Annotated in this window: 52 protein-coding genes (2 of these 52 only partly in view); 37 read left to right on the top strand and 15 right to left on the bottom strand. The window is 73.1% G+C overall.

Annotated features, from left to right (window positions below; all coding sequences use genetic code 11):
- Both IEV86_RS02605 and IEV86_RS02600 read left to right on the top strand, forming a co-directional pair.
- On the top strand, positions 1-569 hold the 3' portion of the coding sequence (locus tag IEV86_RS02605; RefSeq protein WP_229734487.1) for an ANTAR domain-containing response regulator. The gene continues 49 nt to the left of window position 1, outside the view; 569 of the gene's 618 nt are visible here — the last part of the coding sequence; its start codon lies beyond the left edge, outside the window; it ends in the stop codon at positions 567-569.
- Between the two features lie 258 nt (positions 570-827).
- A complete protein-coding gene (locus IEV86_RS02600) occupies positions 828-2,111 on the top strand; it encodes an ABC transporter substrate-binding protein (RefSeq protein WP_043603609.1) in 1,284 nt (427 codons plus the stop codon).
- A gap of 174 nt (positions 2,112-2,285) precedes the next feature.
- Here IEV86_RS02600 and IEV86_RS02595 read toward each other — a convergent pair whose 3' ends face one another.
- From IEV86_RS02595 to IEV86_RS02580, 4 genes are read right to left on the bottom strand one after another with little or no spacing between them, the layout of a single operon-like run.
- Positions 2,286-3,083, bottom strand: coding sequence for an ABC transporter ATP-binding protein (locus tag IEV86_RS02595; RefSeq protein WP_043603607.1), 798 nt, complete (start codon positions 3,081-3,083; stop codon positions 2,286-2,288).
- On the bottom strand, positions 3,080-4,015 hold the full coding sequence (locus IEV86_RS02590) for an ABC transporter ATP-binding protein (protein WP_043603604.1): 936 nt from the start codon (positions 4,013-4,015) through the stop codon (positions 3,080-3,082). Before IEV86_RS02590 ends, IEV86_RS02595 begins: the two co-directional genes overlap by 4 nt.
- The gene (locus tag IEV86_RS02585; RefSeq protein ID WP_043603601.1) at positions 4,005-4,991 is read right to left on the bottom strand and encodes a branched-chain amino acid ABC transporter permease; all 987 of its coding nucleotides are present in this window, start codon (positions 4,989-4,991) and stop codon (positions 4,005-4,007) included. The genes IEV86_RS02590 and IEV86_RS02585 overlap by 11 nt, the downstream gene beginning before the upstream one ends.
- A 9-nt stretch (positions 4,992-5,000) precedes the next feature.
- Positions 5,001-6,368, bottom strand: a complete 1,368-nt coding sequence (locus tag IEV86_RS02580; RefSeq protein ID WP_052425930.1) for a branched-chain amino acid ABC transporter permease — start codon at positions 6,366-6,368, stop codon at positions 5,001-5,003.
- A 381-nt stretch (positions 6,369-6,749) separates the two neighbouring features.
- Between IEV86_RS02580 and IEV86_RS02575 the strand changes: the two genes are divergently transcribed.
- Positions 6,750-7,454, top strand: coding sequence for a GNAT family N-acetyltransferase (locus IEV86_RS02575; RefSeq protein ID WP_043603596.1), 705 nt, complete (start codon positions 6,750-6,752; stop codon positions 7,452-7,454).
- On the opposite strand, the gene IEV86_RS02570 is transcribed toward IEV86_RS02575, so the two are convergent.
- Positions 7,370-7,864, bottom strand: a complete 495-nt coding sequence (locus IEV86_RS02570) for a hotdog fold thioesterase (RefSeq protein ID WP_081978523.1) — start codon at positions 7,862-7,864, stop codon at positions 7,370-7,372. The genes IEV86_RS02575 and IEV86_RS02570 overlap by 85 nt on opposite strands.
- Here IEV86_RS02570 and polA point away from each other — a divergent pair.
- The gene (polA, locus tag IEV86_RS02565) at positions 7,863-10,568 is read left to right on the top strand and encodes a DNA polymerase I (protein ID WP_043603664.1); all 2,706 of its coding nucleotides are present in this window, start codon (positions 7,863-7,865) and stop codon (positions 10,566-10,568) included. The two genes, IEV86_RS02570 and polA, sit on opposite strands and share 2 nt — an antisense overlap.
- 102 nt (positions 10,569-10,670) lie before the next feature.
- Here polA and IEV86_RS02560 read toward each other — a convergent pair whose 3' ends face one another.
- Positions 10,671-11,471, bottom strand: a complete 801-nt coding sequence (locus tag IEV86_RS02560; RefSeq protein ID WP_043603593.1) for a class I SAM-dependent methyltransferase — start codon at positions 11,469-11,471, stop codon at positions 10,671-10,673.
- A gap of 128 nt (positions 11,472-11,599) precedes the next feature.
- On the opposite strand from IEV86_RS02560, the gene IEV86_RS02555 reads away from it, so the two are divergent.
- The 10 genes from IEV86_RS02555 (at position 11,600) to IEV86_RS02510 (ending at position 23,927) form a co-directional block, all read left to right on the top strand.
- Positions 11,600-13,276, top strand: coding sequence for an ABC transporter substrate-binding protein (locus IEV86_RS02555; RefSeq protein ID WP_043603591.1), 1,677 nt, complete (start codon positions 11,600-11,602; stop codon positions 13,274-13,276).
- Between the two features lie 16 nt (positions 13,277-13,292).
- Positions 13,293-14,297, top strand: a complete 1,005-nt coding sequence (locus IEV86_RS02550) for an ABC transporter permease (RefSeq protein WP_043603588.1) — start codon at positions 13,293-13,295, stop codon at positions 14,295-14,297.
- Positions 14,294-15,235: an ABC transporter permease gene (locus IEV86_RS02545; RefSeq protein WP_043603585.1), complete on the top strand. Its 942-nt coding sequence runs from the start codon at positions 14,294-14,296 to the stop codon at positions 15,233-15,235. Before IEV86_RS02550 ends, IEV86_RS02545 begins: the two co-directional genes overlap by 4 nt.
- Positions 15,236-15,243: 8 nt before the next feature.
- Positions 15,244-16,995: a dipeptide ABC transporter ATP-binding protein gene (locus IEV86_RS02540; protein ID WP_052425928.1), complete on the top strand. Its 1,752-nt coding sequence runs from the start codon at positions 15,244-15,246 to the stop codon at positions 16,993-16,995.
- A 118-nt stretch (positions 16,996-17,113) separates the two neighbouring features.
- Positions 17,114-18,139 carry a 6-phosphofructokinase gene (locus tag IEV86_RS02535; protein WP_043603660.1) on the top strand — a complete coding sequence of 342 codons (1,026 nt, stop codon included), beginning with the start codon at positions 17,114-17,116 and terminating at the stop codon, positions 18,137-18,139.
- A gap of 207 nt (positions 18,140-18,346) precedes the next feature.
- A complete protein-coding gene (gene rpsA / locus IEV86_RS02530; protein WP_043603583.1) occupies positions 18,347-19,819 on the top strand; it encodes a 30S ribosomal protein S1 in 1,473 nt (490 codons plus the stop codon).
- Between the two features lie 119 nt (positions 19,820-19,938).
- Positions 19,939-20,562, top strand: a complete 624-nt coding sequence (gene coaE, locus IEV86_RS02525; protein WP_043603658.1) for a dephospho-CoA kinase — start codon at positions 19,939-19,941, stop codon at positions 20,560-20,562.
- Positions 20,559-21,194 carry a pyroglutamyl-peptidase I gene (locus tag IEV86_RS02520; protein WP_043603657.1) on the top strand — a complete coding sequence of 212 codons (636 nt, stop codon included), beginning with the start codon at positions 20,559-20,561 and terminating at the stop codon, positions 21,192-21,194. The genes coaE and IEV86_RS02520 overlap by 4 nt, the downstream gene beginning before the upstream one ends.
- 125 nt (positions 21,195-21,319) lie before the next feature.
- Entirely contained in the window at positions 21,320-23,434 is a 2,115-nt protein-coding gene (gene uvrB, locus IEV86_RS02515) for an excinuclease ABC subunit UvrB (RefSeq protein WP_043603581.1), read from the top strand.
- A 52-nt stretch (positions 23,435-23,486) separates the two neighbouring features.
- A complete protein-coding gene (locus IEV86_RS02510) occupies positions 23,487-23,927 on the top strand; it encodes a VOC family protein (RefSeq protein ID WP_043603579.1) in 441 nt (146 codons plus the stop codon).
- Positions 23,928-23,949: 22 nt separating this feature from the next.
- Here the strand turns inward: IEV86_RS02510 and IEV86_RS02505 are convergent, their stop codons facing one another.
- Positions 23,950-24,279 carry a YciI family protein gene (locus tag IEV86_RS02505; RefSeq protein WP_043603655.1) on the bottom strand — a complete coding sequence of 110 codons (330 nt, stop codon included), beginning with the start codon at positions 24,277-24,279 and terminating at the stop codon, positions 23,950-23,952.
- Positions 24,280-24,537: 258 nt separating this feature from the next.
- Between IEV86_RS02505 and IEV86_RS02500 the strand changes: the two genes are divergently transcribed.
- Positions 24,538-25,797, top strand: a complete 1,260-nt coding sequence (locus IEV86_RS02500; protein WP_161784017.1) for a serine/threonine-protein kinase — start codon at positions 24,538-24,540, stop codon at positions 25,795-25,797.
- On the top strand, positions 25,794-26,342 hold the full coding sequence (locus IEV86_RS02495; RefSeq protein WP_052425924.1) for a hypothetical protein: 549 nt from the start codon (positions 25,794-25,796) through the stop codon (positions 26,340-26,342). The genes IEV86_RS02500 and IEV86_RS02495 overlap by 4 nt, the downstream gene beginning before the upstream one ends.
- Before the next feature lie 47 nt (positions 26,343-26,389).
- On the opposite strand, the gene IEV86_RS02490 is transcribed toward IEV86_RS02495, so the two are convergent.
- Entirely contained in the window at positions 26,390-27,082 is a 693-nt protein-coding gene (locus IEV86_RS02490) for an MBL fold metallo-hydrolase (RefSeq protein ID WP_043603575.1), read from the bottom strand.
- Positions 27,083-27,252: 170 nt separating this feature from the next.
- Here IEV86_RS02490 and uvrA point away from each other — a divergent pair, with 170 nt between their 5' ends.
- On the top strand, positions 27,253-30,117 hold the full coding sequence (gene uvrA / locus IEV86_RS02485; RefSeq protein ID WP_043603572.1) for an excinuclease ABC subunit UvrA: 2,865 nt from the start codon (positions 27,253-27,255) through the stop codon (positions 30,115-30,117).
- Positions 30,118-30,153: 36 nt separating this feature from the next.
- On the opposite strand, the gene IEV86_RS02480 is transcribed toward uvrA, so the two are convergent.
- A complete protein-coding gene (locus tag IEV86_RS02480) occupies positions 30,154-30,660 on the bottom strand; it encodes an OsmC family protein (protein WP_043603569.1) in 507 nt (168 codons plus the stop codon).
- A gap of 53 nt (positions 30,661-30,713) precedes the next feature.
- Between IEV86_RS02480 and uvrC the strand changes: the two genes are divergently transcribed.
- From uvrC to IEV86_RS02435, 9 genes are all read left to right on the top strand, one after another.
- Positions 30,714-32,906 (top strand): excinuclease ABC subunit UvrC, encoded by a 2,193-nt coding sequence (gene uvrC, locus IEV86_RS02475; RefSeq protein ID WP_081978521.1) that lies wholly within the window; start codon positions 30,714-30,716, stop codon positions 32,904-32,906.
- Positions 32,903-33,841, top strand: coding sequence for an RNase adapter RapZ (gene rapZ, locus IEV86_RS02470; RefSeq protein ID WP_188484533.1), 939 nt, complete (start codon positions 32,903-32,905; stop codon positions 33,839-33,841). Before uvrC ends, rapZ begins: the two co-directional genes overlap by 4 nt.
- Positions 33,838-34,848 carry a gluconeogenesis factor YvcK family protein gene (locus IEV86_RS02465; RefSeq protein ID WP_043603566.1) on the top strand — a complete coding sequence of 337 codons (1,011 nt, stop codon included), beginning with the start codon at positions 33,838-33,840 and terminating at the stop codon, positions 34,846-34,848. Before rapZ ends, IEV86_RS02465 begins: the two co-directional genes overlap by 4 nt.
- 5 nt (positions 34,849-34,853) lie before the next feature.
- On the top strand, positions 34,854-35,834 hold the full coding sequence (gene whiA, locus IEV86_RS02460; RefSeq protein ID WP_043603563.1) for a DNA-binding protein WhiA: 981 nt from the start codon (positions 34,854-34,856) through the stop codon (positions 35,832-35,834).
- 237 nt (positions 35,835-36,071) lie between these two features.
- Entirely contained in the window at positions 36,072-37,079 is a 1,008-nt protein-coding gene (gene gap / locus IEV86_RS02455) for a type I glyceraldehyde-3-phosphate dehydrogenase (protein WP_043603561.1), read from the top strand.
- A gap of 108 nt (positions 37,080-37,187) precedes the next feature.
- Positions 37,188-38,402 (top strand): phosphoglycerate kinase, encoded by a 1,215-nt coding sequence (locus tag IEV86_RS02450; protein WP_043603558.1) that lies wholly within the window; start codon positions 37,188-37,190, stop codon positions 38,400-38,402.
- Between the two features lies 1 nt (position 38,403).
- Entirely contained in the window at positions 38,404-39,198 is a 795-nt protein-coding gene (gene tpiA, locus IEV86_RS02445; RefSeq protein WP_043603555.1) for a triose-phosphate isomerase, read from the top strand.
- Between the two features lie 155 nt (positions 39,199-39,353).
- Positions 39,354-39,596 carry a preprotein translocase subunit SecG gene (gene secG, locus IEV86_RS02440; RefSeq protein WP_043603552.1) on the top strand — a complete coding sequence of 81 codons (243 nt, stop codon included), beginning with the start codon at positions 39,354-39,356 and terminating at the stop codon, positions 39,594-39,596.
- A gap of 12 nt (positions 39,597-39,608) precedes the next feature.
- Positions 39,609-39,956: an RNA polymerase-binding protein RbpA gene (locus tag IEV86_RS02435; protein ID WP_043603549.1), complete on the top strand. Its 348-nt coding sequence runs from the start codon at positions 39,609-39,611 to the stop codon at positions 39,954-39,956.
- A gap of 82 nt (positions 39,957-40,038) precedes the next feature.
- Here the strand turns inward: IEV86_RS02435 and IEV86_RS02430 are convergent, their stop codons facing one another.
- From IEV86_RS02430 to tkt, 6 genes are all read right to left on the bottom strand, one after another.
- On the bottom strand, positions 40,039-40,707 hold the full coding sequence (locus IEV86_RS02430; protein ID WP_043603646.1) for an O-methyltransferase: 669 nt from the start codon (positions 40,705-40,707) through the stop codon (positions 40,039-40,041).
- Between the two features lie 4 nt (positions 40,708-40,711).
- On the bottom strand, positions 40,712-41,488 hold the full coding sequence (gene pgl / locus IEV86_RS02425; RefSeq protein ID WP_043603546.1) for a 6-phosphogluconolactonase: 777 nt from the start codon (positions 41,486-41,488) through the stop codon (positions 40,712-40,714).
- Complete coding sequence (locus IEV86_RS02420) at positions 41,485-42,405, bottom strand: glucose-6-phosphate dehydrogenase assembly protein OpcA (protein WP_043603543.1); 921 nt, start codon at positions 42,403-42,405, stop codon at positions 41,485-41,487. The genes pgl and IEV86_RS02420 overlap by 4 nt, the downstream gene beginning before the upstream one ends.
- A 55-nt stretch (positions 42,406-42,460) precedes the next feature.
- The gene (gene zwf / locus IEV86_RS02415) at positions 42,461-44,002 is read right to left on the bottom strand and encodes a glucose-6-phosphate dehydrogenase (protein WP_043603541.1); all 1,542 of its coding nucleotides are present in this window, start codon (positions 44,000-44,002) and stop codon (positions 42,461-42,463) included.
- On the bottom strand, positions 43,999-45,180 hold the full coding sequence (gene tal / locus IEV86_RS02410; protein WP_081978519.1) for a transaldolase: 1,182 nt from the start codon (positions 45,178-45,180) through the stop codon (positions 43,999-44,001). The genes zwf and tal overlap by 4 nt, the downstream gene beginning before the upstream one ends.
- A gap of 67 nt (positions 45,181-45,247) precedes the next feature.
- Positions 45,248-47,416, bottom strand: a complete 2,169-nt coding sequence (tkt, locus tag IEV86_RS02405) for a transketolase (RefSeq protein ID WP_043603539.1) — start codon at positions 47,414-47,416, stop codon at positions 45,248-45,250.
- 266 nt (positions 47,417-47,682) lie between these two features.
- Here tkt and IEV86_RS02400 point away from each other — a divergent pair, with 266 nt between their 5' ends.
- The 11 genes from IEV86_RS02400 to der all read left to right on the top strand — a co-directional run.
- Positions 47,683-48,744, top strand: coding sequence for a heme o synthase (locus IEV86_RS02400; protein WP_268235171.1), 1,062 nt, complete (start codon positions 47,683-47,685; stop codon positions 48,742-48,744).
- Positions 48,745-48,847: 103 nt separating this feature from the next.
- Positions 48,848-49,771 (top strand): site-specific tyrosine recombinase XerD, encoded by a 924-nt coding sequence (gene xerD, locus IEV86_RS02395; RefSeq protein WP_043603637.1) that lies wholly within the window; start codon positions 48,848-48,850, stop codon positions 49,769-49,771.
- Between the two features lie 49 nt (positions 49,772-49,820).
- Positions 49,821-50,696 carry a ParA family protein gene (locus tag IEV86_RS02390; RefSeq protein ID WP_043603537.1) on the top strand — a complete coding sequence of 292 codons (876 nt, stop codon included), beginning with the start codon at positions 49,821-49,823 and terminating at the stop codon, positions 50,694-50,696.
- Positions 50,686-51,549 (top strand): segregation and condensation protein A, encoded by an 864-nt coding sequence (locus IEV86_RS02385; RefSeq protein WP_052425926.1) that lies wholly within the window; start codon positions 50,686-50,688, stop codon positions 51,547-51,549. Before IEV86_RS02390 ends, IEV86_RS02385 begins: the two co-directional genes overlap by 11 nt.
- Entirely contained in the window at positions 51,546-52,316 is a 771-nt protein-coding gene (gene scpB, locus IEV86_RS02380; protein WP_081978517.1) for an SMC-Scp complex subunit ScpB, read from the top strand. Before IEV86_RS02385 ends, scpB begins: the two co-directional genes overlap by 4 nt.
- Positions 52,316-53,074: a pseudouridine synthase gene (locus tag IEV86_RS02375; protein WP_043603534.1), complete on the top strand. Its 759-nt coding sequence runs from the start codon at positions 52,316-52,318 to the stop codon at positions 53,072-53,074. Before scpB ends, IEV86_RS02375 begins: the two co-directional genes overlap by 1 nt.
- 97 nt (positions 53,075-53,171) lie before the next feature.
- Positions 53,172-53,534: a chorismate mutase gene (aroH, locus tag IEV86_RS02370; RefSeq protein WP_043603532.1), complete on the top strand. Its 363-nt coding sequence runs from the start codon at positions 53,172-53,174 to the stop codon at positions 53,532-53,534.
- Positions 53,535-53,541: 7 nt separating this feature from the next.
- On the top strand, positions 53,542-54,699 hold the full coding sequence (locus IEV86_RS02365; protein ID WP_229734439.1) for a prephenate dehydrogenase: 1,158 nt from the start codon (positions 53,542-53,544) through the stop codon (positions 54,697-54,699).
- The gene (gene cmk, locus IEV86_RS02360; protein WP_043610021.1) at positions 54,696-55,421 is read left to right on the top strand and encodes a (d)CMP kinase; all 726 of its coding nucleotides are present in this window, start codon (positions 54,696-54,698) and stop codon (positions 55,419-55,421) included. Before IEV86_RS02365 ends, cmk begins: the two co-directional genes overlap by 4 nt.
- Complete coding sequence (locus tag IEV86_RS02355) at positions 55,418-56,122, top strand: lysophospholipid acyltransferase family protein (RefSeq protein WP_043610024.1); 705 nt, start codon at positions 55,418-55,420, stop codon at positions 56,120-56,122. Before cmk ends, IEV86_RS02355 begins: the two co-directional genes overlap by 4 nt.
- Before the next feature lie 107 nt (positions 56,123-56,229).
- A protein-coding gene (gene der / locus IEV86_RS02350) for a ribosome biogenesis GTPase Der (RefSeq protein ID WP_043610026.1) crosses the window boundary here: on the top strand, positions 56,230-57,127 show its 5' portion. The gene runs 620 nt beyond the window's last position; 898 of the gene's 1,518 nt are visible here — the first part of the coding sequence; its start codon is at positions 56,230-56,232; the stop codon falls past the right edge of the window.

The raw sequence follows: 57,127 nt of genomic DNA, 5'->3' as shown, positions 1-57,127 counted from the left end.
GCGCGGTCGTCGTCGAGGACGAGGCACTCATCCGCATGGACGTCGTCGAGTCGCTCCGCGAGGCCGGCTTCGACATCGTCGGTGAGGCCGGGGACGGCGAGTCCGCCGTCCGGCTGGCGGTCGAGCTGCGGCCCGACGTCGTCGTGATGGACGTGAAGATGCCCGTGATGGACGGCATCACGGCGGCCGAGAAGATCGGCAAGGAGCACGCGGCGCCGGTCGTGCTGCTGACCGCGTTCTCGCAGACCGAGCTCGTCGAGCGCGCGCGCGACGCGGGAGCGATGGCCTACGTCGTCAAGCCGTTCACGCCCGCCGACCTGCTGCCCGCGGTCGAGATCGCGATCTCCCGCTACAAGCAGATCACCGCGCTCGAGTCGGAGGTCGCGGACCTCGCCGAGCGCTTCGAGACCCGCAAGCGCGTGGACCGCGCCAAGGGCCTGCTCATGACGAAGATGGGCCTCACCGAGCCCGACGCCTTCCGCTGGATCCAGAAGACGTCGATGGACCGCCGGCTGACGATGCGCGAGGTCGCCGACGCCGTGATCGAGCAGGTCGGCTCCGCCGACTGACGACGCTCGGCCGGACGCCCCCGACGGTTCTCGTCGGGGGCGTCGTCGTCCCGCGACGGGAACCGTCGTCCCGGGGCGCTCCGAGCGCGCGAATCGTTGCCCAGCATGTGGGACCTACGTCACAACTCGGCAACGACGGGCCCTGCTACGGCGGATTTCACCAACCGGATACACATCGGGGGTACCTTTCCGGCACACAGTCCGAGGACGGGCCACACCCCGTCGTCGGAGACCGCGTGCACACGAGGGGTGTCACACATGAAGAGATCCACCCACACGGCCCGGGCAGCAGCGCTCGCCGGTGCCGTCGCCCTGGTCCTGGCCGCCTGCGGCGGCGGCGGCGAGGAGGGCGGCGACGACGACGAGGCCGACGGCGGCTCGTCCTCCGGCGGCGGCGAGGCCACCCCGCTCGTCGTCGGCTCGCTCCTGCCCCAGACCGGCTCCCTCGCCTTCCTCGGCCCGCCCGAGATCGCGGGCGTCGACCTGGCGATCGAGGAGATCAACGCTGCGGGCGGCGTGCTCGGCTCCGAGGTCGAGATCGTCCACACGGACTCCTCGGACGCGGACAACGCCGAGGTCGCGACCCAGTCGGTGACGGACCTCATCAGCCGCAACGCGCAGGTGATCGTCGGTGCCGCGTCGTCCTCGGTGACGCTCAACGTCGTCGACGACATCACCAACGCCGAGATCGTGCAGATCTCGCCGGCCAACACCGCGACCAAGCTCAGCGGCTACTCGCCGTTCTACTTCCGCACGGCCCCGTCCGACGTCGTGCAGGGCTCGGCCCTGGGCAACCTCGTCGTCAACGACGGGCACGCCAACGTCGCGTTCATCGTCTTCAACGACGACTACGGCATCACGCTGCGCGACGTCGCCAAGGAGACCATCGAGGCGGCAGGCGGGACGGTCGTCTACGGGAACCCGGGTGAGGAGTTCGACCCCGCGTCCGACGACGTCATCCCGTCCGTCGTGACGGAGGCGCTCGCGACCAGCCCGGACGCCATCGTCGTCATCGCGTTCGACCAGTCGAAGCTCATCGTCCCGGCGCTCGCGTCGGCCGGCTTCGACACGTCCAAGCTGTACTTCACGGACGGCAACCTGTCCGACTACAGCGAGGTCTTCGAGCCGGGCACGCTCGAGGGCGCGCAGGGCACCCTCCCTGGTGCGTTCCCCGACGAGGACTTCCAGGCGCGGCTGCTCGAGGTCGACGGGTCGCTCAAGGACTTCTCCTACGCGGCCGAGTCGTACGACGCCGTGATGCTCGCGGCCCTCGCGGCCGTGCGCGGCGGTGCCACGGACGGCCCCACCATCCAGGAGAACATGGCGGCCGTCTCGGGCGCCGAGGGCGGGACCGAGTGCACGGGCTTCGAGGAGTGCGCGGCGCTGCTCGAGGACGGCGAGGACATCGCGTACCAGGCCGTCTCGGGTGCCGGGCCGTTCAACGAGCAGAACGACCCGTCGTCGGCGTTCGTCGGGATCTACCGCTACGACGCCGAGAACAAGTACACCTGGGTCAAGGCGGAGTTCGGCGAGGTCGAGTGACCTCGACGGCTCGCGGCTGATCGATCGGGCGAGGGCCCGGCCGGGGACGACCCGGCCGGGCCCTCGTCCGTGATTCGCCCACGACGGTGGGCGCCCGGGACGGGACGGCTGCCGACCGACGGGCGCCCATGACGAGGGGCCCGGACCGTGCGGTCCGGGCCCCTCGTCGCGTGCTCAGGCGGGCTTGCCGCTCCGCTCGGCGTCCTCGACGTCGGTCGCGAGCGTCCCGAGGTAGAGCTCGATGACCTTCGGGTCGTTCATCAGCTCCCGGCCCGTGGCCGTGTACGCGTTGCGGCCCTGGTCCAGGACGTAGCCGCGGTCGCAGATCTGGAGGCAGCGACGGGCGTTCTGCTCGACCATGATGATCGACACGCCCGTCTTGTTGATCCGTCGCGTACGCAGGAACGTCTCGTCCTGACGCACGGGGGACAGGCCCGCGGACGGCTCGTCGAGCAGCAGCACCGACGGTTCCATCATGAGCGCGCGCGCCATGGCGACCATCTGCCGCTCGCCGCCCGACAACGACCCGGCGCGCTGCTTGCGCCGGTCCCCGAGGGTCGGGAACAGGTCGACGATCGCGTCGAACCGCTGCGCGAACGCGCGCGGGCGCTGGAACGCGCCCATCTGGAGGTTCTCCTCGATCGTCAGCGACGGGAAGACGTTGTTGTTCTGGGGGACGAAGCCCACCCCGCGGTGGACCAGGGCGTCCGCCCGCAGGTTCGTGATCGTCTCGCCGCCCAGGGTCACCGAGCCGCTGCGGATCGTGACGAGCCCGAACAGCGCCTTGAGCAGCGTCGACTTGCCCGCACCGTTGGGTCCGATGATCCCGATGAGCTCGCCCGGGTACAGGTCGAGGTCGCAGCCGTTGAGGATGTTGACGCCAGGCAGGTACCCGGCGACGAGGTCGGCGGCGCGCAGCAGCGGCTCACCGCGGTCGGGGGCGCCGTCCGGGACGCCGGCGGGGGCGGTCATGGCTGCTCCTTCTCGTGGGCGCGCTCGGTGTCCTCGGCCTGGGCCTCGGCCTCGAGCTGTCGGGTGACGGCCTCGTCCTCGAGGAGGCTGTCGTCACCGAGGTCCGTGTCGTGGTGCGCTCCCAGGTAGGCGTCGACGACGGCCTGGTCGGCCATGACGGTCGACGGCGGGCCCTCGGCGACGAGGCGCCCCTCGGCCATCACGGCGACCCAGTCGGAGATGTGCCGGACCATGTGCATGTCGTGCTCGACGAAGAGCACCGTCGTGCCGTCGTCGCGCAGCGACTGGATGTGACCGAGGAGGGACTGCGTGAGCGCGGGGTTCACGCCGGCCATGGGCTCGTCGAGCATGACCATGGTGGGGTCGCTCATGAGCGCCCGGGCCATCTCGAGGAGCTTGCGCTGACCGCCCGACAGGCTCCCCGCGAAGTCGCCCTTCTTCTCGAGGAGCTTGAAGCGCTCGAGGAGGTGCTCGGCCTTCTCGGTGATCTCGCGCTCGCGCGACCGCCACAGCGGCGGCAGCAGGGCGCGCCCGAGGTTCTCGCCGGGCTGCCGCGCGCCGCCCAGGCGCATGTTCTCCATGACCGTCATCCGGTTGAGGGCCTTGGTCAGCTGGAACGTCCGCACCATCCCGGAGCGGGCGACCCTGGCCGCCGGGACCCCCGCGAGCGACCGGCCCTCGAACGTCCACGTGCCCGTGTTGGGCTGGTCGAAGCCGGTCAGCAGGTTGAACAGGGTCGTCTTGCCGGCCCCGTTCGGCCCGATCAGCGCGGTGATCGCACCCCGCTGGATCTCGATGTGCTCGACGTCCACGGCGGTCATCCCGCCGAACCGTCGGGTCACGGAGTCCGCCACGAGGATCGGGTCCGGCTTGGGCGCCCCGGGGCTCCGGGGGACGTCCGCCAGCGCGGCGCTCAGGGTCTCAGCGGACATCGATCGCCAGCTCCTTCTTGTCGCCGAGGATGCCTTGCGGTCGGAAGATCACCAGGAGCATCAGCGTCACGCCCACCACGATCCAGCCGAACTGCTCGATCTGGGCGTTGGTCATGATGGTGTTCGGGATGACCTCGCGGCCGACCGTCTTGATCAGCATGAGGACGGTCCAGAAGAGCATCGAACCCAGCACGGGTCCGAACACCGTCGCGGCGCCGCCGAGGAGCAGGATCGTCCAGATCCAGAACGTCATCGGGCGACCCATCGAGTCCGGTTGGACCGCGCGTGGCAGCACGTAGAAGACACCCGCGACCGAGCCGATCACGCCACCGAGCACGAGTGCCTGCATCTTGTACGCGTAGACGTTCTTGCCGAGCGAGCGGACGGCGTCCTCGTCCTCGCGGATCCCCTTGAGCACGCGGCCCCACGGGCTGCGCATGAGGCGCCAGACGAGCAGGCACGCGAGCACGACGACCACCCACGCGGCGATCCGGATCCACCAGCTGTTGGACGCGTTGTTCGAGTACGTGAACGGTCCGAGCGTCGTCGTGCCGTCGTCGAACGGCGACAGCGCCTGGAACGTCTCCTTGTAGCTGTCGCCGCGCAGGCCCGACGAGGCGCCCGTGAGGTCCGTGAGCGCGGTCGACCGGCCGACGATGCGCACGATCTCGGCGGCGGCGATCGTCACGATCGCGAGGTAGTCCCCGCGCAGCTTGAGCGTCGGGATGCCGAGGACCAGCGCGAAGACGGTCGAGCAGGCGACCGCGACGAGCAGCGCCGCCCAGATCGGGAACCCGGCGATGGTCGAGATCGCGAACCCGTACGCACCGAGCAGCATGAAGCCCGCCTGGCCGAAGTTGAGCAGGCCGGTCAGGCCGAAGTGGACGTTGAGGCCGATCGCGGCGAGCGCGTAGGCGGCGGTGGTGGGGGCGAAGAGCTCTCCCGCGACGACGGTGAGGATGCGTGGCCAGTCCATGGCTTCCACCTATCCGATCCGCTCGGCGCGGCCGAGGATGCCCTGGGGCCTCAGCAGCAGCACGAGGATGAGGATGACGAGGGCTCCCGCGTAACGCATGTCCGACGGGATGACGAGGTTCGAGAGCTCGACGACGAGCCCGATGACGAGCGAGCCGACCAGGGCCCCGAACGCGGTGCCGAGCCCGCCGAGCGTCACGGCGGCGAACATCAGCAGCAGGATGGTCGCGCCCATGTTCCAGGCCGTGGCGTTCAGGTACAGGCCCATGAGCACGCCGCCGAGCGCGGCGAGCGCGCCGCCGACCGTCCACACGAGGCGGATGATCCGGTCGACGCCGATGCCGGACGCCGCGGCGAGCGCTGGGTTGTCGGAGACAGCGCGTGTCGCGCGACCCACGCGCGTCCCGAGCAGGAAGTACGAGACCGCGCCGAGCACCACGAGCGCGATCGCGAGGGAGATGAGCGACTGCTGGGTGATGAGGACCGGACCCAGCCGCACGGTGGGCGGGTTCGCGACGACGATGCGCAGCGAGCTGCCGCCGAAGAAGAACTGGAACACGTACTGCAGCGTGATCGCGAGCCCGATGGTCACGATGAGCTGCTGGGTCAGGCCGACCCTCTTGCGGCGCAGCGGCTTCCAGATCCCGGCGTCCTGGGCCCAGCCGGCGGCGGCGCCCACGACGACCGCGAGCGCGCCCGCGACGAGCAGGGGCAGGTCCGCCGTGCGGGCGAAGACGTAGGCCGCGATGCCGCCGAGCGTGACCATCTCGCCGTGGGCGAAGTTGCTCAGGCCGGTCGTCCCGAAGATCAGGGACAGGCCGACCGACGCGAGCGCGAGGAGCGTCCCGAAGACGATTCCGGCGCTCGCCTGCTGCGCGAGCCGGGACCAGCTGAAACCGCCGCCGGCCGACGACCCGGCGGGCGCGGTGTCCAGCCCGGGCTCGCCGCCTCCCTCGCCGCCGGTCGCGGGCGGGGCCGTCGCCCCGTCGTCCCCCTCGCCGTCGGTGCCGCCCCCACCGCCGCCGGCGGTCGGCTGCCCCAGCGGGAACAGCGCTCCCGCGGACGAGCCCAGCACGACGGACACCGTCCTCGGGTTCGCCGCGGGGTCGCGGAGCGTCTCCCCGGCGGGCAGCGTGGACTCGTCGAGCGTCACGACGTAGTCACCGGCGGCCGTCAGGCGTGCGGACCAGCGGCCGTCGTCACCGGTCACGGCGGCGACCTGCTCGGGACCCGCGACGTCGAGCTCGACACCCACGGCGGGCTCGCCCGCCGAGGTGCGGATGGTGCCGCCGAGGCACGCCGTCTGCGGGTCCGGCTGGCAGACCTCCGTCGCCGCCGAGGCGGGGGACGCTCCGATGACCAGCGTCAGGAGGGTCATGAGGAGGAGGCCCACCGGTACGGTCGGCCTCCCTCTGCCCCGTCCTCGCGCGTACCGCGCTCCGGGTCGTGCTGCTGCTGGTGGCACCTGCGGCCTCCGTCCGTCCTGCGCTCTCGCGTCTCGCCGGTCACCGCGCGACTCTGCGCGGCAAGGCACGGCCCCGGCCGTCCGGGGGTGCCCGGAACGATAGGGCAATCCGTGTGTCATGGACGTTTCACGACGCGCCCAACTGTGCCAGGTCCTCGCCGGGCGGTGGGGCGGGGTCCGTGATCATCCCCCCGTCCGGGCGACTACCGCCGCGGGCGGCGCACCGTTATCTTTTCGTCATCACGGGCCTTCCCCCAGCGGGCCCGACCCCCTGCGCTGAAGGAGGACGGTCGCGTGCGTCCTGGTGTCGAGGTGCGTCCAGCCGAGCCTGCCGACGTCGACGGAGTCGTCGCCCTGGCCCTGGCCGCCCGGGCGGAGACGGCGCTCGGGCCGCAGCTGTGCAGCCCGGACCCGGCCACGGTCGCGCACCAGATCGGCGCGCTCACCGCCGCGCCCGGGGGGCTGGTCCTCGTGGCGTGCGCGGGAGAGGAGGTGGTGGGCCTCGTGCTCGGGCGCGTCGTGGGGCCCAACGTCTTCACGGACGAGGTCAACCTCGTCGTCGAGGCGCTGTACGTGAGCCCGCGGCACCGGCGACGTGGCACGGGGCACGCGCTCATGACGGGGGCCGCCGAGCACGCGTCGCAGGCCGGCGCCGAGCACGTCTACGTCATGCCGCTCCCGGGTGCGCGGGGGATGCAGCGCTTCTTCGTGCAGCTCGGTTTCGCGCCGGCGGCGATGCACCGCGTCGCGACGACGGCGTCGCTGCAGCGCCGGCTGGCGCAGGAGGCGGCGGGCGCCCGTCGTCCGGCTCGCTCGGTCGAGGACCTCATCGCGCGCCGTCGGCAGTCGCGACGTCTCGAGCCGGACCCGGCGGTCGACCGCGCCGCGCTGCGACCGGCGGTCGAGGCGTCGGCTCAGCCCCGCTCGTCCATCACGAGGCACGTGAGGCGCGCGGTGCAGACGCGCCTGGACCTGGAGTCGACGACCGCGATCTCGTAGGACGCCGTCGTCCGCCCGAGGTGGAGCGCCGTCGCGGTCCCCGTGACGACGCCGTCGGTGGCCGCCCGGTGGTGGGTCGCGCTGACCTCGACGCCGACCGCGCGCCGGCCCGGACCTGCGTGGACCATGGCGGCGAACGAGCCGAGCGTCTCGGCCAGCGCGACGGAGGCCCCGCCGTGGAGCAGCCCGTAGGGCTGGGTGTTCCCCGTGACCGGCATCGTCCCGACGACGCGCTCCGCGGACGCCTCGACGACCTCGATCCCGAGGCGCTCCATGAGCGTGCCGGGGAGGCTCGCGCGGATCGCGTCGAGCGGGTCGGCGTCGGGTGCGGCTCCCGCGGTCGGGTCCGCGGACGGGGCGACGGCGGAGGGCGCGGCGGGGGTCGGCGCGTCGGATCGGGTGTCGGACATGGCCGCTAGGTTGGCACCCGTGACCGACCAGGCGCGAACGCGACCCCTCCTGCTGCTCATCGACGGCCACTCCATGGCGTACCGGGCGTTCTTCGCCCTGCCCGTCGAGAACTTCTCGACCCGGACGGGCCAGCCCACCAACGCGGTCTACGGGTTTACGGCCATGCTCGCGAACCTCCTGCGCGACGAGGCGCCGACCCACGTCGCCGTGGCGTTCGACGCGGGCCGGACGACGTTCCGGACCGAGCAGTACCCCGCCTACAAGGGGACGCGGGACGCGACGCCGCAGGAGTTCCAGGGCCAGGTGCCCCTGATCCGCGAGATCCTCGAGACGATGCGGATCACGACGCTCCAGCGCGAGGGCTTCGAGGCGGACGACATCATCGCGACGCTCTCGACGCAGGCGCAGGCGGACGGGATGGACGTCCTGGTCTGCACCGGTGACCGCGATGCCCTGCAGCTCGTCGGGGACGACGTCACGGTCCTGTACCCGCGCAAGGGCGTCTCGGACCTCGTGCGGTTCACGCCCGAGGCGGTCCAGGAGAAGTACGGCGTGCCGCCCGCGTCCTACCCGGACCTCGCCGCGCTCGTGGGTGAGAGCAGCGACAACCTTCCGGGCGTCCCCGGGGTCGGGCCCAAGACCGCGGCGAAGTGGATCCTCGCGCACGGCGGGCTCGACGGGGTGCTCGCCGCCGCGCCCACGATCACGGGCAAGGCGGGCGAGAGCCTGCGCGCCTGTGCCGACCAGGTGCGGGTCAACCGGATGCTCAACGCCGCGGTGCGCGACGTCGAGCTCCCGGTCGCCGTCGGGGATCTCGCGGCCCGTCCGTGGGACCGCGAGGCGATGCACCAGGTCTTCGACGCCCTCGAGTTCCGGACGCTGCGTGAGCGGCTCTTCGCGATGGTCCCCGAGGAGGTCGGGGAGGCCGAGGGGTTCCAGCTCGACGTCGTGTCGCCTGCGGCGGGGGCCCTCGCGTCGTGGCTCGAGGCCCGGCACGGTCGCCGGCTCGCGGTCGAGGTGGCCGGCACGTCGGCCCCCGGGCGCGGTGACGCCTGGGCGCTCGCCGTCGCCGACGGTGCGGACCATGCGGTGGTCCTCGAGCTCGCGGAGCTCTCGCCCGACGACGAGGGTGCGCTCGCGCGGTGGCTGGGCGACTCGGCGCAGCCCAAGTCGGTGCACGGCGCGAAGGACGCGATGCACGCGCTCGCCGGGCGCGGGCTCCCGCTGGCCGGGGTCGCGGTCGACACGCTCCTCGCCTCCTACCTGTGCCACCCCGACCAGCGCTCGTACGACCTGGCGGACCTCTCCATCCGGCACCTGCGGCGCGAGCTGCGCAGCGAGGCCACCGCCGACGACGGCCAGGGCGCGCTGGACCTCTCGCTCGACGGGACCAGCCCCCACCACGGCACGGCGCTGCGCGCGGCTGCGGTCGCCGAGCTGGGCGACGTGCTCGAGGAAGAGCTCGCCGACCGGGGCGCGACGCAGCTCCTGCGCGACCTCGAGCTGCCGCTCGTGGACGTGCTCGCGGGCATGGAGCGGACGGGGATCGCCGCGGACCGGGACTACCTGGACGGTCTGGAGCGCGAGTTCGCCGCGGCGGTCGCGGACGCCGCGGCCGAGGCCTACGCGGTGATCGGGCGCGAGGTGAACCTGGGGTCGCCCAAGCAGCTGCAGGAGGTCCTCTTCGACCAGCTCCAGATGCCGAAGACCAAGAAGATCAAGACGGGCTGGACCACCGACGCGGCGTCGCTCGCCGACCTCTTCGAGCGCACGCAGCACCCGTTCCTCGCGCACGTCCTCGCCCACCGCGACGCGTCACGGCTGCGGCAGACGGTCGAGGGACTCATCCGGTCGATCGACGACGACGGGCGCATCCGGACGACGTTCCAGCAGACGATCGCCGCCACGGGGCGCCTGTCGTCGACCGACCCGAACCTGCAGAACATCCCGATCCGGACCGAGGCCGGGCGGCAGATCCGGCGAGCCTTCGTGGTCGGCGAGGGCTACGACGTCCTCCTGACGGCGGACTACAGCCAGATCGAGATGCGGATCATGGCGCACCTGTCCGGCGACCCGGGACTGATCGACGCGTTCCGGTCGGGGGAGGACCTGCACAGCTACGTCGGCGCACGCGTGTTCGGTGTCGCGACCGACGAGGTGACCGCGGCCCAGCGGTCCAAGATCAAGGCGATGTCGTACGGGCTCGCCTACGGCCTGTCCTCGTTCGGGCTCTCCAAGCAGCTGAACATCTCGGTCGGCGAGGCGGCGGCGCTCATGGAGGACTACTTCGACCGCTTCGGGGGAGTGCGCACCTACCTGGCGGGCGTCGTCGACGAGGCGCGGCGGACGGGGTACACCGCGACGATCCTCGGTCGGCGGCGCTACCTGCCGGACCTCACGAGCGACAACCGCCAGCGACGCGAGATGGCCGAGCGGATGGCCCTGAACGCGCCGATCCAGGGGAGCGCGGCCGACCTCATCAAGGTCGCGATGCTGGGCGTCGACCGCCGGCTCCGGGACGAGGGGCTGCGGTCACGGCTGCTCCTTCAGGTGCACGACGAGCTCGTCCTCGAGGTCGCACCCGGTGAGCGCGACGCCGTCGAGCAGCTCGTCCGGCAGGAGATGGGTGCCGCCGCGCCGCTGTCCGTGCCGCTCGACGTGTCCGTCGGCGTCGGCGGCAGCTGGCACGAGGCCGGGCACTGACCTGGGCCTTGCACTCGGGGGGTACCGGACCGGACACTGACGGGGCACTCGGGCGGGCACCGATCCGGGCTGGCCGGGTACGGCCCGGGGCCGTGACCAGGGTCAGTCGCGGATCGTGACGACGATCACCGTGCCGGGGATGCGCTCGCCGCGCAGGCGGCTCCAGCCGCCCCACGTGCGCTCGTGCCCGGCCGGCCACTCGGGCTCGACCAGATCGACGATCCGCAGGCCCGCCGCGACGACGTCGCGCACGTGGTCGCCCAGGGTCCGGTGGAACTCCGCGTAGGCGGGGTTCCCCTCGTCGTCCACCTCGACGTACGGCGTCCGGTCGAAGTACGAGCGGGTCGCCGTGAGCCCGCCCTCGCCGGGGTCGTCCGGGAAGGCCCACCGCACCGGGTGGGTCACCGAGAACACCCACCGTCCGCCCGGCCTCAGGACGCGCGCCGCCTCCCGGTGCACGGCCGTCGCGTCCGGGACGAACGGCAGGGCGCCGTACGCCGTGAACGCGACGTCGACCGACGCGTCGGCGAACGGGAGGGAGCGTGCGTCCGCCTGGACGACGGGGACCCGCACCCCGGTGCGCCCGGAGAGCGCCACGGCGTTGCGCAGCATGCCCGACGACACGTCGGTCGCGACGGCGAGCGCGCCCTGTCCCACGAGCCACCGGCTGCACTGCGCCGCCCCGGCGCCGACCTCGACGACACGCCGGCCGCGCACGTCGCCCAGCAGGCCGGCGTCAGCCTCCCTCAGGCCCTCCGGGCACCAGACGAAGTCCGCCGCACCGAGGAAGTCGCCGTGCTCGGCGAGGTAGTCCTCGGCGTTGGCGTCCCACCAGGATCGGGCCGCCCCGCCGTCGTCGGACGTGGGTCGATATCCGGCAAATCCTAGGTTCGGGGGACTCATGGCCCTATCGTCTCCTGGTCAACGGGTACTCACCGGTAACCAGCCGGTGACATGGGGGCTCTACGGTCACCCGAGTCCTGGGCAACGGCGCCCGGGTGCATCGGAGAACGAGAACGAGAGGTGATGGTGTGCGCACTGTCCTGAGGACCACGGCCCTGGCCGCGGTGTCCGCGCTGGCCCTGACGGCCTGCGTGGCGAGCGACCGCGACGCCGACGGCGGCGAGACCGCGGGAGGAGGGGAGGGCGGCGGCCAGGACACGTTCATCTTCGCCGCGTCCTCCGACCCCGCGTCGCTCGACCCCGCCTTCGCGAACGACGGCGAGTCGTTCCGCGTAGCGCGGCAGATCTTCGAGGGGCTCGTCGGGACCGAGCCGGGCACGGCCGACCCCGCGCCGCTGCTGGCCGAGTCGTGGGAGGTGAGCGAGGACGGGCTCACGTACGAGTTCGCCCTCAAGGAGGGCGTGACGTTCCACGACGGCACGCCGTTCGACGCCGAGGCGGTCTGCTTCAACTTCGAGCGCTGGAACAATTTCACCGGCGTCCTGCAGTCCGAGAGCCTGTCCTACTACTGGCAGAAGGTGAACGGCGGCTTCGCGTCGAGCGACGTCGAGTCGCTCAACGGCACCGGCAAGTACGAGAGCTGCGAGGCGTCCGACGAGCTCACGGCCGTCATCACGCTCGCGAGCCCGCTGCCGGAGTTCATCTCGGCGCTGTCCCTGCCCGCGTTCTCGATGCAGTCGCCCACGGCGCTCGAGGAGTACGGCGCCGACGACGTCGGCGGTGACGAGGCCGCGCCCGTGCTGCCCGAGTACGCGACCGCGCACCCGACCGGCACCGGCCCGTACATGTTCGAGTCGTGGACCCGCGGCCAGGAGGTCGTCCTCACGGCGAACCCCGACTACTGGGGTGAGCAGGGGCAGATCCGCCGCGTGGTCTTCCCGGTCATCGGCGACCCGACCGCACGGCGGCAGGCGCTCCAGGCCGGTGACATCGACGGCTACGACCTCGTCGGACCCGCCGACGTGGTCGCGCTCGAGGAGGCCGGCTTCCAGATCGTCAACCGCGAGCCGTTCAACGTCCTGTACCTGGCGATGAACCAGGCCGTGCCGGAGCTCGCCGACGTGCGCGTCCGGCAGGCGATCGCGCACGCGGTCAACAAGGAGGCGCTCGTCGCGCAGACCCTTCCCGAGGGCACCGAGGTCGCGACCAACTTCGTCCCGCCGTCGGTCGCTGGCTGGAGCGAGGACGTGGCGACGTACGAGTACGACCCGGACCGGGCGCGCCAGCTGCTGTCCGACGCGGGTGTGCCGTCGCTGACCATCGACTTCAACTACCCGACGAACGTGTCGCGTCCGTACATGCCCACCCCCGAGCAGGTGTTCCAGTCCGTCGCGGCGGACCTGCAGGAGGTCGGCATCACGGTCAACCCCGTCCCGGAGCCGTGGAGCCCCGAGTACCTCGACCGCATCCAGGGCACCGCGGACCACGGGCTGCACCTGCTCGGGTGGACCGGTGACTACAACGACACGTACAACTTCATCGGCGTGTTCTTCGGTCAGAGCTCGAACGAGTGGGGCTTCGACGACCCGGAGCTGTTCTCGATGATCGGCGACGCCCGCTACCAGACGAGCGTCGAGGACCAGACGGCGGCGTACGAGGCGGCCAACGAGGCGATCATGGAGCGGCTCCCCGGCGTCCCGCTCGCGCACCCCGTCCCCTCGCTCGCGTTCAAGCCGTCCATCAAGGGCTACCCCGCGTCGCCCGTGCAGGACGAGGTGTACAACGTGATCACCATCGAGGACTGAGGCGGCGCACGACTCGATGGTCAGGCTCATCCTGCAGCGTCTCGCGCTGCTCGTCCCGACGCTGCTCGGTCTGTCCGTCCTGCTGTTCCTGTGGGTGCGCGCTCTCCCGGGAGGGCCGGCGACGGCTCTCCTGGGGGAGCGCGCGACCCCGGAGGCGGTCGAGCGCATCAACTCTCTCTACGGCTTCGACAAGCCGCTCCTCGAGCAGTACCTGACCTGGATCGGTCAGCTCCTGCAGGGGAACTTCGGCACGTCGACCCGGACCCAGGTGCCGGTGCTCGAGGAGTTCCTCGACCGGTTCCCCGCGACGATCGAGCTCACGCTGCTCGCGCTCGTCTTCGCGGTGGGCATCGGCATCCCGCTCGGGTACGTCGCCGCGCGGCACCAGGGCAAGGCGCTGGACCACACGACCGTCGTGGCGTCGCTCCTGGGCGTCACGGTGCCGGTGTTCTTCCTCGCGTTCCTGCTCAAGTTCCTCTTCGCGGTGCAGCTCGGGTGGTTCCCGTCCGCAGGTCGGCAGTCGCCGTCCATGGTCGCGACCCACCCGACGGGGTTCTACGTCCTGGACGGGCTCCTGACAGGGGAGTGGGACGCCGCCTGGGACGCCCTCCTGCACCTCGTGCTGCCGGCGATCGCGCTCGGGTCGATCCCGCTCGCGATCATCGCCCGGATCACGCGGGCGTCCGTGATCGAGGTGCAGAGCGCCGACTACGTGCGCACCGCGCGTGCGAAGGGCCTGCGGCCGCCGCGGCTGCGGCGCCGCGTCGTCATCCGCAACGCGATGCTGCCCGTCGCGACGACGATCGGGCTCCAGGTGGGCCTGCTCCTGTCGGGCGCCGTCCTCACCGAGACCGTGTTCGCGTTCAACGGGATCGGCAGCTTCCTCGCGGCGGCGGTCTTCAACCTCGACTACGCCGTCCTGCAGGGCTTCATCCTCTTCATCGCCGTCGTGTACGCGCTCGTCAACCTGGCGGTCGACGTGTCCTACGGCCTGATCGATCCACGGATGCGTGTCCGATGAGCACCGAACCCGCCGCCCAGGCGGTCGTCGCGGCGACCGCACCCACCGGCCCCGGCGGCCGCGCCGGCGACGAGGGCGCGAGCATCTGGCGCGTCGCCGCCCGTCGTCTGCGACGCAACCCGGGCGCGATCCTCGGCGCCGTGATCGTCCTCGCGTTCGTCCTCGTCGCGCTGCTCGCACCGGTCATCGCGCCGTACGGTCCGCAGGAGCTCCCCGGTCGTGCCGAGATCCGGCCGACGTTCATCCCCGGGCCGTCGCCCGAGCACCTCCTGGGCCTCGACCGCTACGGCGGCGACCTGTTCTCCAAGCTCGTCTGGGGCGCACGGGCGTCCCTCGTCATCGGCGTCCTGTCGACGATGCTCGGGCTCCTCGGCGGGGCGCTCGTCGGCCTGCTCGCGGGTGCCTTCGGCGGCTGGGTCGACACGGCGACCATGCGCCTGGTCGACCTCATGCTGTCGGTCCCGTCGCTCCTGCTCGCGGTGTCGATCGCGGCGGTCATCGGCCAGTCGCCGACGGCCGTGGTGATCGCGATCGGCGTGGTCCAGGTCCCGATCTTCGCGCGACTCCTGCGCGGGACGATGCTCGCCCAGCGCGGGCAGGACTACGTCCTCGCGGCACGGTCGCTCGGTCTCTCCCGCCGGACCGTCACGATGAGCCACGTCCTGCCGAACAGCCTGGGCCCGGTCATCGTGCAGGCGACGCTCATGCTCGCGACCGCGGTGATCGAGGCCGCCGCGCTGTCGTTCCTCGGGCTCGGCGGCGGCTCCCCGACCACCGCCGAGTGGGGTCGCATGCTCACCGCCGCCCAGAACGAGCTCGAGGTCGCGCCGCGGCTCGCGATGTGGCCGGGTGCGCTGATCGCGATCACCGCGCTCGGGTTCACGCTGTTCGGCGAGGCGCTGCGCGAGGCGCTCGACCCCAAGACGAGGAAGAGGTGAGCCCCGAGGTGGCCGCGACCACGACCGGGTCCGGCGGACCCGACCCCCGCGACGGCGCGACGCCGCTCCTGAGCATCCGCGACCTCGAGGTCACGTTCACGACGCAGCAGGGCTCCGCGACGGCCGTCCGGGGCGCGAGCTTCGACGTCATGCCGGGGGAGACGGTCGCGATCGTGGGCGAGTCCGGGTCCGGCAAGTCGACGACCGCCGCGGCCGTGATCGGCCTGCTCGCCGAGAACGGCCGGGTGACGGGCGGCCGGATCCTCTTCGACGGCACCGACCTCACCGAGCGCGGCGGCGCCGGCATCGCACGCATGCGCGGACGCGACATCGGCATGGTCCCGCAGGACCCGATGTCCAACCTGAACCCGGTCATGCGCGTGGGTGCGCAGATCGTCGAGGCGCTCGAGGACAACGGCGTCGCCCGCGGCGAGGAGGCGCGGCGCCGGACGGTCGAGCTCCTCGAGGAGGCCGGGCTCCCCGACGCGCAGCGGCGTGCGGCCCAGTACCCCCACGAGTTCTCCGGGGGCATGCGCCAGCGGGCGCTCATCGCGATGGGCCTGTCGTGCCGGCCCAGGCTGCTCATCGCCGACGAGCCGACCTCCGCGCTGGACGTCACCGTCCAGCGGACCATCCTCGACCGGCTCGAGGCGCTGACCGCCGAGCGCGGCACCGCGGTGCTGCTCATCACCCACGACCTGGGGCTCGCGGCGGAGCGCGCCCACCGGATCGTCGTCATGTACCGCGGCGAGGTCGTGGAGACCGGACCGGCGGCGCACCTGCTGCGCGATCCCCAGCACGAGTACACCAAGCGGCTGCTCGCCGCGGCGCCCTCGCTGGCCTCGCGCCGGATCGAGATCGCGAAGCACGGCGGCGGGGCGCGGGTCGCCGCCGACGACCTCCTCGCGGTGACCGCCGACGCACCAGCGGACGCGACGCGGGCGGCCGCCGACGCGGTCGTCGAGGTGGAGGACGTGACCAAGGTGTTCAGGATCCGGGGGCGGGGGCTGCTGGGGCGCGGCACCGACTTCACGGCCGTGGACCGGGTCAGCTTCACGATCCCGCGCGGGACGACGACGGCCGTGGTCGGCGAGTCGGGCTCCGGCAAGTCGACCGTGGCTCGCATGATCCTCGCGCTCGAGGAGCCCACGTCAGGGACGATCCGCTTCGACGGCGAGCCGGTCGGGGGCAAGGACCGCGCGGCGGAGGTGCGGTTCCGGCGGCGGGTCCAGCCGGTGTTCCAGGACCCGTACTCGTCGCTCGACCCGCTCTACACGATCTACCGCACCATCGAGGAACCCCTGCGCGCGCACGGGTACGGCTCCGCGAGCCGTCGTCGTGAGCGGGTGCTCGAGCTCATGGACGACGTGGCACTGAGCCCGTCGCTGCTGCGCAGGTACCCGGCCGAGCTCTCGGGTGGCCAGCGTCAGCGCGTCGCGATCGCGCGGGCGCTCGCGCTCGACCCCGAGCTCGTGGTCTGCGACGAGGCGGTCTCCGCGCTCGACGTGATCGTCCAGTCGCAGATCCTGCACCTCCTGGCGGACCTCCAGCACCGCAAGGGGCTCTCCTACCTCTTCATCAGCCACGACCTGGCCGTCGTGCGGCAGATCGCCGACCGCGTGTGCGTCATGGAGAGGGGCCGCATCGTCGAGGAGGGCACGGTGGACGACGTGTTCGACCACCCGCAGGAGGCGTACACGCGGGCGCTCCTGGACGCGATCCCCGGTCGGTCGCTGGACCTCGGCCTGCGAGCCGGGTGACGCACCCGCCGTCCGGGACCTCGGCCCCGGGCGGCGGGTGCGTCCCGCGCTAGGGTGACCGGGACGGGCCGCGCGGACGCGACCGTCCCCCCACCCCCTTCCTGAAGGAGTGCCTCGCGTGCGTGTCGGACTGCTGACCGGTGGCGGCGACTGCCCGGGGCTCAACGCGGCGATCCGTGCCGTGGTCAAGCACGGGGAGGGGACGTACGGCCACTCCATCATCGGGTTCCGCAACGGGTGGCGCGGCGTCGTCGACGGCGACGTCATGCCGCTGGGCCGGCCGCACATCCGCAACGTGCTGCCGAGCGGCGGCACGCTGCTCGGCACGGCGCGGTACCACCCGGACGACCACGACGGCGGGATCGACGCCGTGATGGCGACGCTCGAGGCCGAGCGGATCGAGGCGCTCATCTGCATCGGCGGTGACGGCACCCTCCACGCGGCCAGCAAGGTCGCCGAGGCCGGCGTGCGGATCGTCGCGATCCCCAAGACGATCGACAACGACGTCTCGGGGACGGACCTGTCGATCGGTTTCCACACGGCCGTCAACATCGCGACCGAGGCGATCGACCGGATCCACACGACGGCCGAGAGCCACAACCGGGTCATGGTGGTCGAGGTCATGGGGCGCCATGCCGGGTGGATCGCCGTGAACGCCGGCATCGCGGGCGGCGCGGAGCTGATCCTCACCCCGGAGGACCCGTTCGACATCGACCAGGTCGTCAAGTTCCTCAAGCACCGACACCGTGCGCACGCGAACTTCTCGATCGTCGTCGTCGCGGAGGGTGCCGAGCCGCGCAAGGGCGGCTCGATGGACTACACGACCCAGCTCGGACGGTTCGGCGAGATCGTCGCCGGTGCCGTGGGCGAGCGCCTCGCCCACGAGATCGCCGACCGGACGGGCTTCGACACGCGCGTCACGATCCTCGGGCACGTCCAGCGCGGCGGGTCGCCGACGCCGACCGACCGCATCCTCGGCAGCCGCTTCGGCGTGGCGGCGATCGACGCGGTCGTCGAGGGCCGGACCGGCGTGATGACGGCGCTGCGCGGCGAGCACGTCGAGCTCGTCCCGCTGAGCGAGGTCGCCGGCAAGCCCAAGCGCGTGCCCGCCGACCTGATCCGAGCCGCGCAGGTGCTCGCCTGAGGCCCCTGTCCGCCGTCTCTTTGACCGCGGTTTCGCCACCGGCCTAAGATGGCCGGTGGCGTATCGCGTCCTGCGCCCGTCCCACCCCGACCCACGACCCCGCGCACCGCGCGCGGGGGAGGCGTCGAGGAGGAGGCGGCCGACGCCGCGTCACCAGCACCGTCCCTGTCCGACCTACTCCCTGTCCGCATCGGAGCTCGAAACTCAATGACCATCTCCACCCCTGCCAAGCCGACGACGCCGCAGGTCGCGATCAACGACATCGGCTCGGCCGAGGACTTCCTCGCCGCGATCGACGCGACCATCAAGTACTTCAACGACGGCGACATCGTCGAGGGCACCATCGTCAAGGTCGACCGCGACGAGGTCCTCCTCGACATCGGCTACAAGACCGAGGGTGTCATCCCCTCGCGCGAGCTCTCGATCAAGCACGACGTCGACCCCGACGAGGTCGTCAAGGTCGGGGACGCCGTCGAGGCCCTCGTCCTCCAGAAGGAGGACAAGGAAGGCCGTCTCATCCTGTCCAAGAAGCGCGCCCAGTACGAGCGCGCGTGGGGCACGATCGAGAAGATCAAGGAGGAGGACGGCGTCGTCACGGGCACCGTCATCGAGGTCGTCAAGGGCGGCCTGATCCTCGACATCGGCCTGCGTGGCTTCCTGCCCGCGTCGCTCGTCGAGATGCGTCGCGTCCGCGACCTCCAGCCGTACGTCGGCAAGGAGATCGAGGCGAAGATCATCGAGCTCGACAAGAACCGCAACAACGTGGTCCTGTCGCGTCGCGCGTGGCTCGAGCAGACGCAGTCGGAGGTCCGCTCGACCTTCCTGCAGACGCTCCAGAAGGGGCAGGTCCGCCCCGGTGTCGTCTCGTCGATCGTCAACTTCGGTGCGTTCGTCGACCTCGGCGGGGTCGACGGCCTCGTGCACGTCTCGGAGCTGTCCTGGAAGCACATCGACCACCCGTCCGAGGTCGTCGAGGTCGGCCAGGAGGTCACGGTCGAGGTGCTCGACGTCGACTTCGACCGCGAGCGCGTCTCGCTGTCGCTCAAGGCGACGCAGGAGGACCCGTGGCAGGCGTTCGCCCGGACGCACGCCATCGGCCAGGTCGTGCCCGGCAAGGTCACGAAGCTCGTCCCGTTCGGTGCGTTCGTGCGCGTCGAGGACGGCATCGAGGGCCTCGTGCACATCTCCGAGCTCGCGGTCCGTCACGTCGACCTGCCCGAGCAGGTCGTCAACGTCGGTGACGAGACGTTCGTCAAGGTCATCGACATCGACCTCGAGCGTCGCCGGATCTCGCTCTCGCTCAAGCAGGCGAACGAGGGCCTGGACCCCACCAGCGAGGACTTCGACCCCGCGCTGTACGGCATGGCCGCCGAGTACGACGAGAAGGGGAACTACAAGTACCCCGAGGGCTTCGACCCGGAGACCAACGAGTGGCTCGAGGGCTACGAGACCCAGCGCGAGGCATGGGAGGCGCAGTACGCCGCCGCCCACGCTCGCTGGGAGGCCCACAAGAAGCAGGTCGCCGAGGCTCAGCAGGCGGACTCCGAGGCCTCGTCGCGTCCGGAGACCAGCGCTCCGGCGGCGTCGTCGAGCTACTCGTCGGCTCCCGAGCCGACCGGCGGCACGCTCGCGTCGGACGAGGCGCTCGCCGCGCTGCGCGAGAAGCTCACCGGCAACTGACCGGCGTCTGACCCCGGCGCGCCGCCGAGCGGCGCACCACCACGACGGGCCGACCACCTCCGGGTGGTCGGCCCGTCGTCGTGCACGCTGGCTACTCTGGGCCGATGGACGACACCGGGGTGCTCAGGGTCGGGCTGACGGGTGGCATCGCGTCGGGCAAGTCGGTCGTCGCGAGACGTCTGACGGAGCTGGGCGCGGGCGTGGTGGACCACGACGTCCTCGCGCGGGACGTCGTCGCACCGGGCACCGCCGGGCTGGACGCGGTCGTGGCCGAGTTCGGCGACGAGGTCCTGGCTCCCGACGGCACGCTCGACCGCGCGGCGCTGGCGCGCGTCGTCTTCGCGGACCCGACGGCGCGCGCCCGGCTCAACGGGGTCGTGCACCCGCTCGTTCGCGCAGCGGCGGCCGACGCCGAGCGGTCGCGTCGTGAGGCCGGCGCCGACGTCGTCGTGCACGACGTCCCGCTGCTGGTCGAGACCGGGCAGGCGGGCCACGTCGACGTCGTCGTCGTGGTGGACGCGCCGCCCGAGCAGCGCGTCCGCAGGCTCGTCGAGACGCGCGGGATGACCGAGGAGGAGGCCTGGGCCCGGCTCGCCGCGCAGGCCGACGACGAGCAGCGGATCGAGGCGGCCGACGTCGTGCTCGACGGGTCCGGCTCGGTCGAGGGTCTGCGCGAGCAGGTCGACGCGCTGTGGGCGCGGTGGCACGCGGGAGCCGTCCCGACCGACGGGGCCGGCGCGTGACGCGGGTCCTGGTGACCGGGTTCGAGCCGTTCGACGGTCGGGCGGCGAACGCGTCGTGGGAGGCCGTCACGTGCCTCGCCGAAGGCTGGGACGGGGCGGCCGAGCTCGCCGTCGTGCGCCTGCCCGTCTCGTTCGTCCGTGCGCCGCGGGCGCTCGGCGCAGCCCTCGACGAGCACCGGCCCGACGTCGTCGTGTGCGTCGGTGAGGCGGTCGGTCGGGCGGCGGTCGGGCTCGAGCGAGTCGCGGTGAACGTCGTCGACGCGCGCATCCCCGACGCGGACGGCGCCGCACCGGTGGACGTCCCGGTGGTCGGGGACGGCCCCGTCGCGTACCTCTCCACGCTGCCGCTCAAGCGCGCGCTCGTGGAGATCGCGCGGGACGGCACGCCCGTCGAGGTCTCGCGGACGGCAGGGACCTACGTCTGCAACGCGACGTTCTACGCGCTCATGCACGCCACACGGGCGACGGGGACCAGGGCGGGGTTCGTGCACGTGCCCGGGAGTCCCGACCAGGTGCCGCCGGGTTCGGCGGGGCTCGACCCCGCAGCGTCGGCACGTGCGTTGCGGCACGTCGTCGACACGGCGTGCAGCGCTGCCGCGGACGTCGTCCTGGCGGCCGGCGCGGAGGCCTGAGCGGGGTCGCGGCCCCCGACGTGCAGGCCGGCCCCTCCCGCGCGGCACCCGGCGGCCGCCCGCGTCGGCGGTGGTCCGGGCGCCCCGGGCCCGCCGTGTCGGTGGCTCGACGTACCGTGTGACCCATGCGCCCCGTGACCGACCTCCAGCGCCGTGTCGCCCCCTTCGAGGTGGTGTCCGAGTACCAGCCCTCGGGCGACCAGCCGCGCGCGATCGCCGAGCTGTCGCAGCGAGTCCGGGCGGGGGAGAAGGACGTCGTCCTGCTCGGCGCCACGGGCACCGGCAAGTCGGCGACGACGGCATGGCTCGTCGAGCAGCTGCAGCGGCCGACGCTCGTGATGGCCCACAACAAGACGCTCGCCGCGCAGCTGGCGACCGAGTTCCGCGAGCTGCTGCCGAACAACGCCGTCGAGTACTTCGTGTCGTACTACGACTACTACCAGCCCGAGGCGTACATCGCGCAGACGGACACCTACATCGAGAAGGACTCCTCGATCAACGAGGAGGTCGAGCGGCTGCGGCACTCGGCCACCAACTCGCTGCTCACGCGGCGCGACGTCGTGGTCGTCGCATCGGTGTCGTGCATCTATGGTCTCGGGACGCCGCAGGAGTACGTCGACCGCATGGTCCACATCGCGGTCGGTGACGTGGTGGACCGCGACCAGCTCCTGCGCCAGTTCGTCCAGATGCAGTACTCGCGCAACGACATGGCCTTCACCCGGGGGACCTTCCGGGTGCGGGGCGACACGGTCGAGATCATCCCGGTCTACGAGGAGCTCGCGATCCGGATCGAGCTGTTCGGCGACGAGGTCGAGGCCATCCACACGCTGCACCCGGTGACGGGCGACGTCCTGCGCTCCGAGCAGGAGACCTTCGTGTTCCCCGCGTCGCACTACGTGGCCGGCCCTGAGCGGATGGAGCGCGCGATCGGCTCGATCGAGGCGGAGCTCGAGGCGCGGCTCGCCGAGCTGGAGCGTCAGAACAAGCTCCTCGAGGCGCAGCGGCTGCGCATGAGGACCACGTACGACATCGAGATGATGCGTCAGGTCGGTACCTGCGCCGGTATCGAGAACTACTCGCGCCACATCGACGGTCGAGGGCCCGGCACACCGCCCAACACGCTGCTCGACTACTTCCCCGAGGACTTCCTGCTGGTGATCGACGAGTCGCACGTCACCGTGCCGCAGATCGGCGCGATGTACGAGGGCGACATGTCGCGCAAGCGGGCACTGGTCGAGCACGGCTTCCGGCTGCCGAGCGCGATGGACAACCGTCCGCTGCGGTGGGAGGAGTTCGTCGAGCGCATCGGTCAGACCGTGTACCTCTCCGCGACGCCCGGACCGTACGAGCTCTCGCAGTCGGACGGCGTCGTCGAGCAGATCATCCGGCCGACCGGTCTCGTCGACCCCGAGGTCGTGGTCAAGCCGACCAAGGGCCAGATCGACGACCTGCTGCACGAGATCCGGGTGCGCGTCGAGCGCGACGAGCGCGTCCTGGTCACGACGCTGACCAAGAAGATGGCCGAGGACCTCACGGACTACCTCCTCGAGAAGGACGTCCGCGTCCGTTACCTGCACAGCGAGGTGGACACGCTGCGACGCGTCGAGCTGCTCCGCGAGCTGCGGATGGGCGTTTACGACGTCCTCGTCGGCATCAACCTCCTGCGCGAGGGGCTCGACCTGCCGGAGGTGTCGCTCGTGAGCATCCTCGACGCGGACAAGGAGGGCTTCCTGCGCTCCGGGACCTCCCTCATCCAGACGATCGGACGTGCCGCTCGGAACGTCTCCGGCGAGGTCCACATGTACGCGGACACGATCACGCCGTCCATGGCGCAGGCGATCGACGAGACCAACCGCCGGCGGGAGAGGCAGGTCGCGTACAACGTCGAGCACGGGATCGACCCGACCCCCCTGCGCAAGCGGATCAGCGACGTGACGGACATGCTCGCCCGGGAGGACGTCGACACCGAGGAGCTGCTCAAGGGCGGCTACCGCAACCCGGGAAAGGGCAAGGGCAAGGGCAAGGCGCCCGTCCCGGGAGCTGCGGGCCGGACGGAGGAGACCGCGCGGGCCCGGATGGCCGCCGTACCCGCAGGCGAGCTCGCGGAGCTCATCCAGGAGCTGAGCGACCAGATGCATGCCGCTGCCGCGGAGCTGCAGTTCGAGCTCGCGGGACGGCTTCGCGACGAGATCGCAGGGCTCAAGAAGGAGCTTCGTGACATGCAGAGGGCGACCGCCTGACGCGCGGGCGGAGCCGGGCGGCGCGCCGAGGGGCGCGCGTGAGGGGAGCGAGATGGACCGTCGGTTGCAGATCGTCATGGACGCGGCCTCGCCGCGCGCCCTGGGCACCTTCTGGGCGAGCGTGCTCGGTTACGTCGAGGACCCGCCGCCTCCCGGGTACGACACCTGGGAGGAGGCGCTGATCGGGTGGGGACTCCCGCGAGACCGGTGGGACGACGCGTACGCGATCGTCGACCCGGAGGGGGTCGGACCCCGCGTCTTCTTCCAGAAGGTGCCCGAGCCGCGGGCCGGCAAGAACCGTCTGCACCTCGACGTCGGGGTGCCCGGCGGGCCCGACGCCCCGGGGACGGAGAAGGACAAGGACGGGATGCGGGCCCACGCCGCTCGGCTCGTCGACGTCGGTGCACGCGTCGTCCGCGAGTACGACGACCCGGCTCAGGGTTTCTGGATCACGATGGAGGACCCGGAGGGCAACGTCTTCGACGTCGTCTGATCTGCCCGGGACGCCGGTCGGATCAGGAGGCGAACGGACCGATCACGGGGTCCCAGCGACGGACCGATCGGTGCGCGACGAGGCCGGCGCGTGCGAACGGGTCGTCGTCGAGGACGCTCAGCACGTCAGCCACGTCGCGGCCGCGGACGAGCAGGAGCGCGCCCGGCGTGCCGTCTCCCTCGTGCCCGTCCTCGCCGGCGGGCTGCTCCGTCGACGGCCCGACCAGCGGTCCGCTCGCGAGCAGGGTCCCCGCCTCGAGGAGTGCGCGGAGGAACGCGCGGTGCTCCGGTCGGACCGCGTCGAGGCTCTCGGGTCGGTCGGCGTAGGTGTAGTGCACCGCGAAGGACGTCATCCCGGCATTGTGCCGTGGGACCGGTGAGTCCCGCGGCACCGGCGACGTCCGCGGCACCCGGTGAGCCCCCGTGACGCCGGCGACACCGTCGACCACCCGGGCGTCGTCAGCGGACCTCGCGTGCTCGGCACGGACGGGTGAAAAGCGCGCCTCGACATGCGTGCGGCGAACCGGGGCCCTAGCGTCGAAACCGTGCTTGTCGGGCACCGACGTGGCCCGGAACGGGGGCGGGCCGTCGGACGGACGAAGGAGAGGGACGTGGCGCCAGGGCCTGTGGACGTGGCCCGCGGTGTCGTCCTCGACGGCAGGTACCGGATCGAGGACGTGATCGGGCAGGGCGGCATGGCGACCGTCTACCGCGCACGCGACGAGCTGCTCGACCGCGACGTCGCCGTGAAGCTGTTCCCGCCGACGCCCGACACCGACGAGGTCCTCCGCCACCAGGCCGAGATCCGCGTCCTCTCGCACATGAACCACCCCGGGCTCGTGGCCCTCCACGACGCGGGCTCCGCGTACGCCGGGGGACCGGTCCAGCAGACGTACATCGTCATGGAGCTCGTCCCGGGCCCGACGCTCGCCGACCTGCTCGCGACCGGTCCGCTCTCGCGCACCCACACCGCCCGGATCGGTCGCCAGCTGGCGGAGGCCATCGCCGCGGTGCACGCGGCCGAGGTCGTCCACCGGGACATCAAGCCCGCGAACATCCTCCTCGTCGAGCGTGCCGCCGCCGTCCAGGAGGACCCCTCAGCCGCGCTCACGACAGGTCCGGTCGTGAAGCTCGCGGACTTCGGCATCGCCCGCTTCGCGCACGGTGCACGCCTGACGATGACGGGTACGACGCTGGGCACGGCGACGTACCTGAGCCCCGAGCAGGCCTCGGGAGCGGAGGTCGGCCCCCCCACGGACGTCTACGCCCTGGGCCTGGTGCTCCTCGAGTGCCTCACGGGACGCAAGGCGTTCACCGGCACCGTGGCCGAGGTCGCGGCCGCCCGTCTGGTGCGCTCGCCGGAGATACCGCCCGAGCTCGGCCCCGAGTGGGGGCAGCTCCTTCGCGCGATGACCGAGAGGCGCCCCGAGGACCGGATCACGATGCCCGCCGCCGCCGCACAGCTCGGCGTCCTCGCGGGCAACACCCCGGCCTCGTCGCTCGACACCGCCGTGCTGCTCCGTCCGCCGGCACCCGCGCCGTCCCGCGGGAGGACCTCGCTGCGGGAGGAGGCTTCCCGGCCCTCCCGCCGGAGGAACGCCCCGGGCTCGTCCCACGAGTCGCCCGCGGACCGGACGCAGCCCCTGCCCGTGGCCGCGGCCGCCCACGGCGGGACCGCGACGCGAGGGCTCCGGCGGCCGTCCGGCCGGCCACGGACGCTCGTGGGCCTCGGTGCGGTCCTCGTCGCCGTCGTGCTCGCCCTGATCTGGTCGGGGACCGGCAGCGACGTGGCACCCCCGCCCGACTACCCGACGGTCGAGGGCACCCTCGGGGGTGCGATCGAGGAGCTCGCGGAGGCGGTCGAGCCATGAGGCGACGTCCCCACCTCGCCGCCGTGCTCGTGACGGCGGCTCTGCTCGGCGGGTGCGCTCCCGCCGGGCCGGAGCTCTCGCCCGGCGCGGCGCAAGCTCTTCAGGAGGCCGTCCACGACGTCGCCTCCGCCGCAGCGCAGGGACGCTACGACGCCGCCGCGGCGGCTGCCGGCGAGGTGCGCGCCGCGCTCGACGCGGCGGCCGACGCCGGCGAGATCTCGGCGTACCGCTACCGGGTGGTCGACGAGGCCCTCGGCAGGACGGAGGCGGAGCTCGCGGCCCTGCTCGCGGACCGGGAGGGTCAGGCCGAGGCGCTCGACGAGCCCGCACCCGCTCCGGAACCGGGCGAGGAGGGTCCCGTCGACGAGCCGGCCCCCGCACCCGCGCCGGCCCCTGCCGAGGAACCGGTCGCACCTGCGCCGTCCGACGGGTCCGACGACGAGGACCGGGCAGGCCCGGGTCGCGGCGAGGGCGGCGGGAACAACGGCAACGGCAACGGCGGGGACAACGGGAACGGGAACGGCAGGGGCAAGGGCGGGGGCTGACCTCCGCCGGGCGGAGCAGGGACCGGGACGGGACGCGACGTCCTCCGTCACCAGCCCCGGGACCACCACTCCTGGAGATGGGGCCGCTCGTCGCCGAGCACCGTGTCCCTGCCGTGCCCGGGGTACACCCAGGTCTCGTCGTCGAGCACGCCGAACACGCGCTCCTCGAGATCGGTCATGAGCGAGCGGAACGCCTCGGGGTCCGTGGTCCTGCCCGGGCCGCCCGGGAAGAGGCTGTCGCCCGTGAAGAGGTGGACCCGTCCCGCGACGGCCCCGTCCTCGTGGACCCGGTGCGGCTCCCGGTACGCGAGCGCGACCGAACCCGGCGTGTGCCCACGCAGACCGACGACGTCGAGCACCAGGTGCCCGACCGAGACCACGTCCCCGTGGTGCAGCCGCCGCTGCACGGCCACGGGCATCGCGAGCGCGTCGTCCGCGCCGCACGCGTGCACGGCGCCCGTCACAGCCAGCAGCGACTCGAGGGCGCCCGTGTGGTCCGGGTGGCGGTGCGTCGTGACGACGGTGTCGAGGCGGCCCGCGGGGGAGCCCTCGCGCACCAGCGCGAGGAGACGGTCGGGGTCGGCCGCGGCGTCGACGAGGAGCTGCTCGCCGCTCGTGCGGCACGTGAGGAGGTAGACGTCGTTGTCCATCGGTCCCACGGACGCCTTGCGGATCGTCACCCCGTCCAGGACGCGGACGTCCGAGGGGCCGCCGGTCACCACGTCGCCCGAGTACGCCATGTCGTCATCGTCGCGGGGTCCGCCGGGTCAGGGAAGGGACCTCCGTGCGCCGTGCGCGCGGCTCTCCCTCCGCCAGCGCCACCCCCTGGGCGAACCGACGCGTGCGCGGACCAGGGAGTGTGACGCGTCGAACAGTTGTACGACCGCGGGTCGCCGCCTAGCATGGGCGGGTGAACGACCGCCTCCGCGTCCAAGGCGCCCGCGAGCACAACCTCCGCAACGTCGACCTCGACCTCCCGCGAGACAGCCTCATCGTCTTCACCGGTCTCTCGGGGTCCGGGAAGTCGTCCCTCGCGTTCGACACCATATTCGCGGAGGGCCAGCGGCGGTACGTCGAGTCGCTCTCGTCCTACGCCCGCCAGTTCCTCGGGCAGATGGACAAGCCCGACGTCGACTTCATCGAGGGGCTGTCGCCCGCCGTCTCGATCGACCAGAAGTCGACCAACCGGAACCCCCGCTCGACGGTCGGGACGATCACCGAGGTCTACGACTACCTGCGCCTGCTGTTCGCGCGTGCGGGCACGCAGTACTGCCCCGTGTGCGGGGAGGTCGTGAGCCGGCAGACGCCGCAGCAGATCGTCGACCGGCTCCTCGAGCTGCCCGAGGGCACCCGCTACCAGGTCCTCGCGCCCGTCGTCCGTGGTCGCAAGGGTGAGTACGCCGACCTCTTCCGCGAGCTGCAGTCCAAGGGCTTCGCCCGGGCGCGCGTCGACGGCGAGGTGCGCCAGCTCACCGACGTGCCGCAGCTCGAGAAGAAGCTCAAGCACACGGTCGACGTGGTGGTCGACCGGCTCGTCGCGCGCGACGGCGTGCAGCGGCGTCTCACCGACTCCGTCGAGACCGCGCTCTCGCTCGCCGCGGGCCTCGTCGTGGTCGAGCTCGTCGACGCGGACGAGGACGACCCGCAGCGCGAGCGCCGCTTCTCCGAGCACCGCGCGTGCCCGAACGACCACCCGCTCACACTCGAGGAGATCGAGCCGAGGACGTTCTCGTTCAACGCGCCGTACGGTGCGTGCCCCGAGTGCACGGGCATCGGCACGCGTCTCGAGGTCGACCCCGACCTGATCATCCCCGACGAGGACGCGACCCTCGCCGAGGGCGCGGTCGCGCCGTGGGCGCAGACGTCGTCGGAGTACTTCCAGCGCGTCATGCGCGCCCTGGCCGACGACCTCGGCTTCTCGATGGACGTGCCGTGGCGCGCGCTCCCGCAGCGCGCGAAGGACGCGATCCTGCACGGCAAGGACCACCAGGTGCAGGTCCGCTACCGGAACCGGTGGGGCCGCGAGCGGCAGTACAGCACCGGGTTCGAGGGCGTCGTGTCCTTCATCGAGCGACGGCACCAGGAGACGGAGTCCGACTGGTCGAAGGAGAAGTACGAGGCGTACATGCGCGAGACGCCGTGCCCGGTCTGCCGCGGGACGCGTCTGAAGCCCGAGGTGCTCGCGGTCCGCGTCGGCGGCCGGTCGATCGCCGAGGTCTGCGGCCTCCCGCTGCGCGAGGCGCGCGCGTTCCTCCTCGCCCTCGAGCTCGGGGAGCGCGAGCGGGCGATCGCCGCGCAGGTGCTCAAGGAGATCGACGCGCGGCTCGGGTTCCTCCTCGACGTCGGGCTCGACTACCTCGCGCTCGACCGGCCCGCGGGGACGCTCTCGGGCGGCGAGGCCCAGCGGATCCGGCTCGCGACCCAGATCGGGTCCGGCCTGGTGGGCGTCCTGTACGTCCTCGACGAGCCGAGCATCGGCCTGCACCAGCGGGACAACCGGCGCCTCATCGACACCCTCACGCGCCTGCGCGACCTGGGGAACACGCTCATCGTCGTCGAGCACGACGAGGACACGATCAGGACCGCCGACTGGATCGTCGACATCGGTCCGGGCGCCGGTGAGCACGGCGGCCGCGTCGTCCACTCCGGGGACCTCCAGGGCCTGCTGGACTCGCCCGAGTCGGTCACCGGCGCCTACATCGCGGGCCGCCGTGAGATCCCGACGCCGACCGCACGACGGCCCATCGACCGCAAGCGGCAGGTCAAGGTCGTCGGCGCGCGCGAGAACAACCTGCGCACCATCGACGTGTCCTTCCCGCTCGGGTGCTTCGTGGCGGTCACCGGGGTGTCTGGGTCCGGCAAGAGCACGCTCGTCAACTCCATCCTCTACACGGTGATGGCGAACGAGCTGAACCGCGCCCGGCAGGTCCCGGGGCGGCACACGCGGGTCACCGGGCTCGAGCACCTCGACAAGGTGGTCCACGTCGACCAGGCGCCCATCGGCCGGACCCCGCGCTCGAACCCGGCGACGTACACCGGGGTGTGGGACCACATCCGCCGTCTCTTCGCCGAGACCACCGAGGCGAAGGTGCGGGGCTACACGCCCGGCCGCTTCTCGTTCAACGTCAAGGGCGGACGCTGCGAGGCGTGCTCGGGCGACGGCACGCTCAAGATCGAGATGAACTTCCTGCCGGACGTCTACGTCCCGTGCGAGGTCTGCCACGGCGCGCGCTACAACCGCGAGACGCTCGAGGTGCACTTCAAGGGCCGGACCGTGGCCGAGGTGCTCGACATGCCGATCGAGGAGGCGGCCGAGTTCTTCGCGGCGGTGCCCGCGATCTCGCGCCACCTCAAGACGCTCGTCGACGTCGGCCTCGGCTACGTCCGGCTCGGGCAGCCCGCGCCGACCCTGTCCGGTGGCGAGGCGCAGCGCGTCAAGCTCGCGACCGAGCTGCAGCGCCGGTCGAACGGACGCACCGCGTACGTGCTGGACGAGCCGACGACCGGTCTGCACTTCGAGGACATCCGCAAGCTGCTCGGGGTGCTCCAGTCGCTCGTCGACAAGGGCAACAGCGTCATCGTCATCGAGCACAACCTCGACGTCATCAAGAACGCCGACTGGGTGATCGACATGGGGCCCGAGGGCGGGTCGGGCGGCGGCGTGGTCGTGGCAGAGGGCACACCCGAGTCGGTCGCCGGCGTCGCGGAGAGCCACACCGGTCAGTTCCTCGCGGAGGTCCTCAGGGTCGACGAGCGGATGCCGGCGAGCGCCTGACGGCTGAGCACGCCGGCAACCGGCGCTCCCGGTGGTCTACGTCGCGGCCTGCGCGACGCGCAGCGGTACCGGTGCCACCCGGACGGGGAAGTTGACCGATCGAGCGATGAAGCAGTGCTCGTGGGCGCGCGAGTGCAGCGTCGCGAGCTCGGCGTCGGTCACGGGGCGCCCGTCCGGGCGTGCGGCGTGCGCGAGCGTCACCGACGGGTGCAGGACGACGTCGGTGAACTGGCCGTGCCCGGCTCCCTCGACGCGCATCCGACCCATGGGTCGGTCGGTGTAGCCGATCACGACCACGTCGTCCGCGGACGCCAGGTGCAGGAACCAGAGCATGTGGCACTGCGCGAGGGCCGCGACCAGGAGCTCCTCGGGGGAGTACCGGTTCGCGTCGCCGCGGAAGGCCGGGTCCGCAGAGCCCAGCAGCGGCGGCTTGTCACCGATCCGCACCTCGTGGTCGCGCGAGTAGGAGGTGTAGCTCGCCGTGCCGGCGTCGCCGGCGCCGGTCCAGACGACGTCGGCGGAGTACGTGTGCACGAGTCCCATCCGCCCACGCTAGTCGTCGGGTCGTGTCAGGTGCGCGAACTAGGCTCCGCGTCATGGCAGACCCCGCGACGTACCGGCCCCGACCGGGGCAGGTACCGGACTCGCCGGGCGTCTACCGGTTCCGCGACGAGCACGGCCGGGTCGTGTACGTCGGCAAGGCCAAGAGCCTCCGGTCGCGCCTGGCCAGCTACTTCCAGGACCTCTCGGCGCTCCACCCTCGGACGCAGCAGATGGTCACGACCGCCGCGTCGGTCGAGTGGACCGTCGTCGGCACCGAGGTCGAGGCGCTCGCGCTCGAGTACTCCTGGATCAAGGAGTTCGACCCGCGCTTCAACGTCAAGTACCGCGACGACAAGTCGTACCCGTACCTCGCGGTGACCCTCGGCGAGGAGTTCCCGCGCGTGCAGGTCATGCGCGGGGCGAAGCGGCAGGGGACGCGGTACTTCGGGCCGTACGCGCACGCGTGGGCCATCCGCGAGACCGTCGACCTGCTGCTGCGCGTGTTCCCCGTGCGGACGTGCTCCGCCGGCGTCTTCCGCCGCGCGAAGCAGACCGGCCGGCCGTGCCTGCTCGGGTACATCGACAAGTGCTCGGCGCCGTGCGTCGGGCGCGTGACGCCCGAGGAGCACCGCGAGCTCGCCGAGGACTTCTGCGACTTCATGGCGGGGGAGACGGCGCGCTTCACGCGTCGGCTGACGGCCGAGATGAAGGCCGCCGCGGCCGAGCTCGACTTCGAGCGCGCGGCACGCCTGCGGGACGACGTCGGGGCGCTCGAGCGCGCGACGGAGAAGAACGCCGTGGTCCTCGCGGACGGCACCGACGCCGACGTGTTCGCGCTCGTCGGGGACGAGCTCGAGGCGGCGGTCCAGGTCTTCCACGTGCGCGACGGGCGCATCCGCGGCCAGCGCGGCTGGGTGGTCGAGAAGGTCGAGGACGTGACCGACGGCGAGCTCGTCGAGCACCTGCTCCAGCAGGTGTACGGCGACCAGGCGGGCTGGGCCGCGCCCGAGCGCGCCTCCGGAGGTGCGCGGCGCCCGGAGCGCGAGCACCGCGCGGAGAGCCCGGTGCCCCGCGAGGTCCTCGTCCCGGTCCTCCCGCCGGACCTGGAGCAGGTGACGGACTGGCTCACAGGGCTGCGCGGCTCGCGCGTCCAGGTGCGGATCCCGCAGCGCGGTGACAAGAAGGCCTTGGCGGAGACCGTGCGCCGCAACGCCGAGCAGGCGCTGACGCTCCACCGCACGCGCCGTGCGGGCGACCTCACGACGCGCAGTCAGGCGCTGCGCGAGCTCCAGGAGGCGCTCGACCTGCCCACCGCGCCCCTGCGGATCGAGTGCTACGACATCTCGACCACGCAGGGGACGCACCAGGTCGGCTCGATGGTCGTGTTCGAGGACGGGCTGCCGAGGTCGTCGGAGTACCGGCACTTCGTCGTCCGTGGCGCCGAGGGGGAGGGCGCGCGCGACGACACCGAGGCGATGTACGAGGTCCTCACCCGCCGGTTCCGTCGGTACCTCGAGGAGCAGGCGACCGGTGCACCGGAGCTGGGCGAGTCCGACGACGACGTGGCGCCGCACCCGGACGGCGGGGTGACGGGCCGCTCCGGCGCGACGGCGTCCCGCGACCCGGGGCGGGGCAGGTTCGCATACCCCCCGAACCTCGTGGTCGTCGACGGCGGACCGCCGCAGGTCGCCGCGGCCGCGCGCGCGCTCGCCGACCTCGGCGTCGACGACGTCGCGCTGTGCGGGCTCGCGAAGCGTCTGGAGGAGGTGTGGCTGCCGGGAGAGGAGTACCCCGTGATCCTCCAGCGCAGCTCGCAAGGGCTGTACCTCCTGCAGCGCGTGCGGGACGAGGCGCACCGCTTCGCGCTGCGTCACCACCGCAGCCGCCGCAGCCGCAGCATGACGGTCTCGGCGCTGGACTCGGTCCCGGGACTCGGCCCGGCCCGGTCCGCGGCGCTGCTCAAGCACTTCGGGTCGGTCAGACGGCTCCGCGGCGCGACGGTCGAGGAGGTCGCGGAGGTCAAGGGGATGGGGCGGCGCACCGCCGAGGCGGTGGTTCGTGCCCTCGCCGCCGACGCCTCCCCACCGGCGAACGGCACCGCACCTCCTGGCACGACGCGCCCGAACGGCACCGCACCTCCCGGCGCCACGCTCCCGAACGGCACGTCCGTCGACGGGGCGTCCGCGACGGGTGACGCCGGCTCGGGCGGCCGTCCGGCCCGGACCCCTGGCATGCTGGACGCATGACCCAGGAGCCACCCCCGACCACGGTGCCCACGGGCATCCCGGCTCTCGAGGCCACCACGGCGGCACCCCGGGGGGAGCTCCCGGAGCTGCTCCTCATCACCGGCATGAGCGGTGCCGGACGCAGCCGTGCCGCGGCGGTGCTCGAGGACATGGACTGGTACGTCGTCGACAACCTGCCGCCCCAGCTGCTCCCGCAGATGGTCCGCATGATGAGCGTCGCGCAGGGTGCCGTGCACCGGCTCGCGGCCGTCGTCGACGTCCGGGGACGCGAGTTCTTCCGTGACCTCGTCGAGGTCATCGACGGTCTGCGGGACTCGGGGTTCCCCTACCGCCTGCTGTTCCTCGACGCCTCCGACCCGGTGCTCGTGCAGCGCTTCGAGACGGTGCGCCGGCCCCACCCGCTCCAGGGCGACCGACGGATCCTCGACGGCATCGCCGAGGAGCGCGAGCTGCTCGGCCGGCTGCGCGAGCGCGCCGACATCGTCATCGACACGAGCGACCTGAACGTCCACGACCTCGCGCGCGAGGTCCGGTCGGCGGTGACCGGCGGCGCCCACGACGCGCTGCGGATCAACGTCCTCTCGTTCGGGTTCAAGTACGGCCTCCCGCTCGACGCCGACCACGTCGTCGACGTGCGCTTCCTGGCGAACCCGTACTGGATCGGGGAGCTGCGCCACCTGACCGGTCGGGACGTGCCCGTGCGGGACTACGTCCTCGGGCTGCCCGGCGCGTCGGTCTTCGTCGACAAGTACGTCGACGCGCTCGAGCCCGTCCTCGCCGGCTACGGGACCGAGGACAAGCGCTACGCGACCATCGCCGTCGGCTGCACGGGCGGCAAGCACCGGTCGGTGGCCATCTCCGAGGCGCTCGCGACCGAGCTGAGGGAGCTCGGGCACCGCGTCGTCGTGACGCACCGCGACCTGGGGCGCGAGTGAGAGGCGAGGCCCCGGGGCGTCGCGACGGCGTCGGCCCGGCGGTCGTCGCGCTGGGCGGCGGGCACGGGCTGTACGCGAGCCTCTCCGCGCTGCGGCTGATGTCCGACCGGCTGACCGCGGTCGTCACGGTCGCCGACGACGGCGGGTCGTCAGGCCGGCTGCGCGACGAGATGGGCGTGCTGCCACCGGGCGACCTGCGGATGGCTTTGTCGGCGCTGTGCGACGACACCGACTGGGGACGAACCTGGCGCGACGTGCTGCAGCACCGCTTCGCGTCGGAGGGGTCGCTCGACAAGCACGCGGTCGGCAACCTCCTCATCGTCGCGCTGTGGGAGCTGCTGGGCGACACGGTCGCGGGCCTGGACTGGGTCGGGCGCCTGCTGGGCTCCCGCGGCCGGGTGCTGCCGATGGCGGCCGTCCCGCTCGCGATCGAGGCCGAGCTCGTCGACCCGGCCGTCGAGGGCGGCGACGTCACGGTGGTGCGCGGGCAGAGCGCGGTCGCGGTCGCCCCGGGCCGCGTGCAGTCGGTGCGCCTGATCCCGGGCGACCCGCCCGCGTGCCCCGAGGCCGTCGCGGCCGTGGACTCGGCCGACTGGGTGGTCCTCGGCCCGGGGTCGTGGTTCACGTCCGTCATGCCGCACCTCCTCGTGCCCGAGCTGTCCGCCGCGCTGCACCGCACCTCCGCCCGGCGCTGCGTGACCCTCAACCTCAGCGCCGAGTCCGCGGAGACCACCGGCATGCGCGCGCACGACCACCTCGTGGCGCTGCGTCGGCACGCGCCGGACCTCCGGCTCGACGTCGTGGTCGCCGACCCGAGCGCGATCGACGACGTCGACGCGCTGCAGCGCGAGTGCGCGGCGTCGGGTGCGCAGCTGCTGCTGCGGCAGGTGCGGGTGGGCGACGGGACACCGCGGCACGACCCGCTGCGCCTCGCGGCGGCCTACCGGGACGCGTTCGAGGGGTACCTCGGTGACATCGGGACGGCGGCGGGCGGGGTGGCAGGATGACGCCCATGGCTTTGACCGCTCAGGTGAAGGACGAGCTCGCGCGGCTCTCCGTCGAGAAGACGTCCCACCGCAAGGCAGAGGTGTCGGCGACGCTGCGCTTCGCCGGCGGGCTGCACATCATCTCCGGCCGCATCGTGATCGAGGCCGAGCTCGACACCGGGGTCGCCGCACGGCGGCTGCGCCAGTTCGTCGCCGACGTGTACGGCCACACGAGCGACGTCGTCGTCGTGAGCGGCGGCGGGATCCGGCGCGGCACGCGCTACGTCGTGCGCGTCGTGAAGGACGGCGAGTCGCTCGCCCGGCAGACGGGTCTGCTGGACAACCGCGGACGGCCGGTGCGCGGGCTCCCGCCGCAGGTCGTGTCGGCGGGCGTCGGCGAGGCCGAGGCCGCGTGGCGCGGCGCGTTCCTCGCGCACGGCTCGCTCACGGAGCCCGGCCGCTCCGCCGCGCTCGAGGTCACGTGCCCCGGTCCGGAGGCCGCGCTCGCGCTGGTCGGGGCGGCCCGGCGCATGGGGATCGGCGCGAAGGCGCGCGAGGTCCGCGGCGTGGACCGGGTCGTCATCCGCGACGGCGACGCGATCGGCGCGATGCTCACGCGGCTCGGCGCACACGACGCCGTCCTCGTGTGGGAGGAGCGCCGGATGCGCCGCGAGGTGCGCGGCACGGCGAACCGCCTGGCGAACTTCGACGACGCGAACCTGCGCCGCTCGGCGCGCGCGGCGGTCGCCGCGGGGGCCCGCGTCGAGCGCGCGTTCGAGATCCTCGGCGACGACCTCCCGGACCACCTGCGCGAGGCCGGACGGCTGCGGCTCGACCACAAGCAGGCGTCGCTCGAGGAGCTCGGTCAGCTCGCCGACCCGCCGCTGACGAAGGACGCGGTGGCGGGCCGCATCCGGCGCCTCCTGGCGACCGCCGACAAGCGCGCCGCCGACCTCGGGATCCCCGACACGGAGGCCGGCCTCACGGCCGACATGCTCGACGTCTGAGCACGTCGCCGGTTTGTCACGGTCACCCGGCGGCGCGCCGGCGACCTCGTGCCAGCACGCCGTGGCGGTGGTCCCGTCGGACGAACGTCCCGGCGACGGGCCTGTGTCCGCCGTGTAACCTGGGTCTCGTTCTGGACGAGGATCGAAGTGTGCGGTCCGGCCAGGCGCGTACAGCGCCGTACGCATCCGTCAACCATCGTGCGTACCGGGTATGCGGTGCGCCTTGAGGAGGGCATAGTGACCATCCGCGTCGGAATCAACGGCTTCGGCCGCATCGGACGTAACTTCTTCCGCGCCGTGCTGGAGTCGGGTGCCGACATCGAGATCGTCGGCGTGAACGACCTCACGGACAACAAGTCCCTGGCGCACCTTCTGAAGTACGACTCGATCCTGGGCCGCCTCGCGCAGGACGTCACCTTCGACGAGGAGAGCATCACCGTCGGCGGCAAGACGTTCAAGGCGCTCGCCGAGCGCGACCCGTCGGCCCTCCCGTGGGGCGAGCTGGGTGCCGACATCGTGATCGAGTCGACCGGCATCTTCACCGACGCGACGAAGGCCAAGGCCCACCTCGACGCCGGTGCGAAGAAGGTCATCATCTCGGCGCCCGCGAAGAACGAGGACGCGACGTTCGTCGTCGGTGTCAACCACACCGAGTACGACCCCGCGAACCACCACATCGTGTCGAACGCGTCGTGCACCACGAACTGCCTCGCGCCGCTCGCCAAGGTCCTCGACGAGGCCTTCGGCATCGAGCGCGGCCTCATGACGACGATCCACGCGTACACGCAGGACCAGAACCTGCAGGACGGCCCGCACAAGGACCTGCGCCGTGCACGCGCCGCGGCCCTCAACATGGTCCCGACCTCGACGGGTGCGGCCAAGGCCGTGTCGCTCGTCCTCCCGCAGCTCAAGGGCAAGCTCGACGGCTACGCCATGCGCGTGCCCACGCCCACGGGCTCGGCGACGGACCTCACGTTCACCGCGTCGCGCGAGACGACGGTCGAGGAGGTCAACGCCGCGGTCAAGGCCGCCGCCGAGAGCGACGCGCTCAAGGGCATCCTCGTCTACACCGAGGACCCGATCGTCTCGACCGACATCGTGACGGACCCCGCCTCGAGCATCTTCGACGCCGGCCTCACGAAGGTCATCGGCGACCAGGTCAAGGTCGTCTCCTGGTACGACAACGAGTGGGGCTACTCGAGCCGCCTCGTGGACCTCACGGTCTACATCGGCGAGCGTCTCTGACCGCACCGCTCACCGAGCACCCATGACGACGTCCGCGTGCCGCGCCCACCGCGGGGCACGCGGACGTCGTCGCGTCACGCCCCGGAACCACCCCGACGAGGGAGAGACATGAAGACCATCGAGGACCTCGGCGACCTGCGCGGCAAGCGCGTGCTGGTCCGTGCCGACCTCAACGTGCCGCTCGACGGCACGACCATCACCGACGACGGGCGCGTGCGCGCCGCCGTGCCGACGATCAAGAAGCTGGTCGACGCGGGCGCGAAGGTCGTCGTCGCCGCGCACCTCGGGCGTCCCAAGGGCGCGCCCGAGGCCAAGTACTCGCTCGCGCCGGTCGCGACGCGCCTGGGCGAGCTGCTCGGGACGACCGTCACCCTCGCCGAGGACACGGTGGGCGAGTCGGCCCGTGCGACGGTCGCCGCCCTCGGCGACGGCGAGGTGGCCCTGCTCGAGAACATCCGGTTCGACGCCCGCGAGACCTCCAAGGACGAGGCCGAGCGTGCCTCGCTCGCGGACGACCTCGCGGCTCTCGCCGACGCGTTCGTGTCGGACGGCTTCGGCGTCGTGCACCGCAAGCAGGCGTCGGTGTACGACGTCGCGCTCAAGCTGCCCGCGGCCGTCGGCGGCCTCGTCCTCACCGAGGTCGAGGCGCTGCGGCGTGCGACCGACGACCCCGAGCGCCCCTACGCGGTCGTGCTCGGCGGCTCGAAGGTCTCCGACAAGCTCGGCGTGATCGCGAACCTGCTGGGCAAGGCCGACCGTCTCCTGATCGGCGGCGGGATGGTCTTCACCTTCCTCGCGGCGAAGGGTCACGCGGTCGGCACCTCGCTGCTCGAGGAGGACCAGATCGAGACCGTGAAGGGCTACCTCGCGACCGCCGAGGAGCGGGGCGTCGAGATCGTCCTCCCGACGGACGTCGTCGTCGCGGACTCGTTCGCGGCCGACGCGCCGCACGACGTCGTCCCGGCCGACGCGATGCCCGAGGGGCGCATGGGTCTGGACATCGGCCCCGAGTCGGCCGAGCTGTTCCGCAGCAAGCTGCTCGACGCGCGCACGATCGTCTGGAACGGCCCCATGGGCGTGTTCGAGTTCGACGCGTTCGCCGCGGGCACGCGTGCCGTCGCGCAGGCGATGGTCGACGCGGGCGAGCAGGGCGCGTTCAGCATCGTGGGCGGTGGCGACTCCGCCGCGGCGGTCCGTCGTCTCGGCTTCGACGAGGGCGGTTTCGGCCACATCTCGACGGGCGGCGGCGCGAGCCTCGAGTTCCTCGAGGGCAAGGAGCTCCCCGGCATCGCGGTGCTCGAGCAGAACCGGACGGAGGCCTGACATGGCAGAGCGCACCCCGCTGATGGCGGGCAACTGGAAGATGAACCTCGACCACCACCAGGCGACGCACCTCGTGCAGAAGCTCGCGTGGACCCTCAAGGACGCCAAGCACGACTACTCGTCGGTCGAGGTCGCGGTGCTCGTGCCGTTCACGGACCTGCGGTCCGTGCAGACGCTGGTCGACGCCGACAAGTACGAGATCAAGTACGGCGCGCAGGACGTCTCGGCGCACACCGAGGGCGCCTACACCGGCGAGATCTCGCCGGTCATGCTCGCCAAGCTCGGCGTCAGCTACGTCGCGGTGGGCCACTCGGAGCGCCGCGAGTACCACGGCGAGGACGACGCGCTGTGCGCGGCCAAGGTCGCCTCGGCGTTCGGCCAGGGGATCGTGCCGATCCTGTGCGTCGGCGAGGGACTGGACGTCCGCAAGGCCGGCGAGCAGGTGTCCTACACGCTCGCCCAGCTCGACGGGGCCCTCAGCGGGCTGCCGGCCGAGCAGGCGGCGCAGATCGTCATCGCCTACGAGCCCGTGTGGGCGATCGGCACGGGTGAGGTCGCGACGCCTGACGACGCGCAGGAGGTCTGCAAGGCGATCCGCGACCGGCTCGCGGAGCTCTACTCGCGCGACCTCGCCGACGGCGTCCGCGTCCTCTACGGGGGCTCGGTGAAGTCGGGCAACGTGGCGGCGATCATGGCGCAGCCCGACGTGGACGGCGCCCTGGTCGGTGGCGCGAGCCTCGACGCGGAGGAGTTCGCCAAGATCGTCCGCTTCCGGTCGCACGACGTCGGTCTCTGACCGACGGCGTGATGCGAGGGTGCCGGGTCCACGGGCCCGGCACCCTCGGCACGCCCGAACCGGTGACGTGCTGGTCCGCCGGTCCGACCGTCACCTATCCTTGTGCGGGCGCCCACCGGCGCCCGTACCGCAATGAGTGAGGAACAGACGACGTCGTGGACGTACTGCGCATCATCCTTCAGGTCCTGCTGGTCATCTCCAGCGTCCTCGTCGTCCTCCTCGTGCTCCTGCACAAGGGCAAGGGCGGCGGCCTCTCCGACATGTTCGGCGGAGGCATCTCGAGCGGTGCGGGGAGCTCCGGGGTCGCCGAGCGCAACCTCAACCGCATCACGATCGGCCTCGCGCTCGTGTGGACGGTCATCATCGTGCTGCTGGGCCTGATCCAGCGGGTCAGCTGAAGGGGGTCTGCCATGGCGAGCGGTAGTGCGATCAGGGGTTCCCGCGTCGGCGCGGGGCCGATGGGTGAGGCCGAGCGCGGCGAGGCGGCCCCGCGGTTCTGGGTGTCGTACTGGTGCGCCAACGGGCACGAGACCCGGCCGAGCTTCTCGGTCGAGGCCGGTGCCGAGGCACCGGAGAGCTGGGACTGCCCGCGTTGCGGCTTCCCCGCCGGTCAGGACAAGGAGAACCCGCCCTCCCCGGTGCGGAACGAGCCGTACAAGACGCACCTCGCGTACGTGAAGGAGCGCCGGACCGACGAGGACGGCGCTGCGATCCTCGACGAGGCGCTCGCCGCGCTCCGTGCGCGGCGCGGGGGCTGACCGACGGCCCTCCTCCGAAGACATCGCGGCCGAGCCCGCCACCGCACCGCGGTGGCGGGCTCGGCCGTTCGCGGTGGCGGGCTCAGTCGTCGACGCGGACGAGCAGGAAGCCGTCGTAGCCCTTGTGGCCGACGGTCTGCACCACGGTCGCGGTGAGGCGCGGGTCGGCGGCCACGGCCTCGACCACCGCGCGACTGCCGACGACGCGCTCGTCGGCGCTGCGATCGTCCGCGAGTGCTCCCTGACGCACGACGTTGTCGACGACGACGACGGTGCCCGGACGGGCGAGGCGGACCGCTTGGGCGAGGTAGTGCGCGTTGGACGGCTTGTCGGCGTCGATGAACACGAGGTCGAACGGCTCGACGCCCGCGCGGATCATCTCGTCGAAGGAGTCGGAGGCCGCACCGAGGCGCAGCTCGACCACGTCGTCGAGGCCGGCGTCGTGCAGGTTCGCCCTCGCCACCTCCGCGTGCGTGGCGTCGATCTCCAGCGTCGTGAGGTGGGCGCCAGGCGCCCGGAGACCCCGCGCGAGCCAGATCGTGCTGTAGGCACCCAGGGTGCCGACCTCGAGCACGCGGCGGGCGCCCTGCATGCGGACGAGCAGCTCGAGCATCCTGCCCTGCGCGGCGGACACCTGGATGGGCGGCAGACCCGCCGCATGCGCACGTGCAAGGGCTCGCGTCAGGACCTCGTCGTCCGCGCAGAGGTGCGCGACGACGTAGTCGTCGACGGCGGACCAGACCTCGCGCACGGGGTCAGCCGGCGGCGGCTGCGTCGACCAGCCAGAGCGTCCGGCTGCGGCCGAGCGCACCGGAAGCGGGGGTCTCGCGCGGGTCGTCGCCCGCGAGGGCCCGCGCGGTCGGCCCCGCCTTCTCCGATCCGGCGACGACGACCCACACCTCGTCGGCCGCCTCGATCGCGGGGAACGTGAGGCTGACGCGCTGGGGCGGCGGTTTGGGGGACGCCTGCACCCCGACGACGGTCCGGTCGACGACCTCGAGGGCCGGGTCGCCAGGGAAGAGGGACGCGACGTGCCCGTCGGGACCCATTCCGAGGAGGAGGACGTCGAAGGCGGGGACGGCCGGGCCGGCGTCGTCGGCGAGTGGTCCGCCTGCCGCAGCGTGCCGGGCGAGCTCCGCGGCGTACGCGGCGGCGGAGTCCTCGGGCGTCCGGATCTCGCCCCCGAGCGCGGGCATGGGGTGCACGTTCCCGGGCGGGACCGGCACGGCGTCCAGGAGCGCCGTTCGGGCCTGGGTCTCGTTCCGCTCGGGGTCGCCCGACGCGAGGAACCGCTCGTCGCCCCACCACACGTGGACCCCGGTCCAGTCGACCGCGTCGCGCAGCGGCGAGGTGGCGACCTCCTCGAGGACCCGCGTGCCGACGGTGCCGCCGGTCAGGCCGACGTGGACGGGGGAGTGGGTGGACTGCGCGTCGACGAGGGCGACCACGAGGCGGGCCGCCGTGACGCGCGCCAGCGTCTCCGCGTCCGGGTGGACGACGACGGTGCGTGCCGGCTGGTGCGGGATGGTCATGCCGCTCCGATCCGGTCGAGGCCCTTCACGAGGACCTCGCCGTAGACCTCGTCGGGGTCGAGCCGCCGCAGCTCCTCCGCGACGCACTCGTCGAGCTGACGCAGGGGCATCGAGACGCGACGCTGCGGCTGGCCGGGCTGCTCGAGGGTGGCCGTGCGGCCGTCGGGCCGGTCGATGACGACGGGTCCCGAGGCGCGGTCGAGCTCGACGCGCGTGACGGCCTCGGCCTCGGGCTGCTCCACCACGGACACCGGGCAGCGCAGCGCCTGCGCGAGCCACGCCGCGAGCAGCCACACCGACGGGTGGTCACCACGCCCCGAGACGACGGCGCGGCGCACGGGCTCGTGCGGGGGCTGGTCGAGCGCTGCGGCGAGGAGCCCCCGCCACACCGTCAGACGGGTCCAGGCCAGGTCGGTGTCGCCGTCGCGGTAGCTCCGCTGGAGCTGGTCGAGCGCCGCACGCGGGTCGGTGCACAGGACCGTGTCCGTGATCCGCCGCTGCGCCATCCGGCCGAGCGGGTGGTCGGCCGGCGCGGCGGGCAGCTCGTCCGGCCACCACACCACGATCGGCGCGTCCGGCAGCAGCAGCGGCATGACGAGGGTGTCGCTGTGCTCGAGCATCTCGCGCGTCGTCCGCAGGACGACGACCTCGCTCGCGCCGGCGTCACCGCCGACGCGGATCTGGCCGTCGACCCGGCCCGCGGTGCACGCGTCGTCGGCGGCGAGCACGATGACGCGGCAGGGGTGCTCGCGGCTCGCGTCGTTCGCGATCTCCACGGCGCGCTCGACGCCGTCGACGTGCGTCTCGACGAGGAGCGTGAGCACGCGGCCGAGCGCGACCGCCCCGCCCTCGTCCCGCAGACGGAGCAGCTCCTTGGCGACCCTCGAGGTGGTGGTGTCGGGCAGCTCGCGGATCATGACCGTCCCCTTCCGTCCTTGCCGTGCACCCCGGCGCACGCGCGTGCCCGCGGCGTCACGGACGCCGCCACGTGCGGCCGTCGCGCGCCATCATCTCGTCGGCCGAGGGCGGGCCCCAGGTGCCCGACCGGTACGGCTCGGGCTGCCCGTGCTGCGCCCAGTACTCGGTGATCGGGTCGAGGATCTTCCACGACAGCTCGACCTCCTCGTGGCGCGGGAACAGGGGCGGGTCCCCGAGGAGGACGTCGAGGATGAGCCGCTCGTAGGCCTCGGGCGACGACTCGGTGAACGCGTGCCCGTAGCCGAAGTCCATCGTCACGTCGCGGACCTCCATCGACGTGCCGGGGACCTTCGAGCCGAAGCGAAGGGTCACGCCCTCGTCCGGCTGGACCCGGATGACGAGGGCGTTGTTGCCGAGCTCCTCGGTCGCGGTCGACTCGAACGGCAGGTGCGGCGCCTTCTTGAACACGACGGCGATCTCGGTCACGCGGCGGCCGAGCCGCTTGCCCGTGCGCAGGTAGAACGGCACACCGGCCCACCGCCGGGTGTCGATGTCGAGCCGGATCGCGGCGTACGTCTCGGTGCCGGAGTCGGGAGCGATGCCCTGCTCGTCGAGGTAGCCCACGACCTCCTCGCCGCCCTGCCAGCCGGCGGCGTACTGGCCCCGGGCGGTGTGGCGACCCAGGTCCTTCGGGAGGCGGACCGCGGAGAGCACCTTCTCCTTCTCGGCGCGCAGGTCGTCCGCGTCGAACGACACGGGCTCCTCCATCGCCGTGAGCGCGAGGAGCTGCAGCAGGTGGTTCTGGATGACGTCGCGCGCCGCACCGATGCCGTCGTAGTACCCGGCGCGCCCCCCGATGCCGATGTCCTCGGCCATCGTGATCTGGACGTGGTCGACGTAGTGGGCGTTCCAGATGGGCTCGAACAGCTGGTTGGCGAACCGGAGCGCCAGCATGTTCTGCACGGTCTCCTTGCCCAGGTAGTGGTCGATCCGGAAGACCGACTCGGGCTCGAACACCTCCGAGACGACGTCGTTGAGCTCGCGCGCGCTCTGCAGGTCGTGCCCGAACGGCTTCTCGACGACGACGCGCCGCCACGCCCCCTCGGTCTGCCGCGACAGGCCCGACCGGGCCAGCTGCCGGCACACCAGCGGGAAGGAGCCGGGCGGCACCGACAGGTAGAAGGCGTGGTTGCCGCCGGTGCCGCGCTCGGCGTCGAGCTCCGCGACCGTCGTGCTGAGCCGGTCGAACGCGTCGTCGTCGTCGAACTCGCCCTGGACGAAGCGGATGCCCTCGGCGAGCTGGCGCCAGGTGCTCTCGCGGAACGGCGTGCGGGCGTTCTCCTTGACCGCGTCGTGGACGACCTGGGCGAAGTCCTGCGCCTCCCAGTCGCGCCGCGCGAAGCCGGTGAGCGCGAAGCCGGGTGGCAGGAGCCCGCGGTTCGCGAGGTCGTACACCGCGGGCATGAGCTTGCGGCGCGCCAGGTCACCCGTGACGCCGAAGATCACCAGGCCGCACGGCCCGGCGATGCGAGGGAGACGGCGGTCGCGCGGGTCGCGCAGCGGGTTGTGGTCGGCGGTGACTCGAGCGGGGCTCACCGCGCTCCCTCGCGGGCACGCGCGAGCCCGTCCTCGACGGTCGTGAGCAGCTCCGACCAGGAGGCCTCGAACTTGGCGACGCCCTCCTCCTCGAGCGTCGTCGTGACCTCGTCGAGCTCGATGCCCAGCGCGCGCAGGCGGTCGATCGTCGCCGCGGCGTCGTCGTACGTCCCGCGCACGGTGTCGCCCGAGACCTCGGCGTGGTCGGCGGCGGCCTCGAGCGTCGCGCCGGGCATCGTGTTGACGACGTCGCGGGCGACGAGCTGGTCGACGTAGAGGGTGTCGGGGTACGCCGGGTCCTTGACGCCCGTCGACGCCCACAGCGGTCGCTGGACGTTGGCGCCAGCGGTCGCGAGGCCGCGCCAGCGCTCGCCCGCGACGGTCTCCTCGAAGACCTGGTAGGCGAGGCGGGCGTTCGCGAGCGCCACGGTGCCCCGCAGGGCGGCCGCCTCGTCCGTGCCGAGCGCGTCGAGGCGCTTGTCCACGGCGGCGTCGACGCGCGAGACGAAGAAGGACGCGACCGAGTGGATCTGCGTCAGGTCGTGACCGTGGGCGCGCGCCTGCTCGAGACCGTCGAGGTACGCGTCGATGACCGCGCGGTAGCGCTCGAGCGAGAAGATCAGCGTGACGTTCACGCTGATCCCGTCGGCGACGGCCGCGGTGATGGCGGGGAGGCCCTCGACGGTCGCGGGGATCTTGATGAAGAGGTTGGGCCGGTCCACCGTCGACCACAGGCGGCGCGCGGTCTCGACGGTCGCCTCGGTGTCTCGCGCGAGGCGCGGGTCGACCTCGATCGAGACACGACCGTCGCGACCGTCCGTGGCCCGGTGCACGGGCGCGAGGACGTCGCACGCGGTGCGCACGTCGTCGGTCGTGATCTCGAAGACCGCGGTCTCGACGTCGGCGCCGCGCGACGCGAGGTCCCGCAGCTGCTCGTCGTAGGCGGACCCCTCGGCGAGCGCCGAGGCGAAGATGGTGGGGTTGGTCGTCACGCCCACGACGCCGCGCTCGGCGACGAGGCGCTCGAGCTCGCCCGTGCGCAGCAGCTCGCGCGAGAGGTCGTCGAGCCAGATGGCGACGCCGGCGTCCTGCAGCCGCCGGACCGGCTCGGGGGCGGCGGACGGGGTGGACGACGGTGCGGGGGCGTCGTGCGCCGCGGCCGGGTTCTCGTGGGTCATGGCGTGGCTCCTCCTGATGGGTCGTCCGGCGGGGGCGGGTCGCGCCGCCCCCGCCGGACCTGACGGGTCAGACGTCGGCGGTGCCGCCCTCGGTCGGGCGGGGGCCCGCACCGGGTGAGGCGTCGGCGACGTGCGCGAGCGACTCGCGAGCGGCCGCAGCGACGGCCTCGGGGGTGAAGCCGAACTCGCGGAAGAGCGTCTCGTGGTCGGCCGAGGCGCCGAAGTGCTCGATCGAGACCGAGCGCCCGGCGTCGCCGACGAGCTCGCGCCAGCCCTGCGCCACGGCCGCCTCGACCGACACGCGGGCGCGGACGGACGACGGCAGGACCTGCTCGCGGTAGTCGGCGGGCTGCTCGTCGAACCACTCGCGGCACGGGACCGAGACGACGCGCGTCGCGACGCCCTCGGCCTCGAGCAGCTCGCGGGCCGCGACCGCGACCTGCACCTCGGAGCCGGTCGCGAGCAGGATCACCTGCGGCGAGCCGTGCCGCGCGTCCGCCAGGACGTACGCGCCGCGCGCGACGCCGTCGGCGGCCGCGAACGTGTCGCCCGACGCGGCGCCCTCACCGCGCTCGAACGTCGGGACGTTCTGCCGCGTGAGGACGACGCCCGCCGGGTTGTGGGTCCGCTCGAGCACCGTGCGCCAGGCCCAGGCCACCTCGTTCGCGTCGGCCGGGCGGACGACGTCGAGCCCCGGGATCGCGCGCAGCGCGGCGAGGTGCTCGATCGGCTGGTGCGTGGGCCCGTCCTCGCCGAGCCCGATCGAGTCGTGCGTCCACACGAACGTCGACGGGATCTGCATCAGGGCGGCGAGCCGCACGGCCGGGCGCATGTAGTCGCTGAAGACGAGGAACGTGCCGCCGTACGCGCGCGTCCCGCCGTGCAGCGTGATCCCGTTGAGGATCGAGCCCATGGCGTGCTCGCGGATGCCGAAGTGCAGCGTGCGACCGTACTGGTCGCCCTTCCAGGCGCGGGTCGACCGGTGCGCCGGGAGGAAGGACGGCTCACCCTCCATGGTCGTGTTGTTGGACTCGGCCAGGTCCGCGGAGCCGCCCCACAGCTCGGGGAGCACGGGCGCGAGCGCGGTCAGGACCTTGCCCGACGCGGCGCGGGTCGAGACGGCCTTGCCGCCCTCGAACACCGGGAGCGCCTCGGTCCAGCCCTCGGGCAGGCGACGCTCGGTCAGCCGGTCGAACAGCTCGGCGCGCTCGGGCTGCGCGGTGCGCCACGCCTGGTACGCCTGGTCCCACTCGGCGTGCTTCGCGCGGCCCCGGTCGACGACCTTGCGCGCGTGCGCGAGCACCTCGTCCTCGACGACGAAGCTGCGCTCCGGGTCGAACCCGAGCAGCTCCTTGAGCGCGGCGACCTCCTCGGCGCCGAGCGCCGAGCCGTGGATCTTGCCGGTGTTCTGCTTGGTCGGCGACGGCCAGCCGATGATCGTCCGCAGCGAGATGATCGACGGGCGCCCGGTCTCGGCGCGCGCCGCGTGCAGCGCGTCCGCGAGGGCGTGCACGTCCTCGTCGTAGCCGCCCTCGCCCTGCGTCCAGTCGACGCGCTGGGTGTGCCAGCCGTAGGCCTCGTAGCGCGCGAGGACGTCCTCGCTGAACGAGACGTCGGTGTCGTCCTCGATCGAGATCTTGTTGTCGTCGTAGATGACGACGAGGTTGCCGAGCTCCTGGTGGCCCGCGAGCGACGACGCCTCGCTCGTGACGCCCTCCTGGAGGTCGCCGTCGGACGCGATGACCCAGACCGTGTGGTCGAACGGGCTCTCGCCGGCGGCCGTGTCGGGGTCCAGCAGGCCGCGCTCACGACGCGCGGCCATCGCCATGCCGACGGCCGAGGCGAGGCCCTGTCCGAGCGGGCCGGTCGTGATCTCGACGCCGTCGGTGTGCTTGTACTCGGGGTGGCCGGGGGTCTTCGAGCCCCACGTGCGCAGTGCCGCGATGTCGTCGAGCGACACGTCGTAGCCCGAGAGGAACAGCTGGAGGTAGAGCGTGAGCGACGAGTGACCGGCCGACAGGACGAAGCGGTCACGGCCGGCCCAGTGCGAGTCGCTCGGGTCGTGCTCGAGGAAGTGCTGGAAGAGCAGGTAGGCCGCGGGCGCGAGGCTCATCGCCGTTCCCGGGTGGCCGTTGCCCACCTTCTGCACGGCGTCGGCCGCGAGCACCTTCAGGGTGTCGACCGCACGCCGGTCCGTCTCGGACCACTGCAGCTCGGTGGTGGGGGGCACGTTCACAGGACCTCTTTCCCGCCCGGGGTCGTCCGGGCGTCACCTCGTGGTCCGGGCACCTGAGACCAGGTCGCCGGTGCCCGGGGCCGCGCCAGAGCGACCGCTCCGTGTGAGCGTACTCACGCGACGCGGTCCGGGCCGAGCGGGCCGAGTCGTGGGACGACCCGGCCGGCGGGGTCCCTCCGACGCTGCGCCGGACCGCCTGGCCCGGCCGCGGGCGGCCACCACGTACCATGGGTCGTCCCCTCCCGACGGAACGGAGCCCTCGCACCGTGCGCACAGCGAGCCAGGTCCCGGTCGAGCGGCCGGGGCCCTCGACGGGCCGCGCCGCAGCCGACCCGACGGGCACGGTGGACCCCACGGGAGACGCGGACCCCACGGCTGAGGTCGAGCGTGCGGCTGCGGTCGCGGCCCGGCCCGGCCTGCGGCGGCGGGTCGCGGCGTTCGTCGCGCTGACCAAGCCGCGGATCATCGAGCTGCTGCTGGTCACGACGGTGCCGACCATGCTGCTCGCCGAGCGCGGCATGCCCTCGGTGTGGCTGGTCCTCGCGACGCTCGTGGGCGGGGCGGCCGCGGCCGGCTCGGCCAACGTCCTCAACTGCTTCCTCGACCGCGACATCGACCAGGTCATGCACCGGACCAAGCGGCGTCCGCTCGTGACGGGGGAGGTCACGCCGCGCGAGGCCCTCGTCTTCGGCTACCTGCTCGGGGCGTTCTCGCTCGTGTGGTTCGTGGTCACGGTGAACGTCCTCTCGGCGGTGCTCGCGCTGGGCGCGATCCTCCTCTACGTCGTCGGCTACACGATGCTGCTCAAGCGCAGGACGCCGCAGAACATCGTGTGGGGCGGCGTCGCGGGCTGCATGCCGGTGCTCATCGGGTGGTCGGCCGTGACCGGCCGCGTCGACTGGGCCCCCGTGGCGCTGTTCGCGGTCATCTTCTTCTGGACGCCGCCGCACTACTGGCCCCTGTCGATGCGGTTCCGGCGCGACTACGCGGCGGCCGGCGTCCCGATGCTCCCCGTGGTGGCCGACGACGTCCGGGTGTCCCGCGAGATGCTCGCGCACACCGTCGCGATGGTCGCCGCCTCCCTCGTGCTCGTCGCGCTGACGCCGATGACGTGGGTCTACCTCGTCCTCGCGGCGGTCCTCGGAGCGTGGTTCCTCGGTAGCACGATCGCCCTCGCGCGCCGGGCGGCCCGCCCGCGTCCCGGCGTCCGCCTGGGGGAGATGCGCCTGTTCCACCAGTCGATCACGTACCTGACGCTCCTGTTCGTCGCCGTCGGTGCCGACCCGTTCGTCGCGCGGCTGGGCGTCGCGACGCTCCTGCCCGCCTGAGGTGACCGCCGGGGCCCGCACGACGTCCGGCGCGAGCGCCGGCACGCGACCCGGCGACCCGCCCGGCGGGGTCGGGCCCGGTGCGCCCGACGGTCCCGCGGCGCTGACCGCGGAGGTGGGCGCGTACCTCGACCACCTCGCCGTCGAGCGCGGGCTCGCGGGCAACACGCTCGCCGCCTACCGGCGGGACCTCACGCGGTACGTCGCGTTCCTCGCGCGACGCGGACGGACCTCCGCCGCCCAGGTGACCCAGGACGACGTGCAGGACTTCGTGACGGCGCTGCGCACGGGTGACGCGGAGCGCCGACCCCTCGCCGCGGCGTCCACCGCGCGCGTCGTGGCCGCGGTGCACGGCTGGCACCGCTTCTGCGCGCTCGAGGGCGTCGCCGCGGACGACCCGGCGCGCGACGTCCGACCGCCCGCGCTGCCCCGGCGGCTGCCCAAGGCGATCTCGACGGACGACGTCGACCGCCTGATCCGGGCCGCGGGCGAGGGCGAGGGGCCGGTGCCCCTGCGCGACCGCGCACTGCTCGAGCTGCTCTACTCGACGGGCGCGCGGATCAGCGAGGTCGTCGGGCTCGACGTCGACGACCTCGACCTCGAGGCGGCCGCCACGTCGGTGCGGCTGCTCGGCAAGGGCGGCAAGGAGCGGGTCGTCCCCGTGGGGTCGTACGCGCGCGACGCCGTCGGGGCCTACCTCGTCCGTGCGCGCCCGGCCCTCGCGGCGGCGGGGCGCGGCGGACCGGCGCTGCTGCTCAACACGCGCGGCGGGCGCCTGAGCCGGCAGACCGCCTGGGCGGTGCTGCGGACGGCGGCGCAGCGCGCGGGGATCGCACGGGCCGACGACGTGTCGCCGCACACGCTCCGCCACTCGTTCGCGACCCACATGCTCGCGGGCGGGGCGGACGTGCGGGTCGTCCAGGAGCTCCTCGGGCACGCCTCGGTCACCACGACGCAGATCTACACCCAGGTCACCGCGGACACGCTGCGCGAGGTCTACGCCGCGGCGCACCCGCGGGCGCTCTGAGGGCGCGCGCACCACGGGACGGGAGGGTCGCTGCGGTAGCCTCGGGGCCGTGACCAGCCAGGCCTCCGAGGACCGCGACGTGACGCCCACCGACCCCGTCGGCCGGCCGTTGCCCGAGTTCCCGGAACCCGCCCCCCTGGCCTCCCACGGACCCGCGCGCATCATCGCGCTGTGCAACCAGAAGGGCGGCGTCGGCAAGACGACGACGACCATCAACCTCGCGGCCGCGCTCGCCGACTACGGGCGGCGCGTGCTGATCGTCGACTTCGACCCGCAGGGCGCGGCGTCGGTCGGCCTGGGCACGAGCCCGCACGAGCTCGACCGGACCATCTACAACCTCCTCATGGAGCGCGGTGCGCGTCTCGAGGAGATGGTGCGTCCCACGGCCGTCCCGGGCCTGGACCTGCTTCCCGCGAACATCGACCTGTCGGCTGCCGAGGTGCAGCTCGTGGGCGAGGTCGCCCGCGAGTCGGTCCTGTCGCGCGTGCTGCGTCCCGCCGAGGAGCAGTACGACGTCATCCTGGTGGACTGCCAGCCGTCGCTCGGTCTGCTCACGGTCAACGCGCTCACCGCGGCGCACGGCGTGCTGATCCCGCTCGAGTGCGAGTTCTTCGCGCTCCGCGGCGTCGCGCTGCTCATCGAGACCGTCGAGAAGGTGCGCGACCGGCTGAACCCCCGCCTGCAGGTCGACGGGATCCTCGCGACGATGCACGACCCGCGCACGCTGCACTCGCGCGAGGTGCTCGCGCGCGTGCACGAGGCGTTCGGCGACCAGCTCCTGCACACGGTCATCGGCCGGACGGTGAAGTTCCCGGACTCCTCGGTCGCGGCCGAGCCCATCACGACGTACGCGCCGACCCACCCGGGTGCCGCTGCCTACCGTCAGCTCGCGCGCGAGCTGGTGGCGCGTGGCGATGCAGCCTGAGGACGGCTCGACCGCTCCTCGTCCGCGTCCCGGCCAGGACCCGTTCGAGGTCCACCTCGACAACTTCACGGGTCCGTTCGACCTGCTGCTGGGCCTGATCGCCAAGCACAAGCTCGACATCACGGAGGTCGCCCTCGCGCAGGTGACGGACGAGTTCATCGCCGCGGTCCGCGCCGCCGAGGCCGGCGACCAGCCGTGGGAGCTCGGCCGCATCAGCGAGTTCCTCGTCGTCGCCGCGACGCTGCTCGACCTCAAGGCCGCGCGCCTGCTGCCGGCGGGCGACGTCGAGGACGCCGAGGACCTCGAGATGCTCGAGGCGAGGGACCTGCTGTTCGCCCGGCTGCTGCAGTACCGCGCCTACAAGGAGGTCGCGGCGCGGCTCGGCGCCCGGCTCGAGGCGCAGGCACGGAGCCTCCCGCGCGCGGTCGGCCTGGAGCCGCACCACGCGGCGCTCCTGCCCGAGCTCGTCCTCGAGATCGGACCGGCCGAGCTCGCGATCCTCGCGGCGCACGCGCTGCGCCCCCGCGCGGTGCCCACGGTCGACCTCGCGCACCTGCACGCACCCGCCGTGAGCGTGCGCGAGCAGGCCGCGGTCGTGACCGAGCGGCTGCGGCGGGTCGGCACGACGACGTTCCGCGCGCTCGTGCAGGACGCCGACGGGACGCTCGTGGTCGTCGTCCGGTTCCTCGCGCTGCTCGAGCTGTTCCGGGAGGGCGCAGTCGCGTTCGACCAGGTGCAGCCGCTGGGTGACCTCACCGTCCGCTGGACCGGCGGCGACGAGGGCGAGGTCGAGGTCACCGACGACTACGGGGACGCGGCCGCACCGGTCGGCGCCGAGGAGGGACAGGCATGACGGTCGAGGACGGCACGCCCGCGCAGGACGCGTCGGTGACGGCGGACGCTGTACCGGTCGAGCGCGAGGGGGCCGATGTGATCCCGGACGCGTCGTCGCCGGCTGCCGACGAGCGGGCCGCCGACGACGTGACCCCTGACGATCGGGCCGGCGTCGAGCAGGCGCCCGACGTCCGCCCTCCCGTTCCCGAGGAGCTCGACTTCGACGTCGAGTCGCTGCCCGGCGGTGCCGCGGCGGCGATCGAGGCTGTCCTCATGGTCGCCGACGAGCCGATCCCCGCCGTGCGTCTCGCGACGGTCCTCGGCCTGGCGACCGAGCGCGTCGAGGAGCTGCTGCAGGCGCTCGCCGCCGACTACGCGGGCGAGGCTGGGCGGCCCCGCGGCTTCGTCCTTCGGCACGTCGCCGACGGCTGGCGGTTCTACTCGGCCCCCGCTCACGCCGACGTGGTGGCGCGGTTCGTCCTCGAGGGCCAGACCGCCCGGCTGACGCACGCGGCGCTCGAGACGCTCGCCGTCATCGCGTACCGGCAGCCGGTCACGCGCGGACAGGTGTCCGCGGTGCGCGGCGTCAACGTGGACTCGGTCGTGCGTACGCTCGTCGCACGGGGTCTGGTCGCCGAGCAGGGAACCGAGCCGAGCGGCGCGGTCCTGTACGGCACGACGTCGTACTTCCTCGAGCGGCTCGGCATGACGAGCCTCGACGAGCTGCCGCCCCTGGCCCCGTACCTGCCGGACCTCGAGACGATCGACGAGGAGAGGACCGCCTGATGGCACGCGACACCGCTCAGGACGTGCACGACCCCGAGGGCGTGCGCCTGCAGAAGGTGCTCGCCGGTGCGGGCCTGGGCTCGCGCCGTGCGTGCGAGCAGATCATCGCGGCGGGTCGCGTCACGGTCGACGGCGTCGTCGCGCGCGAGCTGGGCGTGCGGGTCGACCCCGCGCGCGCCGTGGTGCACGTCGACGGCATGCGGCTCCAGCTGGACACGTCGCTCGTCACCATCGCGCTCAACAAGCCGGCCGGTGTGGTCTCGACCATGCACGACCCGCAGGGCCGGCCGTCGCTCGCGGCGTTCGTCGCGGACCGCCCCGAGCGGCTCTTCCACGTGGGCCGGCTCGACGCCGAGACCGAGGGTCTCCTGCTGATGACGAACGACGGTGAGCTCGCGAACCGGCTCGCGCACCCGACGCACGGTGTGCGCAAGACGTACCTCGCGACGGTCGAGGGGTCGGTCCGCCCCGCGGTCGGCGCCCGCCTGCGGGACGGCGTCGAGCTCGACGACGGACCCGTGCGCGTCGACGGCTTCCGCGTGATCGACTCGACCCCCGGGACGACCATGGTCGAGGTCGTCCTGCACGAGGGCCGCAACCGCGTCGTGCGCCGCATGTTCGACGCGGTCGGCCACCCGGTCACGCGCCTCGTGCGCACGCGCATCGGACCGGTCCGCCTCGGGGACCTGCGACCCGGCCGCACCAGGGTGCTCGGGCGCGAGGAGCTGGGGCGCCTCATGGCCGAGGTCGGGCTGTGAGCCGCGTCATGGTGCGCGCGGCCTCGGCGGACGCACCACCCGCGGCACCCCGGCCGCGGGTAGTGTCGCGGCCGTCTACGACGAGGGAGGGTGCAGCATGACGGTCCGTGCGATCCGGGGTGCGACACAGCTCGACGTCGACGAGCGCGCGCACCTGTTCGAGCGCACGGCCGAGCTCGTGCGCGAGGTGCTGCGCGCGAACGACCTCGAGATCGACGACATCATCTCGATCCTCTTCACCTGCACGCCGGACCTGCGCAGCGACTTCCCCGCCGCGGCCGCGCGCGAGATGGGCATGGGGGCGGTGCCGCTCATGTGCGCGGTCGAGATCGACGTCCCGGGTGCGCTCCCGCGGGTGGTCCGGCTCATGGCGCACGTGGCCTCCGACCGGCCCCGCGCCGAGATCCAGCACGTCTACCTGCACGGTGCGACGGTGCTGCGGCGCGACCTCGCGCAGTGAGGCGGCCGTGATCGCCGGAGGCGGGCAGCACGCACCCGCCGCGACCCGCGGACCGGTGCGCGTGGTCGGCACGGGGCTGCTCGGCACGAGCATCGGCCTCGCGCTGCGCGCGCACGGCGTCGACGTCGTCCTGCACGACCCCTCGCGCACCACGCTCCTCCTCGCGCGCGACGTGGGTGCGGGGCGGCCCGCGGCAGGCGACGACGAGCCGGTGCTCGTCGTCGTCGCGGCGCCCCCGGACGTCACCGCCGACGTCGTCGCGGCCGAGCTCGCAGCCCATCCGCGTGCGGTCGTGACGGACGTCGCGAGCGTCAAGGGCGCGGTGCTCGACGGCCTGCGTCGTTCCGGCGCCGACCTCTCGCGCTACGTCGGGTCGCACCCGATGGCGGGCTCGGAGCGGTCGGGGCCCACGGCGGCCCGCCCCGACCTCTTCACGGGCCGGCCCTGGGTCGTCGTCGGGTCGGGGGAGTCGACCCCGCAGGCGGTCCTCGCCGTGCGGGACCTCGCGAACGACGTCGGCGCGACGCCCGTCATGCTCGACGCGCGCGCGCACGACGCGGCGGTCGCGATGGTGTCCCACGTCCCGCAGGTCGCGGCGTCGCTCGTGGCGGCGCGTCTCGGGCACGCCGAGCCGGGCGCGCTGGACCTCGCGGGGCAGGGCCTGCGCGACGTGACCCGCATCGCCGCGAGCGACCCCGCGCTGTGGACGTCGATCCTGGCGGCCAACGCCCCGGCGGTCCTTCCCGTCCTGACCGCGATCCGGGACGACCTCGACCGGGTCGTGACCGCGCTGGCCGCCGCTGCCGACGGCGACCGCGCGACCGCTGAGGACGGCGCACCCGAGCCGGCGACGACCGCGCACGGAGCGCTCGGCACCATCGCCGCCGCGATCGCGGCCGGCAACGCGGGCGTCGCCCGGATCCCCGGCAAGCACGGCGGGCTGCGTCGGTCGTACGACGTCGTCACGGTCCTCGTGCCCGACCGCCCCGGCGAGCTCGCGCGGCTCTTCGCCGACGTGGGCGGGGCCGGCATCAACATCGAGGAGCTCGAGCTCGAGCACGCGCCCCGTCAACCCGTCGGGCTCGCGGCCATCTCGGTGCTGCCGGGACTGCGCGAGCGCCTCGAGCAGGAGCTGCTGGACCGCGGCTGGCGGCTTGCCGGATGACCACCCAGGAGGATCACGTGCCCCACCCCGTCGTCGTCGCCGTGGACGGCCCGTCCGGCTCGGGCAAGTCGAGCGTCTGCCGGCGGGTTGCCGCGCGTCTCGGCCTCGCGTATCTCGACACCGGCGCGATGTACCGGGCCGCGACGTGGTGGTGCCTCGAGAACGGCATCGACCTCGACGCGACCGACACCGTGACGGCGGCCGTCGAGCGGATGCCGCTCGAGGTCGGCGTCGACCCCGAGGGGCCCACCTTCACGGTGGGCGGCCGCGACGTGGGCGAGGCCATCCGGACCGCCGCGATCTCGTCGGTGGTAAGCCGCGTCGCCACGAACCTCGACGCGCGGGCCGACCTCGGCGAGCGGCAGCGCCGGATCATCGCGGTCGAGTGCTCGGCCGAGGGTTGGAGCGGTGGGCGCGGCGTCGTCGTCGAAGGACGCGACATCACGACCGTGATCGCGCCGGACGCGGACGTCCGGCTGCTGCTCACCGCGAGCGAGGAGGCGCGCCTCGCTCGGCGCGCACGGGAGCTGCACGGCGACGCGGACGCCGCGAGCGTCGAGGCGACGCGCAGCCACGTCGTCGGGCGCGACGCGCAGGACTCGACCGTCGTGGAGTTCATGACGGCCGCCGACGGCGTCGTCACCGTCGACTCGTCCGACCTCGACCTCGAGCAGACGGTCGAGGCGGTGCTCACGGTCGTCGCCCGGGTGACGTCGGCGTGAGCCGGGTAACCGCGTCCGCCGGGTCCCGTGTCCCGGCTACCTGGGGTCCCCGGTGGTCGCGGCACCTGGGGCGGCTCCTCGCGCACGTCGTCTGGGACACGCAGGTGCTGGGCGCGGAGCACGTGCCCGTCGCGGGACCGGTCGTCGTGGCCGCCAACCACATCGGCGTGGTGGACGGCCCGGTCGTGCACGGTGCCGTCCCGCGCGGCACGCACATCCTCGTCAAGGAGGAGATGTTCGCCGGGCCGCTCGGTCCCGTGCTGCGCGCGGCCGGGCAGATCCCGGTCGACCGCACGGGCGGGCGGCCGGCGCTGGCGGCGGCGCTCGGCGTGCTGCGTCGCGGCGGCGCCGTCGGGATCTTCCCCGAGGGCGTGCGCGGGCGCGGCGACGTGAGCTCGTCCCGGGCGGGCGTCGCGTGGCTCGCGGTGAACTCGGGCGCGCCCGTCGTGCTGACCGCGGTGCTCGGCACCCGTCGCACGGGGGAGTCGGTGGGCCATGTCCCCGGCGTGCGGCGACGGCTCGTCGTCGCGTTCGACGAACCGCTCGTGCTCGGGCGTGGCCCCGGTGTCTCCGGTCGCCAGGCCGTCGCCGACGCGCACGAGCTCCTGCGGGTGCGGCTCGCCGAGCACGTCGAGCGGACCGTCGCCCGGACGGGTGTGCCGCTCCCGGACGACCACGGCCTCGCGGGTCCGCCGGGCTGAGGCGCGCGGACCCGCCGGGACCCGCGGGCGGCGTGCAGCGCTGACGAGGCGCACGTCATGCCGCACCGGTTCGTCGGCGAGGGGCGCGACGGGGGAGGATGTGCACCATGACCGATCACGACCGTGCCGCCGCCCCCGACGTCGACGGCGACCTCGCCCCTGCGCCCGGGCCCGACGGGCTCCCCGCGGACGACGGCGCCCGCGCGGAGGCGCTGCGCGCGGGGCTCGCCGAGTACGAGCTGTCCGGCGAGGACCTCGCCCTCATCGAGGAGGGCGACGATCTCGCCGAGCCCGAGGCCCCCCGCGGGCCCCGGCCGGTCCTGGCGGTCGTCGGGCGGCCGAACGTCGGCAAGTCGACTCTGGTCAACCGGATCCTCGGACGGCGCGAGGCCGTCGTGGAGGACAAGCCGGGCGTGACGCGTGACCGCGTGAGCTACCCCGCAGAGTGGGCGGGCGTCGACTTCACCCTGGTCGACACCGGCGGCTGGGAGGTCGACGTCGCGGGGATCCACGCCCGTGTCGCCGAGCAGGCCGAGGTCGCGATCGACCTCGCCGACGTTGTGCTGTTCGTGGTGGACGCGACCGTGGGCGCGACGTCGACGGACGAGCAGGTCGTCCGGCTGCTGCGCAAGGCACGCAAGCCGGTCGTCCTCGCGGCCAACAAGGTCGACGGGCCCCGGCAGGAGGCGGACGCCGCCGAGCTCTGGTCGCTCGGCCTGGGCGAGCCGCACCCCATCTCGTCGCTGCACGGGCGCGGGATCGGTGACCTGCTCGACGCGGTCGTCGAGGAGCTGCCGGAGGAGTCGGCCTACGGCGAGGCGCTGCCCGAGGGCGGACCGCGGCGCGTCGCGCTCATCGGCCGGCCGAACGTCGGCAAGTCGAGCCTGCTCAACAAGCTCGCGGGCGCCGAGCGCGTCGTCGTCGACGAGACCGCCGGGACCACGCGCGACCCCGTCGACGAGCTCGTCGAGCTCGGCGGCCGGCAGTGGTGGTTCGTCGACACCG

Origin of the sequence: Cellulomonas carbonis (assembly GCF_014636275.1) — a bacterium.
Lineage (GTDB): Bacteria > Actinomycetota > Actinomycetes > Actinomycetales > Cellulomonadaceae > Actinotalea > Actinotalea carbonis.
Note: the sequence above shows the minus strand (reverse complement) of the source record. Positions and strands in the feature narration are given on the sequence as shown.

Bases quoted from the DNA above. Each gene is read 5' to 3' on its own strand.
- IEV86_RS02600 (WP_043603609.1), top strand. From the start codon at position 828: ATGAAGAGATCCACCCACACGGCCCGGGCAGCAGCGCTCGCCGGTGCC.
- IEV86_RS02595 (WP_043603607.1), bottom strand. From the start codon at position 3,083: ATGACCGCCCCCGCCGGCGTCCCGGACGGCGCCCCCGACCGCGGTGAG.
- IEV86_RS02590 (WP_043603604.1), bottom strand. From the start codon at position 4,015: ATGTCCGCTGAGACCCTGAGCGCCGCGCTGGCGGACGTCCCCCGGAGC.
- IEV86_RS02585 (WP_043603601.1), bottom strand. From the start codon at position 4,991: ATGGACTGGCCACGCATCCTCACCGTCGTCGCGGGAGAGCTCTTCGCC.
- IEV86_RS02580 (WP_052425930.1), bottom strand. From the start codon at position 6,368: ATGACCCTCCTGACGCTGGTCATCGGAGCGTCCCCCGCCTCGGCGGCG.
- polA (WP_043603664.1), top strand. From the start codon at position 7,863: ATGGCCGCTAGGTTGGCACCCGTGACCGACCAGGCGCGAACGCGACCC.
- IEV86_RS02570 (WP_081978523.1), bottom strand. From the start codon at position 7,864: ATGTCCGACACCCGATCCGACGCGCCGACCCCCGCCGCGCCCTCCGCC.
- IEV86_RS02560 (WP_043603593.1), bottom strand. From the start codon at position 11,471: ATGAGTCCCCCGAACCTAGGATTTGCCGGATATCGACCCACGTCCGAC.
- IEV86_RS02550 (WP_043603588.1), top strand. From the start codon at position 13,293: ATGGTCAGGCTCATCCTGCAGCGTCTCGCGCTGCTCGTCCCGACGCTG.
- IEV86_RS02545 (WP_043603585.1), top strand. From the start codon at position 14,294: ATGAGCACCGAACCCGCCGCCCAGGCGGTCGTCGCGGCGACCGCACCC.
- rpsA (WP_043603583.1), top strand. From the start codon at position 18,347: ATGACCATCTCCACCCCTGCCAAGCCGACGACGCCGCAGGTCGCGATC.
- uvrB (WP_043603581.1), top strand. From the start codon at position 21,320: ATGCGCCCCGTGACCGACCTCCAGCGCCGTGTCGCCCCCTTCGAGGTG.
- IEV86_RS02510 (WP_043603579.1), top strand. From the start codon at position 23,487: ATGGACCGTCGGTTGCAGATCGTCATGGACGCGGCCTCGCCGCGCGCC.
- IEV86_RS02505 (WP_043603655.1), bottom strand. From the start codon at position 24,279: ATGACGTCCTTCGCGGTGCACTACACCTACGCCGACCGACCCGAGAGC.
- IEV86_RS02495 (WP_052425924.1), top strand. From the start codon at position 25,794: ATGAGGCGACGTCCCCACCTCGCCGCCGTGCTCGTGACGGCGGCTCTG.
- IEV86_RS02490 (WP_043603575.1), bottom strand. From the start codon at position 27,082: ATGGCGTACTCGGGCGACGTGGTGACCGGCGGCCCCTCGGACGTCCGC.
- IEV86_RS02480 (WP_043603569.1), bottom strand. From the start codon at position 30,660: ATGGGACTCGTGCACACGTACTCCGCCGACGTCGTCTGGACCGGCGCC.
- uvrC (WP_081978521.1), top strand. From the start codon at position 30,714: ATGGCAGACCCCGCGACGTACCGGCCCCGACCGGGGCAGGTACCGGAC.
- rapZ (WP_188484533.1), top strand. From the start codon at position 32,903: ATGACCCAGGAGCCACCCCCGACCACGGTGCCCACGGGCATCCCGGCT.
- whiA (WP_043603563.1), top strand. From the start codon at position 34,854: ATGGCTTTGACCGCTCAGGTGAAGGACGAGCTCGCGCGGCTCTCCGTC.
- IEV86_RS02450 (WP_043603558.1), top strand. From the start codon at position 37,188: ATGAAGACCATCGAGGACCTCGGCGACCTGCGCGGCAAGCGCGTGCTG.
- tpiA (WP_043603555.1), top strand. From the start codon at position 38,404: ATGGCAGAGCGCACCCCGCTGATGGCGGGCAACTGGAAGATGAACCTC.
- IEV86_RS02435 (WP_043603549.1), top strand. From the start codon at position 39,609: ATGGCGAGCGGTAGTGCGATCAGGGGTTCCCGCGTCGGCGCGGGGCCG.
- pgl (WP_043603546.1), bottom strand. From the start codon at position 41,488: ATGACCATCCCGCACCAGCCGGCACGCACCGTCGTCGTCCACCCGGAC.
- IEV86_RS02420 (WP_043603543.1), bottom strand. From the start codon at position 42,405: ATGATCCGCGAGCTGCCCGACACCACCACCTCGAGGGTCGCCAAGGAG.
- tal (WP_081978519.1), bottom strand. From the start codon at position 45,180: ATGACCCACGAGAACCCGGCCGCGGCGCACGACGCCCCCGCACCGTCG.
- IEV86_RS02385 (WP_052425926.1), top strand. From the start codon at position 50,686: ATGCAGCCTGAGGACGGCTCGACCGCTCCTCGTCCGCGTCCCGGCCAG.
- scpB (WP_081978517.1), top strand. From the start codon at position 51,546: ATGACGGTCGAGGACGGCACGCCCGCGCAGGACGCGTCGGTGACGGCG.
- IEV86_RS02375 (WP_043603534.1), top strand. From the start codon at position 52,316: ATGGCACGCGACACCGCTCAGGACGTGCACGACCCCGAGGGCGTGCGC.
- aroH (WP_043603532.1), top strand. From the start codon at position 53,172: ATGACGGTCCGTGCGATCCGGGGTGCGACACAGCTCGACGTCGACGAG.
- cmk (WP_043610021.1), top strand. From the start codon at position 54,696: ATGACCACCCAGGAGGATCACGTGCCCCACCCCGTCGTCGTCGCCGTG.